General features: G+C 61.2%; 59 protein-coding genes and 1 pseudogene (2 of these 60 cut by a window edge). 29 read left to right on the plus strand and 31 right to left on the minus strand.

Annotation, left to right across the window (positions count from 1 at the left end; all coding sequences use genetic code 11):
* From FHT70_RS04125 to ureG, 10 genes are all read left to right on the plus strand, one after another.
* Positions 1-21: the 3' portion of a DUF1272 domain-containing protein gene (locus tag FHT70_RS04125; protein WP_183699108.1), read on the plus strand. 231 nt of this gene lie to the left of the window's left edge; 21 of the gene's 252 nt are visible here — the last part of the coding sequence; the start codon falls outside the window, past its left edge; its stop codon occupies positions 19-21.
* A gap of 10 nt (positions 22-31) precedes the next feature.
* Positions 32-337, plus strand: coding sequence for an urease subunit beta (locus tag FHT70_RS04130; protein ID WP_183699110.1), 306 nt, complete (start codon positions 32-34; stop codon positions 335-337).
* Positions 338-354: 17 nt separating this feature from the next.
* Positions 355-762: a lysozyme inhibitor LprI family protein gene (locus FHT70_RS04135; RefSeq protein WP_183699112.1), complete on the plus strand. Its 408-nt coding sequence runs from the start codon at positions 355-357 to the stop codon at positions 760-762.
* Between the two features lies 1 nt (position 763).
* Positions 764-1,402 (plus strand): Urease operon accessory protein, encoded by a 639-nt coding sequence (locus FHT70_RS04140; RefSeq protein ID WP_183699114.1) that lies wholly within the window; start codon positions 764-766, stop codon positions 1,400-1,402.
* 3 nt (positions 1,403-1,405) lie between these two features.
* Complete coding sequence (gene ureC / locus FHT70_RS04145) at positions 1,406-3,118, plus strand: urease subunit alpha (protein WP_183699116.1); 1,713 nt, start codon at positions 1,406-1,408, stop codon at positions 3,116-3,118.
* 12 nt (positions 3,119-3,130) lie between these two features.
* Entirely contained in the window at positions 3,131-3,802 is a 672-nt protein-coding gene (locus FHT70_RS04150; RefSeq protein WP_183699118.1) for a TIGR02117 family protein, read from the plus strand.
* Between the two features lie 319 nt (positions 3,803-4,121).
* Entirely contained in the window at positions 4,122-4,985 is an 864-nt protein-coding gene (locus FHT70_RS04155; protein WP_183699120.1) for a GGDEF domain-containing protein, read from the plus strand.
* A gap of 76 nt (positions 4,986-5,061) precedes the next feature.
* Entirely contained in the window at positions 5,062-5,664 is a 603-nt protein-coding gene (gene ureE / locus FHT70_RS04160) for an urease accessory protein UreE (RefSeq protein WP_097600660.1), read from the plus strand.
* 6 nt (positions 5,665-5,670) lie between these two features.
* The gene (locus FHT70_RS04165; protein ID WP_183699122.1) at positions 5,671-6,342 is read left to right on the plus strand and encodes an urease accessory protein UreF; all 672 of its coding nucleotides are present in this window, start codon (positions 5,671-5,673) and stop codon (positions 6,340-6,342) included.
* Between the two features lie 87 nt (positions 6,343-6,429).
* On the plus strand, positions 6,430-7,041 hold the full coding sequence (gene ureG / locus FHT70_RS04170; protein WP_097600658.1) for an urease accessory protein UreG: 612 nt from the start codon (positions 6,430-6,432) through the stop codon (positions 7,039-7,041).
* 299 nt (positions 7,042-7,340) lie between these two features.
* On the opposite strand, the gene FHT70_RS04175 is transcribed toward ureG, so the two are convergent.
* From FHT70_RS04175 to FHT70_RS04200, 6 genes are all read right to left on the minus strand, one after another.
* A complete protein-coding gene (locus tag FHT70_RS04175; protein ID WP_085779172.1) occupies positions 7,341-10,661 on the minus strand; it encodes an efflux RND transporter permease subunit in 3,321 nt (1,106 codons plus the stop codon).
* A 12-nt stretch (positions 10,662-10,673) separates the two neighbouring features.
* Positions 10,674-11,864, minus strand: a complete 1,191-nt coding sequence (locus FHT70_RS04180; protein WP_183699124.1) for an efflux RND transporter periplasmic adaptor subunit — start codon at positions 11,862-11,864, stop codon at positions 10,674-10,676.
* A 397-nt stretch (positions 11,865-12,261) separates the two neighbouring features.
* Positions 12,262-13,233 (minus strand): ABC transporter substrate-binding protein, encoded by a 972-nt coding sequence (locus FHT70_RS04185; RefSeq protein WP_085779170.1) that lies wholly within the window; start codon positions 13,231-13,233, stop codon positions 12,262-12,264.
* Positions 13,234-13,292: 59 nt separating this feature from the next.
* Positions 13,293-14,420, minus strand: a complete 1,128-nt coding sequence (locus FHT70_RS04190) for an ABC transporter permease (protein ID WP_183699126.1) — start codon at positions 14,418-14,420, stop codon at positions 13,293-13,295.
* Positions 14,417-15,346, minus strand: a complete 930-nt coding sequence (locus FHT70_RS04195; RefSeq protein ID WP_097600742.1) for an ABC transporter permease — start codon at positions 15,344-15,346, stop codon at positions 14,417-14,419. Before FHT70_RS04195 ends, FHT70_RS04190 begins: the two co-directional genes overlap by 4 nt.
* Positions 15,347-15,580: 234 nt before the next feature.
* The gene (locus FHT70_RS04200; protein ID WP_085779168.1) at positions 15,581-16,366 is read right to left on the minus strand and encodes an ABC transporter ATP-binding protein; all 786 of its coding nucleotides are present in this window, start codon (positions 16,364-16,366) and stop codon (positions 15,581-15,583) included.
* Between the two features lie 94 nt (positions 16,367-16,460).
* Here FHT70_RS04200 and FHT70_RS04205 point away from each other — a divergent pair, with 94 nt between their 5' ends.
* On the plus strand, positions 16,461-16,874 hold the full coding sequence (locus FHT70_RS04205; protein WP_011426527.1) for a cupin domain-containing protein: 414 nt from the start codon (positions 16,461-16,463) through the stop codon (positions 16,872-16,874).
* A 58-nt stretch (positions 16,875-16,932) separates the two neighbouring features.
* Here the strand turns inward: FHT70_RS04205 and hydA are convergent, their stop codons facing one another.
* Genes hydA through FHT70_RS04220 form a run of 3 tightly spaced genes read right to left on the minus strand, consistent with a single transcriptional unit; the run spans position 16,933 to position 20,271 of the window.
* Positions 16,933-18,387 (minus strand): dihydropyrimidinase, encoded by a 1,455-nt coding sequence (hydA, locus tag FHT70_RS04210; RefSeq protein ID WP_183699128.1) that lies wholly within the window; start codon positions 18,385-18,387, stop codon positions 16,933-16,935.
* Positions 18,388-18,412: 25 nt separating this feature from the next.
* The gene (locus tag FHT70_RS04215) at positions 18,413-19,018 is read right to left on the minus strand and encodes a hypothetical protein (protein ID WP_183699130.1); all 606 of its coding nucleotides are present in this window, start codon (positions 19,016-19,018) and stop codon (positions 18,413-18,415) included.
* Positions 19,018-20,271, minus strand: coding sequence for a Zn-dependent hydrolase (locus tag FHT70_RS04220; RefSeq protein WP_183699132.1), 1,254 nt, complete (start codon positions 20,269-20,271; stop codon positions 19,018-19,020). The genes FHT70_RS04215 and FHT70_RS04220 overlap by 1 nt, the downstream gene beginning before the upstream one ends.
* A 299-nt stretch (positions 20,272-20,570) precedes the next feature.
* Here FHT70_RS04220 and FHT70_RS04225 point away from each other — a divergent pair, with 299 nt between their 5' ends.
* Entirely contained in the window at positions 20,571-21,215 is a 645-nt protein-coding gene (locus FHT70_RS04225) for a TetR family transcriptional regulator C-terminal domain-containing protein (protein WP_085779165.1), read from the plus strand.
* Between the two features lie 28 nt (positions 21,216-21,243).
* Here the strand turns inward: FHT70_RS04225 and FHT70_RS04230 are convergent, their stop codons facing one another.
* Complete coding sequence (locus FHT70_RS04230; protein WP_183699134.1) at positions 21,244-22,143, minus strand: LysR family transcriptional regulator; 900 nt, start codon at positions 22,141-22,143, stop codon at positions 21,244-21,246.
* Positions 22,144-22,245: 102 nt separating this feature from the next.
* Between FHT70_RS04230 and FHT70_RS04235 the strand changes: the two genes are divergently transcribed.
* A complete protein-coding gene (locus FHT70_RS04235; RefSeq protein WP_183699136.1) occupies positions 22,246-23,268 on the plus strand; it encodes an NAD(P)-dependent alcohol dehydrogenase in 1,023 nt (340 codons plus the stop codon).
* 40 nt (positions 23,269-23,308) lie between these two features.
* On the opposite strand, the gene FHT70_RS04240 is transcribed toward FHT70_RS04235, so the two are convergent.
* Entirely contained in the window at positions 23,309-23,719 is a 411-nt protein-coding gene (locus tag FHT70_RS04240; protein WP_183699138.1) for a rhodanese-like domain-containing protein, read from the minus strand.
* Positions 23,720-23,788: 69 nt separating this feature from the next.
* On the opposite strand from FHT70_RS04240, the gene ftrA reads away from it, so the two are divergent.
* A complete protein-coding gene (gene ftrA, locus FHT70_RS04245; RefSeq protein WP_183699140.1) occupies positions 23,789-24,787 on the plus strand; it encodes a transcriptional regulator FtrA in 999 nt (332 codons plus the stop codon).
* Here ftrA and FHT70_RS04250 read toward each other — a convergent pair.
* On the minus strand, positions 24,773-26,488 hold the full coding sequence (locus FHT70_RS04250) for an alpha-glucosidase (RefSeq protein ID WP_183699142.1): 1,716 nt from the start codon (positions 26,486-26,488) through the stop codon (positions 24,773-24,775). The genes ftrA and FHT70_RS04250 overlap by 15 nt on opposite strands.
* 263 nt (positions 26,489-26,751) lie before the next feature.
* On the opposite strand from FHT70_RS04250, the pseudogene FHT70_RS30670 reads away from it, so the two are divergent.
* The 4 genes and pseudogenes from FHT70_RS30670 to FHT70_RS04265 all read left to right on the plus strand — a co-directional run.
* Positions 26,752-27,003: pseudogene (locus tag FHT70_RS30670) on the plus strand (maltose alpha-D-glucosyltransferase); the annotation flags it as partial.
* On the plus strand, positions 27,000-28,037 hold the full coding sequence (locus FHT70_RS04255) for a TIGR03885 family FMN-dependent LLM class oxidoreductase (protein WP_246721735.1): 1,038 nt from the start codon (positions 27,000-27,002) through the stop codon (positions 28,035-28,037). The pseudogene FHT70_RS30670 and the gene FHT70_RS04255, both read left to right, overlap by 4 nt.
* A 69-nt stretch (positions 28,038-28,106) precedes the next feature.
* Positions 28,107-28,541 carry a DUF6766 family protein gene (locus tag FHT70_RS04260; RefSeq protein WP_097600646.1) on the plus strand — a complete coding sequence of 145 codons (435 nt, stop codon included), beginning with the start codon at positions 28,107-28,109 and terminating at the stop codon, positions 28,539-28,541.
* A 140-nt stretch (positions 28,542-28,681) separates the two neighbouring features.
* A complete protein-coding gene (locus FHT70_RS04265; RefSeq protein ID WP_348649513.1) occupies positions 28,682-29,518 on the plus strand; it encodes an SIR2 family protein in 837 nt (278 codons plus the stop codon).
* On the opposite strand, the gene treZ is transcribed toward FHT70_RS04265, so the two are convergent.
* The 5 genes from treZ to FHT70_RS04290 all read right to left on the minus strand — a co-directional run bounded on the left by treZ (position 29,519) and on the right by FHT70_RS04290 (position 36,729).
* Entirely contained in the window at positions 29,519-31,513 is a 1,995-nt protein-coding gene (gene treZ / locus FHT70_RS04270) for a malto-oligosyltrehalose trehalohydrolase (RefSeq protein ID WP_183699144.1), read from the minus strand.
* Between the two features lie 141 nt (positions 31,514-31,654).
* On the minus strand, positions 31,655-32,968 hold the full coding sequence (gene preA / locus FHT70_RS04275) for an NAD-dependent dihydropyrimidine dehydrogenase subunit PreA (RefSeq protein WP_097600644.1): 1,314 nt from the start codon (positions 32,966-32,968) through the stop codon (positions 31,655-31,657).
* Positions 32,969-32,983: 15 nt separating this feature from the next.
* Positions 32,984-34,345 carry an NAD(P)-dependent oxidoreductase gene (locus tag FHT70_RS04280; protein ID WP_183699146.1) on the minus strand — a complete coding sequence of 454 codons (1,362 nt, stop codon included), beginning with the start codon at positions 34,343-34,345 and terminating at the stop codon, positions 32,984-32,986.
* A gap of 400 nt (positions 34,346-34,745) precedes the next feature.
* On the minus strand, positions 34,746-35,741 hold the full coding sequence (locus FHT70_RS04285; protein ID WP_176536356.1) for a sensor histidine kinase: 996 nt from the start codon (positions 35,739-35,741) through the stop codon (positions 34,746-34,748).
* Between the two features lie 193 nt (positions 35,742-35,934).
* On the minus strand, positions 35,935-36,729 hold the full coding sequence (locus tag FHT70_RS04290) for a response regulator (protein ID WP_020922074.1): 795 nt from the start codon (positions 36,727-36,729) through the stop codon (positions 35,935-35,937).
* 250 nt (positions 36,730-36,979) lie between these two features.
* Here FHT70_RS04290 and FHT70_RS04295 point away from each other — a divergent pair, with 250 nt between their 5' ends.
* Both FHT70_RS04295 and FHT70_RS04300 read left to right on the plus strand, forming a co-directional pair.
* On the plus strand, positions 36,980-37,186 hold the full coding sequence (locus FHT70_RS04295) for a NepR family anti-sigma factor (protein ID WP_011426508.1): 207 nt from the start codon (positions 36,980-36,982) through the stop codon (positions 37,184-37,186).
* 9 nt (positions 37,187-37,195) lie between these two features.
* A complete protein-coding gene (locus tag FHT70_RS04300) occupies positions 37,196-37,753 on the plus strand; it encodes an RNA polymerase sigma factor (protein ID WP_011426507.1) in 558 nt (185 codons plus the stop codon).
* 317 nt (positions 37,754-38,070) lie between these two features.
* Here FHT70_RS04300 and FHT70_RS04305 read toward each other — a convergent pair whose 3' ends face one another.
* From FHT70_RS04305 to FHT70_RS04335, 7 genes are all read right to left on the minus strand, one after another.
* Complete coding sequence (locus FHT70_RS04305; protein ID WP_183699148.1) at positions 38,071-38,469, minus strand: hypothetical protein; 399 nt, start codon at positions 38,467-38,469, stop codon at positions 38,071-38,073.
* Positions 38,470-38,478: 9 nt separating this feature from the next.
* Entirely contained in the window at positions 38,479-38,823 is a 345-nt protein-coding gene (locus FHT70_RS04310; RefSeq protein ID WP_085779156.1) for a DUF883 family protein, read from the minus strand.
* Between the two features lie 99 nt (positions 38,824-38,922).
* Positions 38,923-39,762 carry a heme ABC transporter ATP-binding protein gene (locus FHT70_RS04315; protein WP_183699150.1) on the minus strand — a complete coding sequence of 280 codons (840 nt, stop codon included), beginning with the start codon at positions 39,760-39,762 and terminating at the stop codon, positions 38,923-38,925.
* A 23-nt stretch (positions 39,763-39,785) separates the two neighbouring features.
* Entirely contained in the window at positions 39,786-40,898 is a 1,113-nt protein-coding gene (locus FHT70_RS04320; protein WP_183699152.1) for an iron ABC transporter permease, read from the minus strand.
* Between the two features lie 2 nt (positions 40,899-40,900).
* A complete protein-coding gene (locus tag FHT70_RS04325) occupies positions 40,901-41,830 on the minus strand; it encodes an ABC transporter substrate-binding protein (protein ID WP_183699154.1) in 930 nt (309 codons plus the stop codon).
* 11 nt (positions 41,831-41,841) lie between these two features.
* A complete protein-coding gene (locus tag FHT70_RS04330) occupies positions 41,842-42,891 on the minus strand; it encodes a ChuX/HutX family heme-like substrate-binding protein (protein WP_183699156.1) in 1,050 nt (349 codons plus the stop codon).
* A 20-nt stretch (positions 42,892-42,911) separates the two neighbouring features.
* On the minus strand, positions 42,912-43,085 hold the full coding sequence (locus FHT70_RS04335; RefSeq protein ID WP_183699158.1) for a hemin uptake protein HemP: 174 nt from the start codon (positions 43,083-43,085) through the stop codon (positions 42,912-42,914).
* Between the two features lie 178 nt (positions 43,086-43,263).
* Between FHT70_RS04335 and FHT70_RS04340 the strand changes: the two genes are divergently transcribed.
* The 5 genes from FHT70_RS04340 (at position 43,264) to FHT70_RS04360 (ending at position 46,244) form a co-directional block, all read left to right on the plus strand.
* Positions 43,264-43,689 carry a hypothetical protein gene (locus FHT70_RS04340; RefSeq protein ID WP_183699160.1) on the plus strand — a complete coding sequence of 142 codons (426 nt, stop codon included), beginning with the start codon at positions 43,264-43,266 and terminating at the stop codon, positions 43,687-43,689.
* A 121-nt stretch (positions 43,690-43,810) separates the two neighbouring features.
* On the plus strand, positions 43,811-45,136 hold the full coding sequence (locus FHT70_RS04345; protein WP_183699162.1) for a TonB family protein: 1,326 nt from the start codon (positions 43,811-43,813) through the stop codon (positions 45,134-45,136).
* A gap of 107 nt (positions 45,137-45,243) precedes the next feature.
* Positions 45,244-45,651 carry a DUF2325 domain-containing protein gene (locus FHT70_RS04350; protein ID WP_085779150.1) on the plus strand — a complete coding sequence of 136 codons (408 nt, stop codon included), beginning with the start codon at positions 45,244-45,246 and terminating at the stop codon, positions 45,649-45,651.
* A complete protein-coding gene (locus FHT70_RS04355; protein ID WP_183699164.1) occupies positions 45,648-45,920 on the plus strand; it encodes a hypothetical protein in 273 nt (90 codons plus the stop codon). Before FHT70_RS04350 ends, FHT70_RS04355 begins: the two co-directional genes overlap by 4 nt.
* Before the next feature lie 9 nt (positions 45,921-45,929).
* Entirely contained in the window at positions 45,930-46,244 is a 315-nt protein-coding gene (locus FHT70_RS04360) for an antibiotic biosynthesis monooxygenase (RefSeq protein WP_183699166.1), read from the plus strand.
* A 263-nt stretch (positions 46,245-46,507) separates the two neighbouring features.
* Here FHT70_RS04360 and FHT70_RS04365 read toward each other — a convergent pair whose 3' ends face one another.
* Positions 46,508-46,879, minus strand: a complete 372-nt coding sequence (locus tag FHT70_RS04365) for a DUF423 domain-containing protein (protein WP_085779147.1) — start codon at positions 46,877-46,879, stop codon at positions 46,508-46,510.
* 2 nt (positions 46,880-46,881) lie between these two features.
* On the minus strand, positions 46,882-47,271 hold the full coding sequence (locus tag FHT70_RS04370) for a group II truncated hemoglobin (protein ID WP_183699168.1): 390 nt from the start codon (positions 47,269-47,271) through the stop codon (positions 46,882-46,884).
* A 164-nt stretch (positions 47,272-47,435) separates the two neighbouring features.
* On the opposite strand from FHT70_RS04370, the gene FHT70_RS04375 reads away from it, so the two are divergent.
* The 4 genes from FHT70_RS04375 to FHT70_RS04390 all read left to right on the plus strand — a co-directional run bounded on the left by FHT70_RS04375 (position 47,436) and on the right by FHT70_RS04390 (position 50,393).
* Positions 47,436-47,999, plus strand: a complete 564-nt coding sequence (locus FHT70_RS04375) for a TetR/AcrR family transcriptional regulator (protein WP_183699170.1) — start codon at positions 47,436-47,438, stop codon at positions 47,997-47,999.
* 19 nt (positions 48,000-48,018) lie between these two features.
* Complete coding sequence (locus FHT70_RS04380; RefSeq protein WP_064804454.1) at positions 48,019-48,360, plus strand: SMR family transporter; 342 nt, start codon at positions 48,019-48,021, stop codon at positions 48,358-48,360.
* 194 nt (positions 48,361-48,554) lie between these two features.
* Positions 48,555-49,340: a ThuA domain-containing protein gene (locus tag FHT70_RS04385; RefSeq protein ID WP_183699172.1), complete on the plus strand. Its 786-nt coding sequence runs from the start codon at positions 48,555-48,557 to the stop codon at positions 49,338-49,340.
* A 9-nt stretch (positions 49,341-49,349) separates the two neighbouring features.
* Positions 49,350-50,393: a Gfo/Idh/MocA family oxidoreductase gene (locus FHT70_RS04390; RefSeq protein ID WP_183699174.1), complete on the plus strand. Its 1,044-nt coding sequence runs from the start codon at positions 49,350-49,352 to the stop codon at positions 50,391-50,393.
* 147 nt (positions 50,394-50,540) lie between these two features.
* On the opposite strand, the gene FHT70_RS04395 is transcribed toward FHT70_RS04390, so the two are convergent.
* From FHT70_RS04395 to hlyD, 5 genes are all read right to left on the minus strand, one after another.
* The gene (locus FHT70_RS04395) at positions 50,541-50,936 is read right to left on the minus strand and encodes a DUF1236 domain-containing protein (RefSeq protein ID WP_064705948.1); all 396 of its coding nucleotides are present in this window, start codon (positions 50,934-50,936) and stop codon (positions 50,541-50,543) included.
* A gap of 131 nt (positions 50,937-51,067) precedes the next feature.
* The gene (locus tag FHT70_RS04400) at positions 51,068-52,180 is read right to left on the minus strand and encodes an ABC transporter permease (protein ID WP_183699176.1); all 1,113 of its coding nucleotides are present in this window, start codon (positions 52,178-52,180) and stop codon (positions 51,068-51,070) included.
* A 1-nt stretch (position 52,181) separates the two neighbouring features.
* Positions 52,182-53,309: an ABC transporter permease gene (locus FHT70_RS04405; protein ID WP_183699178.1), complete on the minus strand. Its 1,128-nt coding sequence runs from the start codon at positions 53,307-53,309 to the stop codon at positions 52,182-52,184.
* Positions 53,306-55,051 (minus strand): ATP-binding cassette domain-containing protein, encoded by a 1,746-nt coding sequence (locus tag FHT70_RS04410; protein WP_183699180.1) that lies wholly within the window; start codon positions 55,049-55,051, stop codon positions 53,306-53,308. Before FHT70_RS04410 ends, FHT70_RS04405 begins: the two co-directional genes overlap by 4 nt.
* Positions 55,048-55,424, minus strand: partial view of a secretion protein HlyD gene (hlyD, locus tag FHT70_RS04415; protein WP_183699181.1) — the end only. The gene runs 637 nt beyond the window's last position; 377 of the gene's 1,014 nt are visible here — the last part of the coding sequence; its start codon lies off the right edge, out of view; its stop codon occupies positions 55,048-55,050. The genes FHT70_RS04410 and hlyD overlap by 4 nt, the downstream gene beginning before the upstream one ends.

Genomic DNA, 55,424 nt, shown 5'->3' on the forward strand with positions numbered 1-55,424 from the left:
TGTGCACCCAGAGCGGCTTAAGGAGAATGAGATGATTCCGGGCGAGATCATTGCCGCAAGCGGCGACATCGAACTCAATGCCGGCGCGCCCACGGTGACGCTGGAAGTTTCCAATACAGGCGACCGGCCGGTGCAGGTCGGCAGCCACTATCATTTTGCCGAGACCAATGCCGGGCTTTCCTTCGACCGCGCGGCGGCGCACGGGAAACGTCTTGATATTCCGGCCGGGACGGCCGTGCGCTTCGAGCCGGGGCAGACGCGTTCGGTGACGCTGATCCCGCTTTCCGGCAAGCGCGAGGTTTACGGCTTCCGCCAGCTCGTGATGGGCAGGCTTTAGAAGAACGGGAGAGGTGATTGCGTCTGAATATCTGCCTCATCGGGGCGGCGATGCTGTTTGTGGCCGGCCGTGTGTCCGCGCAGGATGTCGATTGCAAGAGTCCGCAGACGCAATCGGACATGACCTCCTGCGAAGAGGCGCGCCATGAGGCTGCCGACAAGGCGCTGAACGAACAATATAAGAAGACACGCGCCGCCATGGCGGCGATCGACAAGGATCTCGACGCCGACATGAAGGGTGCCGAAAGGGCGCTGGTCAAGGCGCAGCGCGCCTGGATCGACTATCGCGACGCAGAATGCGATGCCTTCGGCTTTCAGGCCCGCGGCGGCACGATGGAGCCGATGCTGGTTGCCGGATGTCTGGCCGAAGAGACGGATAAACGCACGAAAGAGCTGAAACAGCTCGAAGACACGATGAGCAACTAGGGTGATCAAAAAGATCGTAATCGTCGGCAATGGCGAGATTGGGGAAGGACAGGCAGGCATCATCGATGCCGCCGATTTCGTCATCCGCTTCAACGATTGCCGTTCCTACGGCACTGGCGGCAGCCGCACGGATGCCGTCGCGGTCTGCAATACCGGCCGGCCGGCAAAGGCAATGCTCGGCTCACCCGAGTGGCGCGCTCATCCCGGTGTTGTTTCGGCGCGCGAAATCTGGAGCGTGCGCGACCCGGAAAAATTTGCCGCGATGCGGGCGCCGCTTGCCGTCTCGCATCCTGATCTCGATGATTTCTGCGACGACTATACGGATGCGTTCGCTGCCTTCTGCGCGGAAACCGGCAAGGCGCATATCGTCATCGGCAAGACGGTCCACGAGGCCGTCGACGCCTCGCTTTCGGCCTTTGAGCCGGCGCCCTATGTGGTGCCGAGCAGCGGCATGATCGTCACCGCCGAGGTGCTGGACAAATATGCCGAGGCCGAGGTGATGCTGGCTGGCTTCGGTCACGTCGGCTGGGAATGGCACCCGTTTGCGGCCGAACGGCAGCTTGTCGATACTTATGTAGCCGCTGGCCGCCTCACACGACTCGGCGAAAAAAAACTTGTCTCTTCCTTCCACGGAGCCTGATGAATGCCCTACAAGATCTCCCGCGCCGCCTATGCCGGCATGTTCGGACCGACCACCGGAGACAAGGTGCGCCTTGCCGATACGGAGCTCTTCATCGAGATCGAGAAGGATTTCACCACTTATGGCGAGGAGGTGAAGTTCGGCGGCGGCAAGGTGATCCGTGACGGCATGGGCCAGAGCCAGGTGACACGGGCGGACGGCGCGGTCGATACGGTCATCACCAATGCGGTGATCGTCGATCATTCCGGAATCTATAAAGCCGATATCGGGCTGAAGGGTGGGCGCATCGTTGCGATCGGCAAGGCCGGCAATCCCGATATGCAGCCGGGCGTCAACATTATCGTCGGCCCGGGCACGGAGGCTATTGCCGCCGAAGGCAAGATCGTCACCGCAGGCGGCATGGATAGCCATATCCATTTCATCGCGCCGCAGCAGATCGAGGAAGCGCTGATGTCTGGCTTGACCTGCATGCTCGGCGGCGGCACGGGACCGGCGCATGGTACGCTCGCCACCACCTGCACGCCGGGTCCCTGGCATCTGGCGCGTATGATCGAGGCGGCGGACGCCTTCCCGATGAACCTTGCCTTTGCCGGCAAGGGCAATGCCTCGCTGCCGGGAGCACTGACGGAAATGGTGCTGGCCGGCGCCACCTCGCTGAAATTGCATGAGGACTGGGGCACGACGCCTGGCGCCATCGATTGCTGCCTGTCGGTCGCCGACGAACATGACGTGCAGGTGATGATCCACACCGATACGCTGAACGAAAGCGGCTTCGTCGAGGATACGATCGGCGCCATCAAGGGCCGCACCATCCATGCGTTCCACACGGAAGGGGCGGGCGGCGGGCACGCGCCCGATATCATCAAGATCTGTGGGCAGCCGAACGTCATCCCGTCGTCCACCAATCCGACGCGGCCCTACACGGTCAACACTATCGCTGAGCATCTCGACATGCTGATGGTCTGCCATCACCTGTCGCCGTCGATTCCCGAGGATATCGCCTTTGCCGAAAGCCGCATCCGCAAGGAGACGATCGCGGCGGAAGACATTCTCCATGATATCGGCGCCTTCTCGATCATTTCATCCGACAGCCAGGCCATGGGCCGCGTCGGCGAAGTGGCGATCCGCACCTGGCAGACGGCCGATAAGATGAAGCGCCAGCGCGGCCGACTGAAGGAGGAAAAGGGCGACAACGACAATTTCCGCGTCCGCCGCTATATCGCCAAATATACGATCAACCCGGCGATCGCCCACGGTCTCAGCCATGAGATCGGCTCGGTCGAGATCGGTAAGCGCGCCGACCTCGTGCTCTGGAACCCAGCCTTCTTCGGCGTGAAGCCCGACATGGTGCTGCTCGGCGGCTCGATTGCCGCCGCCCCTATGGGCGATCCGAATGCCTCGATCCCGACGCCGCAGCCGGTGCACTATCGGCCGATGTTCGCCTCCTATGGCCGCAGCCTCACCAATTCCTCCGTCACCTTCGTCAGCCAGGCGTCGCTCGATGCCGGGCTGAAGGGCAGGCTCGGGGTCGCGAAGGAACTCGTGGCGGTGAAGAATACGCGCGGCGGCATCTCCAAGGCGTCGATGATCCACAATGACCTGACACCGGAGATCGAAGTCGATCCGGAGACCTATGAAGTCAGGGCGAACGGCGAACTGCTGACCTGCGAGCCCGCGACGGTGCTGCCGATGGCGCAGCGCTATTTCCTGTTCTAGGCCAGTCATTCCGTGCTGAGGGGGATGCGCTGGCTGTTGCGGATCGTGCTCCTGCTCGCAACTCTGGCAGCGGGCGGAACCTTCATTCCCCGGCCGCTGATTGCCCCGGTCAAGGCGTCGCCGGGGGAGGCAATCCACCGCATTCTCCTCCTATCGGGATCGATTCATACCGATATTGCCATTCCGCTCGATGAGGAGACGCGGGCGGCATTTTCCTTCCTCGACGAGCCGGATTTTCCGCTCGGTCATCCGAATGCGGAATGGCTCGTGATCGGCTGGGGCGGCCGCGCCTTCTATCTCGAAACACCGACCTGGGCTGAGCTGAAGCCGCTGCCGGTGCTACGGGCGCTGACGATAGATCGTTCGGTGCTGCATGTGGATCTCGCTGGCCATATTGCCGAGCCGCAGTCTGATGTTACGGCCTTCGATATTGGTGATGATGGATTGGCGCGGCTGCGCGAATTCATCGCGGACAGCTTCGTCCGCAACGCGGGCGCGATCGCGCCGATTCCGGATGCGGGTTACGGGGAGATCGATCGGTTTTTCGAAGCCAAGGGATACTTCAATGCCCTCTTCGGCTGCAACACCTGGACTGCCGCTGCACTCCGCTCGGCAGGGCTTCGGACTGGCTTATGGAACCCTCTTCCACAATCATTGCGATTGTCTGTTGATGTCTACAATTGACGCACTCGCTGGCCCGTCCGCTCTTAAACGAAATTGTGAATGGATTTCTCCGTCCGGTTGTAAAAATCGCAGTTTTTCTTGAGCTAGACCATTCTGAAACAGCTCGCCGCAAGATCGTGGCAAAGCTATTATATATCAACACATTAGCTGCTTGTGTACGTTGTTCGATTCAGGGATTGAAGACTTGCAGCCCCTGCTAGAAAAAATCTCACCACCGAATCGTCTGAAATCGTTCGAATTTTAGCGAATTGATTAAGACACCCGCAGCAATTGGGCTCTTATCAATGCCTTGAAACGCCGGGCAGGAAGGTCGATTCTCATGAGAAACTGGATGTCGCTGCAGGCCGATTTTGGCCATTTTCTATATCGCAGGCAGGTCTATGTCTTTGCGTTGAAGATGAGCTTTCTTGCCGTCATTTTCTCCGGCGTTATCATTGCGCTGACGATACCGCCACTCGGTTTTCTCGGGCTGTTGCCGGTGACCCTTTCGCACGCGATCGGCTTCGGCGCCATTTTTTCCTGGCTTGTCGGCGGCACGGTTTCCGGCATGATGTCGCTGGCGGCGGGTTTTGCAATGCATGAACTGACGCTGTCGCGGGCGGAGTTCGAAAAGCTCAGCCGCACGGATACCCTCTCCGGCCTGTTGAACCGGCGCGCCTTCACCGAGTCGCTGGATCGGATCGAAGGCGACGCCTCGCTCGTCATTTTCGACGTCGACCGTTTCAAGGCGATCAACGACCGTTTCGGCCATGCCTGCGGCGATGCGGTTATCACGGCGGTCTCGGCGGTGCTGCTTTCCGCCTTCGACGAATCGTCCGTCGTTGCGCGCCTCGGTGGCGAGGAATTCGGCGTCATCGTCTCCGGCGAACCGCTGGAGAAACGGTTGGAGCGGATCCAGGCCGTGCAGTCCGATATCGCCAACAGACCGCTCGTGGCAGATGGGAATCATATTGCCATCACCATTTCCGGCGGCGTGGCCGATCTCATTCCTGGGCGCAGCAAGCAGCAGGTCTATGCCTCGGCCGATCGGGCGCTTTATCTCGCCAAGGCGCTCGGACGCAATCGCGTCGTGCACGAGCGGGAGGGACTGCATCATGCCTGGCACGGGCTCGCCGAAACCAGCGCCAATACCGAGGGCAGGGGGCTGGGGAGCGACAACGTGATGCAGGCCTACGGAATATAAAAGCCGGCCTCCCATTGGTGCTTGCATCGGGAAGGGCTATTTTGCATGGTCGTGGTCTCATCAAAACGGACATATCATGCAGCGCGTCACCTCCTATCTTCCCGCCGGAACCCCTTCCTCCCATCCGACCGCCCAGGTCAAGCTGCCGCATGATCTGCGGCATTTGCGCCGCAAGCTCCTGCATCTGGAGAATGGCGAGATGGTCATGCTCGACCTCAAGGATCCGGTGCTCTTCGCCAATGGCGACCTGCTTGTGCGCGAAGACGGCGAACTGATCGAGATCCTTGCCGCCGACGAGAAGCTCTTCGAGATTCGCGGACGCGACCGCACGCATCTGGTCGAGCTTGCCTGGCATCTCGGCAACCGTCATCTCGCCGCCCAGATCGAGGAAGACCGCATCGTCATCCTGCGCGATCATGTCATCCGAACCATGCTGCAGGGGCTCGGCGCCACCGTGCTCGATATCGAAGAGCCCTTCCAGCCTGCGCGCGGGGCCTATCATTCACATGGCGGACATTCGCATGACCAGGCGCATGCGCATCATGACCACGGGCACAATCACAACGCTGGTCATGACCATGATCACGCGCATGGCCATGACCACAAACATGATCACACCTGCGACCATGATCACCACCATGGTCATGGGCACGGGCATCACGGCCACAAACACGATTGAGGCTCGATGAGCGAAGATCGTGAATTGCAGGCATTGTTGCGCCTGATGGCATGGCTTTCACCGGCCTTTCCGATCGGCAGTTTCGCCTATTCAGGCGGGTTGGAGCGGGCGGTAGCCGATGGGCTCGTGACCGACGCGGCCTCGCTTGCGGACTGGATCGGCACGCTGATCGGCCATGGTTCGGCCTGGAACGATGCAGTGCTTCTGGCGGAGAGCCACAGGCGCCAGGCCGAGGCTACGGGCCTTGCCGAAATCGCTGCGCTTGCCGAAGCGCTTGCCGGATCGCGTGAGCGCCATAAGGAAACGATGCTGCTCGGCGAGGCGTTCCTCTTGGCGGCGCGAGCCTGGCCGGACGAGGTCTTCGAAAGACTGCCTGGCAAGACCGCCTATCCCATTGCGGTCGGAGCGGTTGCGGGCGCCCATGCTATAAGGCCTGAGAAGGTGCTCGCGGTGTTCCTGCATGCCTATGCCTCACAGACGGTTTCAGCAGGTATCCGTCTCGGCGTCGCCGGGCAAAAGGATGGCGTTGCCATACTTGCCGGGCTTGAAGAGCAGATTGCGGGGATCGCGCGGCGGGCGGCAGTCTCAACCCTCGACGATCTCGGTTCGGCGACGGTGCAGGCCGATATCGCCAGCCTGCGCCACGAAACCCAGACGATCAGGCTTTTCCGCTCGTAACTACCAAATTATCCCGCAACTGCGTCATTTGACGGTGGCGCATGCCGGCGGCGTCGCTATCATCGGAATCCTATTGGAGTACGCCATATGAAATCAAGAAACGGACCTCTGCGCGTCGGCATCGGCGGGCCGGTCGGGTCGGGCAAGACGGCGCTGACGGAAAAGCTCTGCAAGGCGATGCGGGACGACTATTCCGTCGCCGTCGTCACCAACGACATCTATACGACCGAGGATGCCGAGGCGCTGGTGCGCATGCAGGCATTGCCTTCCGATCGCATCGTCGGCGTCGAGACGGGCGGCTGCCCGCATACCGCCATCCGCGAGGATGCGACGATCAATCTTCAGGCGATCGCGAGCCTTAACGAGCGGATCCCCAATCTCGATGTCGTCTTCATCGAGTCAGGCGGCGACAATCTGGCGGCGACCTTTTCGCCGGACCTCGCCGATATCACCATCTATGTCATCTCGGTCTGCCAAGGGGAGGAAATCCCGCGCAAGGGCGGGCCCGGTATCACCCGCTCCGACCTGCTCGTCATCAACAAGAAGGATCTGGCACCCCATGTCGGCGCCGATCTTGAGGTGATGGAGCGGGATGCGACGCGCATGCGCGCCTCACGCCCCTTCGTCTTCTCCGATATGAAGCGTGGCGATGGCGTCAGCTCGATCGTTAGTTTCTTGAGAGAGCAGGGCGGGCTCTGAGGGACAAGCCCGCCGCATCTGGCGGATGGCGGCGAGGGTGGCGAAACAAAAACGGGCCGGGAGATCGCTCCGGTCCGTAGTTTGTTGACAACGTCTCTTCCGCCATGCTCGGGCTCGTGCCGAGCATCTAACCACCGCGATTATTTGATGGGTAAACCTTTATTTCCAGGTATTTAATTGGGCCGGCATAGATCCTCGGCAGAAGGCCGAGGATGACGTCGGGGGTTTTGCATGCGGTTTGTCAGCAGCCCGACGAGCGGGAGGTCGCTCCCGGCCCGTCTCGTTTCCTGAGGCTTTGCTCACTCCGCCGCAAACGGCGGCAGGCGGAGCACATTGGTGTCGTTGGCGCCCTTGCGCTTGCTTTCCGGCTTTTCGATCGCGGTCAGGCGCTCGTCCAGCGCATCGATATCGCTGCGGTTCTCGCGGGTCACGCGGGTAAGATCCTCGCGCGAGAGCGGCAGGTCTTCCTCATCCTTCCTGCCGACCAGGCGTCCAAATATCCAGCCGAGCAGGCGGGACAGATCGTCCATGATGAGGAAGAAGGAGGGAACGACGACGAGCGACAGCACCGTCGAGACGATGATGCCGCCGATCACGGCGATTGCCATCGGCGCGCGGAACGAGCCGCCTTCGCCGACGCCGAGCGCCGACGGCAGCATGCCTGCCGACATGGCAATCGAAGTCATGATGATCGGCCGGGCGCGTTTGCGGCCGGCCTCGACCATGGCTTCAACACGGGACATGCCCTGATGGCGCATCTCGATTGCAAAATCGACGAGCAGGATGGCATTCTTGGTGACGATGCCCATCAGCATCAGAATGCCGATCATGACAGGCATGGACAGCGGATTGTTGGTGATGATCAGGCCCGCCGCGACGCCGCCGATCGCGAGCGGCAGCGAGAACAGGATGGTGAAGGGCTGGATCACATCCTTGAAGAGCAGGATCAGCACGGTCAGTACCAACATGAGGCCCATCAACATGGCGTTGACGAAGCTCTGCTGCATCTCGGTCTGCACCTTGGTGTCGCCGCTTTCCGCGAGGTGTACCGTGGCCGGAATGTTGGCCGCCTTGACGATCTCGCGGAAACGGGCCGAGGCGGTGTCGAGCGCTACACCCTGCGGCAGGTCGGAACCGATAGAGACGACCCGGTTACGGTTGTTGCGCTTGATCGAGCTTACGCCTTCCGAATAGTCGATATTCGCGACGCTCGAGAGCGGAACGGTGCCGCCGCTGGCGGTCTGGATCTTCAGCGCCCGGATGGCGGCAAGGTCGCGGCGCATGTCAAGGGCCGCCTGGACGCGGATCGGGATCTGGCGATCGTCGAGCGAGATCTTGGCGAGGGCCGCATCGACATCGCCGATGGTGGCGACGCGGATCGTCTCGGAGATCTGCTGCGGCGTGATGCCGAGACGCGCCGCCTCGTCCTTGCGGGGATAGACCTGCAGTTCCGGACGCGGCAGGGCGCCGTCGGCGCTGACATTGGCGAGCAGCGGGTCGGCACGCAACTTGGATTCCAGAATGCCGACGGCTTCGTTCAGGTCCTTCTCGTTTTTGGAGAGGAAGTTGAAGGAGAGGTCGCGTTCGCCGCGGTCGTTAAGCTTCAGGATATGGACATCGGGAATATCGCGCAGCTTGGCGAAGACTTCCTTTTCAATATCCCATTGCGGGCGCTCGCGGCCGTGGACTTCCACCTTCGGCAGCATCGGGCCGATGACCGGGATATGGCCGAGCACGTCGTTGACCACCTTCTTGACCAGCGACTGGTCGAGCTTGTGGAGCGCCAGCGTAATGGTCGCACGGCGCAGTTCGAGATCGCCCTTTGGCGATGCCCCGCCGAGGACGAAGACGCTTTCGACGCCGTTGAGGTCCTTGACCCTGTCATAGATCGCCTTCGTCGTCTTCTCGGTGTCGTCGAGCCGCGCATTGGGCGGCAGTTCAACAGAGAGAACGATGCGCGAGGCATCTTCGGGCGGCAGGAAACTGCCTGGAACCTTCATCAGCAGCATAACCGAGCCGACGAGGAAACCGATCGCCGCAAGCAGCGTCAGATATCGCGAATATTTGTGCCCGGTCGTGGCGCGGATCAGGCGCGTATAACCCTTCATCAGCAGACCGTCATTGTCGTGATGGTCGTCGACACCGTCTTCGGCGCGCATCAGATAGGCGGCCATCATCGGGGTGATGAGGCGTGCCACCAGCAGCGAGAAAAAGACGGAGAATGCGACGGTCAGGCCGAACTGGATGAAGTACTGGCCCGGAATGCCCGGCATGAAGGAAACTGGCACGAAGACCGCGATGATGGTGAAGGTGGTGGCGATGACGGCGAGACCGATTTCATCCGCCGCCTCGATCGCCGCCCGATAGGGCGTCTTGCCCATCTTGATATGGCGGGCAATGTTCTCGATTTCCACGATCGCGTCGTCGACCAGGATACCTGTCGCGAGCGTCAGCGCCAGGAAGCTGACGAGGTTCAGCGAGAAGCCCATCATGTCCATGACCCAGAAGGTCGGGATCGCAGAGAGCGGGAGCGCGATGGCCGAGATCAGCGTCGCGCGCCAGTTCCTGAGGAACAGCAGCACGACAATGACGGCGAGCAGGGCGCCTTCGAGCAGCGTGTGGATGGCGGCTTCATAGTTGCCGTAGGTGAAATAGACCGAATCGTCGATCATCTCGATCTTCACGTTCGGATTTTCGCTTCGCACCTTGTCGAGGCTCTGCGCGACCGTCTCGGCGACGCTGACCTCACTGGCGCCCTTCGAGCGGAAGACGCCGAAGGTAACGACGGGCGTATCGTTGAAGCGCGAAAAGGATTTTGGCTCCTCATAGGTGTCCTTGATGACGCCGAGATCGGACAGCTTGACGAAACGGCCGCTCGGCAGCGCAATCGTCGTGTCTGCAAGTTCGGCGACATTGCGGGCGTCGCCAAGAACGCGGATTGCCTGTTCGCTGCCCGCCACCTGGCCGCGACCGGAGCCGAGATCGACATTGGTGCCGCGCAGCTGATCGTTCACGCTTGCAGCTGTGATGCCGTAAGCATCGAGCTTGCCGGGCGCGAGTTCTATGCGCACTTCGCGTTCCGCGCCGCCATAACGGTCGACGCGGCCGATGCCGGCCTGGCCCTGCAGCGCTCGCTTGATCGTATCGTCGACGAACCAGGACAGTTCTTCCAGCGACAGGTCGGGTGATGACACGGCGAAGGTCTGGATCGCCTGGCCCTCGACGTCAACCTTTGTAACGATCGGTGCCTCGGCCGTCGCCGGAAGATCGCTGCGGATGCGGTCGATCGCGTCCTTGACGTCCTGCACGGCCTGTTCGGTCGGCACTTCCATCCGGAACATGACGTTGGTCTGCGAGCTGCCGTCGGTCACCGTCGACTGGATTTCGTCGATGCCGGTGATGGAGGCGATCGCGTCTTCGATCTCCTTCGTCACCTGCATTTCGAGCTCGGCCGGCGACGCGCCGCTTTGCGTAACGCTGATCGAGACCAGCGGTACGTCGATATTCGGGAAACGCGTGATCGGCAGCGTGTTGAAAGACTGAATGCCGATGAGGATCAGCAGGCAGAAGGCCAGCAGCGGTGCGATGGGATTTCGAATGGACCAGGCTGAAAAATTCATCGGATGGTCTCTTTAGTTGGAAGCCGAGGGCTGTTCACGCACCGGCGTGATGTGGTCGCCGTCGCGAACATAGGCGCCCGCCTTGGCGACGACCTCGTCGCCGCTCTTCAATCCATTGACGATCTCGACATAGGCGCCGTCCTGGATGCCGGTCTCGATCTTAGCGAATTTCACCACGCCGTCCTCGACCTTGCGGGCGGAGGAGCCGTCGTTGCCGGTGAGCACCGCAGTCAAGGGAAGCGATACACCCTCGGTTTCACGGACGATGATCTCGGCGCTGCCATACATGCCGGAACGCGCCTTGCTGTCATCGTCGATGGAGATATGGACGAGGCCGAGGCGGGTCACGGAATCGACGGTGGGTGAAACCAGGCGCACGGCACCGGAAAGCTTTTCGCGGCTGCCGGAAAGGGAAATGGTTGTCTTCTGGCCGGCCACAATCCTGACAATATCGCTTTCGGCGACTTCGGCGACGAGCTCGATATCGCCGTTGCGGATGATGGTGAATAGCGGATCGCCGTTGCCGGCGGCGATCGCGCCAACCTTGGCGTTCTTAGCCGAAACCACACCGGCAACCGGCGTCTTCACATCGGTGCGGGCGAGCTTCAGATCGGCGTCTGCGATCTGGCTGTCGAAGACCTTCAGATCGGCTTCGGCGACCTCGATCGCCTGCTCGGCGGAGACGACTCGGGCGTTGGCGGCAGCGGCGGTCGCATCGGCCTGCTCGACCTGGGCTGTAGAAACCGTGCCTTTCTTGCCCATTTCCTGGGCGCGGGCCTGCTGCTGCCTTGCCTGTTCGGCATTGGCCTGCGCTTCGATGAGCTGGGCGCGCAGTTGGGCAAGGCTTGCCTCGCCTTTGGCCTTCGTCGCCATCATCTGGCTTTTCTCCAGGACCAGGGCGTCGTCATTGAGCGTTGCCAGCGTGCTTTCAGCCTGGACCTTGTCGCCGACATCGGCTTTCAGCGTGCGGATCGAAAGGCCTTCGACCTGCGGCTGGATATAGACTTCCTCGACCGGCTTGACCGTTCCGGTGCCGATGACACGGTCTACAAGAGTGCGATTGACGGCGGTGGTGACGACGATCGCCGGCAGGTTCTGCTGCGGCTTTGCGACCGGCGCTTCCTGCGAAAAGGCTGCGGATGCAGCCAGCGCCGCTGCAAAAAGGGTGGATGCGCCTAAAATTCCAGTCGGCTTGCGTGCCATGCGTTTTCGTCCAATCTCGTCATAAGGTTAGCCGAATTCGCGCGTCTGCCATTGAGCTCGCGACCAGGCCACTGCCTTTCCTGCATTCTCAGGGGTATCCACACGTCAGTTGCCGTCTTCATCCCTCGCCGGCAAATCGGCTTCTAGTTGGTATCGATTTGCTCGATATGCAAGCCCGGCAGAAAACAATTCCCCATGAGCCGATAATAATTACCATCATAACCTGAATCAATCATCGCAGAGTTATGCGAACATGACGATCATTGATCCCGCTTCTCCCCTAATGACGTTTGACGCCGGAAAAATGCGACATCAGCGACGCTTTTTTTCGTGTCATCCCAAAAATGAGAAACGCGCGGAAATTTTCTCCGCGCGTTCGCTTTACTTCCTGCCGTATTTACTTGGATGCGGCGTCTGTGATCTCGTGTGTCCAGGCCCCCGAGGGCTCCTTGTTGATGATCTTCTGGTCGAGCAGAGCCTTCGCCGTGCGGGCATAGAGCGCTTCGTCCAGCTTGCCGGAGCCGTCGCCGACCAGCTTGGCAACTTCGCCCATCATACGCTTCTGGTGGTTCTCGTCCTGGCCGCCGTTGTCCACGACGATCTCGGCGGCTTCATCGGGGTTCTCGGTCGCATATTTCCAGCCCTTCATCGAGGCGCGGACGAACTTGACCATCTTCTCCTTGAACGCCGGGTCCTTCAGCTTGTCTTCCATGGCGTAGAGGCCGTCCTCGAGAAGGTCATTGCCCATTTGCGTATAGTTGAAGACCGTCAGTTCCTCCGGCTTGAAGCCGGCATCGATCGCCTGCCAGTATTCGTTGTAGGTCATGACGGAGATGCAATCGGCCTGCTTCTGGACGAGCGGCTGTACGTCGAAGCTCTGCTTCAGCACGGTGACGCCGTTCGGGCCGCCTTCGGTGGAAAGACCCAGCTTGTTCATCCAAGCGAAGAAGGGGTATTCGTTGCCGAAGAACCAGACGCCGAGCGTATGGCCCTTGAAGTCGGCCTCGGTCTTGACCGGGCCGTCCTTACGGCAGATCATTTCCAGGCCGGACTTCTGATATGGCTGGGCGATGTTGACCAGCGGAACGCCCTTTTCGCGGGCAACCAACGCGCCGCCCATCCAGTCGACGATGACATCGGCGCCGCCACCGGCGATCACCTGCTCAGGCGCGATATCGGGACCACCCGGCTTGATGTCGACGTCGAGGCCCTCTTCCTTGTAGAAACCCTTCTCCTGGGCGACGTAATAACCGGCGAACTGGCTTTGTGTGACCCATTTCAGCTGCAGAACCACCTTGTCGGCGGCCATTGCATGGGCCGCTGCAAGCGACATGGCGCTCGCCATCATTGCAACCATCAATTTTTTCATTTTCTTGTCCTTACCCTCTGAAGTTATGCCCGGACCCAATTTGCGAGGCCCGCGCGCGCCTAGCCACCACGGATAGACGGATGCCAGAACGTCACCGCCCGTTCGGTCAGGGCGATGATGCCATAGAAGATCGAGCCGGCCAGCGCCGCGACGGCGATTTCCGCCCAGACCATGTCGACATTCATGCGGCCGATCTCGGTCGAGATGCGGAAGCCCATGCCGACGATCGGCGTCCCGAAGAATTCCGCAACGATGGCACCAATCAGAGCCAGCGTCGAGTTGATCTTCAGTGCGTTGAAAATGAAGGGCATCGCCGCCGGAAGCTTGAGCTTGAGCAACGTCTGCCAGTCGCTCGATGCGTAGGTGCGCATCAGGTCGCGCTCCATGCTGCCGGAGGCGGAAAGGCCTGCCACGGTGTTCACCAGCATTGGGAAGAAGGTCATGATGATGACGACGGCGGCTTTCGACGGCCAGTCGAAGCCGAACCACATGACCATGACCGGAGCGATGCCGATGATCGGCAGAGCCGACACCATGTTGCCGATCGGCAGCAGGCCGCGGCGCAGGAAGGCGATGCGGTCGGCCAGCACCGCGACGACGAAGCCGCTGAGGCAGCCGACGATATAACCGATCAGCACCGCCTTGAAGATCGTCTGCCTGACGTCGTCGCCGAGGATGGGCAGAGAGGCCATGATGCGGGCGCCGATGGCGCTAGGCGGCGGCAACAGGATGAAGGGGACGCCGGCACCGCGCGTGATCGCCTCCCAGAGGATGAGAATCCAGGCGCCGAAAATCGCCGGAATCAGCAGTTCGAGCACCGATGCACCGAAGGCGGCGGCAGGCGGCACTTTCGAAAGCTCCGTGACGCATCGCCAGGCGAGCAGCCACGCGGCGAAGAGCAGCAGGAAGTAAGCCCGCGTTGCCGTGCCCTCGTTGTCGGAAACCGCTGCAATCAGCAGCCAGGCGGCGCCATGGGCGCCGATGAACAGCACGGTGGCGCGATAGGCCGGCGGTTGCGGTGCAAAGGACAGGAGAGCGGCCGCGGCGATGACGATGAAGATCAGGCTTGCGGTGCCATCGGTTAAAGGACGGGCCGCGCCCTCGGCCAGAAGCGGTAAGGCAGCCAGCGCCGCGATGCAGAAAAGAAGAGCGGCCGCGCCTTGCCAGGAGAAGCTCAGACGTCTCATGCCGGCCTCCCGCCCATGGCGCGGTCGACGATCTTCGCCGCAAGGCCGACAATCGCTACCAGAACGCCTGCAAGCAGCGAGCCGGCGACCAGCGCTGCCCAGATATCGATCGTCTGGCTGTAATAGGAGCCGGCGAGCAGCTTCGAACCAATGCCGGCAACGGCGCCCGTCGGCAATTCGCCGACGATGGCGCCGACGAGGCTTGCGGCGATCGCGACCTTCATAGAAGTGAAGAGAAAGGGGATCGAGGCAGGGACGCGCAGTTTCCAAAAGGTCTGCATCGGACTGGCGTTATAGGTGCGCATGAGGTCGAGATAGAGGAGTTCGGGTGACCGCAGCCCCTTCACCATGCCGACGGCGACCGGAAAGAAGGAGAGGTAGGTGGAGATCAGCGCCTTGGAGACGAGGCGGGAGGCGTCGGAATCGAGATTCAGCAGATGCGCCAGCGCATTGTCGCCGGTCAGCACGTTGTAGGAGATGATGACGATCATCGGCGCGATAGCGAGGATCGGGATTGTTTGGCTGGCTACGAGCCAAGGCATCAGCGAGCGGTCCATGGCGCGGTTATGCACGATCAGCACGGCGAGAAGAATGCCGAGCAGCATGCCGAAACCGAAGCCGAGCAGGGTGGAGGAGAGCGTTACCCAGCTGTGATAGACGAGGCTGCGGCTGCTCGAAAGGCTGCGCAGGAAAGTGTTCTCATAGACATTCTCAGCCACCTGATGCGGTGCCGGCAGGATCGGCTTCGGCTGCGCCAGCGTCTTGCCGATGAATTCCATCGTGGTCGGCGTGACGCCGGCGCGGCTATCCATGTCACGCTGGAACGGCGCATTCATGAGAATGGCGGCGACATACCAGATGGCGACGAGGGCGAGCAGGATGGTGGTGACGGGGACGATCTTGTCCTTGAATGTGTCGGATTTCACAGGGATAGCCCCCATATATCGGCACCGCGTGGGCTGTTACCCCCCTCTGCCCTGCCGGGCATCTCCCCCACAAGGGAGGAGATCGGCAAGGAGATGGCGGGTCGTTCCCCAATGCTGCCATGCTGGGCTAGGGGGCCTTCGTTGTTTGGGGAGGCCGGCTCGGCATATCGATGTCCCCCTTTGTGGGGGAGATGCCCGGCAGGGCAGAGGGGGGTGGCCCAAGAATGCAACGGCCTAAACCTCATGGCTATGCCCCGTCCTCAGCCCCTCGCGGACGCGGTGGGCGATTTCCAGGAACTCCGGCGTGTCGCGGATGTCGAGCGGGCGTTCGGCCGGAAGCGTGGAGTCGATCACGTCGGTGACGCGGCCGGGGCGCGGCGACATCACCACGATCTTGGTCGAGAGGTAGACCGCCTCGGGGATGGAGTGGGTGACGAAGCAGATCGTCTTGTTGGTGCGGGCCCAGAGTTTCAGCAGCTCTTCGTTCAGATGGTCGCGGACGATCTCGTCAAGCGCGCCGAAGGGCTCGTCCATCAATAGCAGGTCGGCGTCGAAGGCGAGCGCGCGGGCGATTGAGGCGCGTTGCTGCATGCCGCCGGAAAGCTGCCAGGGGAATTTCTTCTCGAAGCCGGAAAGACCGACGAGGTCGAGCGCCTCGGCGATGCGCCTCGTCCGATCGGCGCCGCGGTAGCCCATGATCTCCAAGGGCAAGGCAATGTTGTTCTCGATGGTGCGCCAGGGATAGAGCGCCGGCGCCTGAAAGACGTAGCCGTAGGCGCGGGCTTTGCGCGCCTCCGCCGGCGTCATGCCGTTGATCGAGATTTCGCCCGAGGTGCTCCTTTCGAGATCGGCGATGACGCGGAGGAAAGTCGTCTTGCCGCAGCCGGACGGGCCGATGAAAGAGACGAAATCGCCCTTGCGGACATCGAGATTGACATCGCTCAGCGCCCGCACCGGGCCGTCATTCGCCTGGTAGGTGAGACAGAGGTCCTTGGCGGATACGACGGAGGGTGCTTGCATCAATGCGACCGATCTTGTTTTCCCCGCTTGACGGCGGTTTGCATGTTACCATCGCTGCCGGCTTTGCCGGCGGCGCAATTCTTGGAGGAAGAAAATGGACGCGACATCAAAACCCACCTGCCACATCGTTCGTCCCAAGCACGCCTATGACGGCAAGCAGGGGCTCAGCTATTTCGAAGGGATAGCGGCCGAGACTGTCGGCGCCACGGGCATCTGCATGCACCTCCTGACGATCCCGCCCGGCGTGCGTGCCAAGGCGCACCTGCACGAGGCGCATGAGACGGCGATCTACGTGCTCTCCGGCGAGGCTCATACCTGGTACGGCGACCGGCTGGAGCATCACGTCATCACCCATGCCGGCGAACTGTTCTACATCCCGGCCGGCGTGCCGCATATGCCTGCGAACCTCAGCAGCACGCCCTGCACGGCGGTCATTGCGCGCACCGATCCCCACGAGCAGGAAAGCGTCGTGCTTTTGCCGGAACTGGACGCGCTGGTGCCGGCGTGAAGTCATCCGCATGAAGGCGTCGTTCCCCGGTTGATGGCCGTATCGCTATGCTCCATCGTCATACGCCGGTCGCCGGGATGCCACCGCGTTCCACTTTGCGCGGAGAGGTGATCTCCTTCCAGGTGGACAGCGCCTTGCTGACGGCTGTCACCGGTTCGCGCCTGACGAACTCGCCGTGGCCCTCGCGGGTCTTGATCGTACTTTCCTCGATTGCGACGACCCCGCGCGTCAGCGTGTAGCGCGGCAGGCCAGTCACTTCCTTGCCCTCGAAGACGTTGTAGTCGATCGCCGACTGCTGGGTCTTGGACGAGATGACCTTCGAACGGTTCGGGTCCCAGACGACGATATCGGCATCGGCGCCGACGAGGATCGCGCCCTTCTTCGGATAGATGTTGAGAATCTTGGCGATGTTGGTCGAGGTGACGGCGACGAACTCGTTCATCGTCAGCCGGCCGGTGTTGACACCATGCGTCCAGAGCATCGGCAGGCGGTCTTCGAGGCCGCCTGTGCCATTCGGGATCTTGGTGAAGTCGCCGACGCCGAAACGTTTCTGCGCCGTGGTGAAAGCGCAGTGGTCGGTCGCGACCACCTGCAGCGAACCGGAGGCGAGCCCCGCCCAGAGGCTATCCTGATGCTGCTTGCTGCGGAAAGGCGGCGACATGACGCGGCGGGCGGCATGATCCCAGTCCGGATTGGAATATTCGCTCTCGTCGAGCGTCAGGTGCTGGATCAGCGGTTCGCCGTAGACGCGCATGCCCTTGGAGCGGGCCCGGCGGATCGCCTCGTGCGCCTGTTCGCAGGAGGTGTGGACGATGTAAACAGGGCAGCCGGCCATGTCGGCGATCATGATGGCGCGATTGGTGGCCTCACCCTCGACTTCAGCCGGCCGGGAATAGGCATGCGCCTCGGGGCCGTTATTGCCCTCGGCGAGCAGCTTTGCCGACATCGAGGCGACGACATCGCCGTTTTCGGCATGCACCAGCGGCAGCGCGCCGAGCTCGGCGCAGCGCTGGAACGAGGCGAACATCTCGTCGTCATCGACCATCAGCGCGCCCTTATAGGCCATGAAGTGCTTGAAGGTGTTGATGCCCTTGTCGCGGACGATGGTCTCCATCTCCTTGAAGACCTGCTCGCTCCACCAGGTGACCGCCATGTGGAAGGAATAGTCGCAATTGGCGCGGGTGGATTTGTTGTCCCACATGGTCAGCGCTTCGAGCAGCGACTGGCCAGGGGCGGGAAGGGCGAAATCGACGACCATGGTCGTGCCGCCGGAAAGCGCCGCGCGCGTGCCGCTCTCGAAATCATCGGAGGAATAGGTGCCCATGAAGGGCATTTCGAGATGAGTGTGCGGGTCGATGCCGCCCGGCATGACAAAACAGCCGGAGGCGTCGAGCGTTTCGTCGCCCGAGAGGTTCGGGCCAATCTCGACGATCCTGCCGCCATCGATCTTGACGTCAGCCTTGTAGGTGAGGTCGGCCGTGACGATGGTGCCGTTCTTGATGACTGTGGTCATGGCTGCTGTTCCTTTTTCCTAGCTGTTACTGCTCAACTGCCATCGTGGGCGTACCACTTCGCAGGAGCGCTGCACCCTTGGCGATTAGGCTGTAGATGGCTTCCTCACTCAGCTCAGCTGGCGTGTCATGTTCTTCCCCGTAATACCAGTCGGGCTGGTCAACGACGTCAGTACCGCCGACGGACAATGACCAAAAACCATCGCTTTCGCGAAAGTAGAAATCCTTGCCATCGATCAGCCCAGTTGACTGTACGGGATGGCTGCCGTTGAGACGTTCGATCAAAATGCCGGGCATGGAAGGGCCGAGTTCGATTCGAACGACACCAGGCCCATGTCCATAGATATAATGGGTTCGATGGGCCCCATTTGTGTCGGGGTCATCCGAATTGGCCAGTTGGACCCCGGAAGGTTTATACCGCCAAAAGCTGGATATTTGCGGAAGCCTAATCCGCTCGCCTGCAGCGTTGACGCCAACGTAATAGATCTGCGCGCTAGGGACGTCGCCCCACGGTCCTTCAGTCATTGGCGCCACATTGGAGGTGGCCCATGCGAGGTCGTCGGCAGTTCGCTGAATTCCGAACTTGAAGGCATCGGCATAGTCGAGATACGTCGTTGGCAAGTCGGATGCCATCACACCACGATCTCCGCCGTCTCGACCACCGCATGGAACAGCACATCGGCTCCGGCCGTCGCCCATTCCTTGGAGATTTCTTCCGCCTCGTTGTGGCTGAGCCCGCCGACGCAGGGGCACATGACCATGGTGGCAGGCGCGACCTTGGCGGCCCAGCAAGCGTCGTGGCCGGCGCCGGAGATAATGTTCATGTGGCTGTAACCGAGCCGTTCGGCGGCGGAGCGAACCGAGGTGACGAGCTTTTCGTCGAAGGTGACCGGTGCGAAATGGCCGATCGCCTCGATGGAACAGCCGACGCCCAGCGCGTTACAGATGCCAGGCGCCTCAGCCTCGATCTTTGCCCGCATGCGATCGAGCTTGGCCTTGTCGGGCGAGCGGATGTCGACAGTGAAGACCACTTTGCCCGGCAGCACGTTGCGGGAATTCGGCGAGAAGAAGACTTGGCCGACGCCGCCGACGGCGCCCGGCTGCTCGCTCATCGCGACAGCCTGGACCATTTCCAGGATGCGCGACATGGCAAGACCGGCATTGACGCGCATGTTCATCGGCGTCGAGCCGGTATGGGCCTCCTTGCCGGTCAGCGTAAATTCCAGCCACCACAGGCCCTGACAGTGGGTGACGACGCCGATCTGCTTTTCCTCGGCTTCGAGGATCGGACCCTGCTCGATATGATATTCGAAATAGGCGTGCATCTTGCGGGCGCCGACCTCTTCGTCGCCGACCCAGCCGATGCGCTTCAACTCGTCGCCAAACAGATTGCCCTCTGGATCCCTGCGGTTATATGCGAAGTCCAGGCTGTGCACGCCGGCGAAGACGCCCGACGCCAGCATGGCAGGGGCGAAGCGTGCGCCTTCCTCGTTCGTCCAGTTGGTGACGACGATGGGGTGCTTCGTCATGATGCCGAGGTCGTTCATCGTGCGCACGATTTCGAGGGCCGAGAGCACGCCAAGCACGCCATCATATTTGCCGCCGGTTGGTTGGGTGTCGAGATGCGAGCCGACATAGACCGGCAGGGCGTCGGGATCAGTGCCGGGGCGGGTGGCGAACATCGTGCCCATGCGGTCGACACCCATGGTCAGGCCCGCCTCGTCGCACCATGTCTTGAAAAGGCTGCGGCCCTCGGCATCCGAATCCGTCAGCGTCTGGCGGTTGTTGCCGCCGGCGATTCCTGGGCCGATCTTCGCCATGTCCATGAGACTGTCCCAGAGACGGTCGCCATTGATGCGCATGTTCTCGCCTGGTGCTGCCACCATTCTTCAAGCCCTCACCTGTTTGCGGCAGTCATGCAAGGGGCATGCCCGCCTGTTCCCGTGGTCCTTTCCCGCGCCTGTTGTTGGTTTTGTCGAGCGCCGGAAAATCGCCAGTTGCCTTTGTTTTTCATCTGGCGGATATTTGACCGATTGGTAAACATTACAACTTCCACCGCGGGGCTCAAGACGAAAATCACGAAATTTGCCGATAAAAATGCGGGCAGTTGCTCAAGAAAGCGCCAGGGGTCGCCTCTGCCGAAACTTGAGGGAAGAAGTTGAATATCAAGGGGAAACAATAGCCGATGGCTATTCCGAGAGCAGCGAAGACCCAGAGGCGAACGCGAATCCAGGAGGAGAAGGAAGAGCAGATTCTGGAGGCGGCGCTCGACGTGTTTTCGGCACGCGGCTTTCGCGGTTCGACGATCGACCAGATCGCCGAAGTCGCGGGCATGTCGAAACCCAATCTTCTCTATTATTTCCGCACCAAGGAAGCGATGCACCGGGCTCTGATCGACCGGGTCCTCTATACCTGGCTGGAGCCGCTGCGGGCCTTCGACGCCGAGGGCAATCCGGAAGAAGAAATCCGCAGCTACATCAGGCGCAAGCTGGAGATGGCGCGCGATTTTCCGCGCGAGAGCCGGCTGTTCGCCAATGAGGTGCTGCAGGGCGCACCGCATATCGAGGACGAATTGAAGGGGCCGCTGAAGCAACTGGTAGACGAGAAGGCGGAGGTCATCCGCGCCTGGACGAAATCTGGCAAGATCGTTGAATGCGATCCCTACCACCTGATCTTCTCGATCTGGTCGACGACCCAGCACTATGCGGATTTCGACGTCCAGGTGCGCGCGGTGCTGGGGCAGGAACATTCCGGCGAAGGGCGCTTCGAGGATGCCGCGCGGTTTCTGGAGCAACTCTTTATTGGCGGGCTGCGGCCGGAGGGTGGCTAACAGCTCGATCTCCTGAGAAGATGCTTTTTCAGCTCATGACCGCCGGCAGTTCCGCGGCCAGCCTATCGATGGCAAGACGCACTTTCGGCAGCATCACCGGCGATCGCGGCCAGACGGCATAGGCTTCAAATATGGTGGATGGCGTATCAGTCAGAACCCGCACGAGTTCACCTGAGAGGACCTTGTCCCGCACCAGCCAGCAGGTCAGCCAGGCAAGCCCGCGGCCTTCAACCGCGGCGTCTGCGATCGAGGCGAGATCATCGATCCGCAACCGAGATTTCGGCAGAACTTCGCGTGGGGGGCCGGACGGAGCCGGGAAGGTCCAGGCCTTGTCATTATCACCCCTGCGATAGACGATACCATGATGGCGGGCGAGATCGTCGAGCGTTTGCGGGACGCCATAGTTTTCGAGATAAGCGGGCGAGGCGCAGACCGTCATGGACTGCCGGGCGATCGTTCGCGCCATCAGGTCGGGATTGTCCTTCAGCGGACCGTTGCGGACGGCAAGGTCGAAGCCGTCCTCTAGGAGATCGACGACCCGATCGCTGAAGGATAAGTCCAATTCGAGATCGGGGTGGTCGTCGAGCAGGCGGGTCAGGATCGGAGCGGCGCAATGACGTCCAAACAGCGCCGGCATCGATACCCTCAGCCTGCCGCGGACCTCGCGCCTGCCCGATTCAAGTTGGGCCTCGCCGATCCGGATTTCCTCGATGGCTTTCAGGCAGCGCTCATAGAAGAACCGGCCCTCGTCGGTCAGGCTCTGGGTCCGGGTCGTGCGGTTGAAGAGCCGGACGTCGAGTCGCTGTTCGAGCCTTGCGATCGTCTTGCTGACTGCCGAGCGGGTGAGGTGAAGCCGTTCGGCGGCGGCGGAGAAACCGCCGGCTTCGACCGTCTGGACGAAGATCGAAATCCCCTTCAATTGCTCCATCTTTGTTTCCTTTATGGCACCAGTTCGACGACATAATATCGCAACAGGCGATGAATATTCAACGATATACCTGCTGCTCCTCCAATCGAGAAGGAGCAGGAGATGCAGACGACAAAGCAGTGGCAAACCGATGCCGTTGGGCCGGAGGCCAATCTGAAGATCGGTGAAGCGAGAATTCCCGACGTGTCTGGCAGGACGATCCGGGTGCGGACGCAGGCGGTCTCCCTCAATTTCCGCGATAGGCTTGTGCTCGAAAGCGGCATGGGACTGCCGCTGCAGTTTCCCTTTGTCCCGGCTTCGGACATGGCAGGCGTGGTTGAGGCCGTCGGGCCGGATGTCACACGCTTCAAACCCGGAGATCGAGTTATCTCCACCTTTTCCCCGGATTGGATCGATGGACGCGGCCCGGGCAACGCGCGTAATCTACCCTACCAGACGCGCGGCGGCTTCCATCCGGGCGTGCTGACCGAACACACCGTGTTTTCCGAGGAGTGGTTCACGCATGCGCCGAAAACGCTCGATGCCGCTGAAGCGAGCACGCTGCCCTGCGCCGGACTGACGGCATGGTTCGCGCTGATCGAATGCGGCAAGCTCAAGGCTGGCGACAAGGTGCTGGTGCAGGGAACCGGCGGCGTCGCGCTCTTCGGCCTGCAGATCGCCAAGGCGCATGGCGCCGAGGTCTTCATCACGTCAGGCAGTAGCGAAAAGCTCGACCGGGCGCTGGCGCTCGGCGCCGATCATCTGATCAACCGGCACGAGGGCGACTGGGTGGCGCAGTTCCATCAACTGACCGGCGATTACGGCGCCGACCACGTGCTCGAAATCGTCGGCGGACCACATCTCGGCCAAGCGCTGAAGGCTGTGGCGATTAACGGCCGCATTTCGGTGATCGGCGTCCTCGAGGGTTTTGAGATCTCGGCGCCGGTGGCGCCACTGCTTCTCAAGGCGCCCGTCCTGCAGGGAATTACGGTCGGTCACCGCAGGGCACTGGAGGATCTGGTGCGCGCCGTCGACCAGACCGGGCTGAAGCCTGCTATCGACAGGCGTTATGGCTTCGAAGAGCTGCCGCAGGCCCTCGATCATCTCTATCGAGGCCCCTTTGGCAAGATCGTCATTGAGTTTTGAGACATGAGGCTCCCTGCGCATCGTGGAGGGGAGCCTTCTGTTATTCGGCAGCGATGGTTTCGGTTTCGAAGGCAAAACCCTCATCGGCCCAACCGGTCATGCCGCCGATCATCAGCTTGGCTCTGAGGCCGAGCTTGGCAAGGCGAAAGGCCGCCTTGTCGGCGCCGTTGCAATGCGGACCAGCGCAATAGACGACGAAGAGCGTGTTTCTTGCCCATTCCGACATGCGATGTGCGGTCATCTTGCCGTGCGGCAGGTTAATCGCGCCCGGCACATGGGACTGCGCAAACAGTGCCGGCGAGCGCACATCGAGAAGAACGAAATCGACCTTTCCAGCTGCGAAAGCGGCGCGGACATCCGAACAATCGGTCTCGAAGGCGAGCTTAGCGGCATAATGGGCGGCGGCGAGGTCAGGCTCGGCGGCGGGGATTTCGAAGACGGCGCTTGGCATCGGTCTTTCCTTTCGTGCTGGATTGCCCCCTGATATCGCCGATGTTAAAGCTTGGCGAAATTGGCCATCATGACTGACAGCGTAAAGATCATGCCAAAAATATCTCCGAAGACGAACGGACCGCTGGTCGCGGTGCTTGCCTATGACGGGCTCTGCACCTTCGAATTCGGGATAGCTTATGAGGTATTCGGCCTGCCGCGTCCCGAGATGGGCGAGGGGTGGTATCACTTCTCCGTCTGCGGCATCGAGCTGGGGCCGCTTCGCGCCGCCGGCGGATTGACGGTCGCGGTCGACAGGGGGCTGGAAGTGCTCGACGCGGCGGACCTGATCGTCGTGCCCGGCTGGCGGTCGATCGATGCGCCGGTGCCGGAACCGCTTGCCGCCGCTCTCAAGGCAGCGCATCAGCGCGGCGCGCGCATCATGTCGCTCTGTTCCGGCGTTGCAGTCCTTGCCGGCGCCGGACTGCTTGCCAACCGCAGGGCGACAACACATTGGCGCTATGTCAACTCGATCGCGGCGCTTTATCCCGACATCACGCTCGACGCGGATGTACTCTACATAGATGAGGGCAGCCTGCTGACAGCGGCCGGCAGCGCCGCAGGCATCGATCTCTGCCTGCATGTGGTGCGCGGCGATTTCGGCTCGGAGGCGGCAAACAGCGTCGCCCGCCGCCTCGTCGTGCCGCCGCACCGCGAAGGCGGGCAGGCGCAGTTCATCGGCGCGCCGGTTCCGGAGGAACGTGAGGGCATACGCCTCAGCCCGCTGATCGACTGGATGCGCGCAAGCCTTGCCGAGGAGCAGCCGATCAGCCTGCTCGCCAAAAGGGCCGGCATGAGCATACGCACTTTCCAGCGCCGCTTCGAAGCGACGACGGGTCTCAGCGTCGGCGAATGGCTGCTGAAGGAGCGGCTGCGCCATGCGCGCGACCTTCTCGAAAGAGAACTTGCCGTATCGCTCGACGATATCGCGATATCAAGCGGCTTCGGCACGCTGGCGACGATGCGGCACCACTTCCGCAAGCGGCTGGGCACGAGCCCGCATGCCTATCGGAAGTCATTCGGCGGTTAGCGCCTGACGGTGCCACTTGCTTCCCTTACACTCTATGGCAAAGGTCTCGTACGGCTTGAGCTCAACCGTTTCCCCGATCATGTGCACCGGTTCATAATTGCAGATCAGGCATTCTCCCTTGATGGCGAGCTCCGTCGGTAAACTCAGCGCAATAGTCCTAGCGGTGAAGTTGGCAACCACTATGAACCAGCTCCTGTCGAGCGCGCGGGTATAAACGAAGACATCCGGGTGCTGGTCGAGCCAGGACCGGTACTCCCCATAGACGATGACAGGGTGGGTTTTCCGGAGAGCGATCAGCTTGCGATAATGGTTCCAGATCGACTTCTCGTCCTTGATGGCCGCTTCGGCGTTGACCTTCGGGTAATTGGGATTGACCTCGATCCAGGGCACGCCGGTGGAGAAACCGCCGTAGGGGGCAGCACTCCATTGCATCGGTGTGCGGGCGTTATCGCGGTCGTTCTCGTTTGCGCCGCGGATGAATTCCTCCGGTGAAAGGCCGGCCTCCACGTGCAGCCTATGCATGTTGATGGTTTCGATATCGCGATACTGTGAAATCGAGGTGAAGGGGACGTTAGTCATGCCGATCTCCTCGCCCTGATAGATGAAAGGCGTGCCCTTCAGCAGATGTAGAACGGTCGCCAGCATCTTTGCCGACTCGACGTGATAGCCGCTGACATTGCCGTAGCGCGATACGGCGCGCGGCAAATCGTGATTGCCCCAGAAAAGAGAATTCCACCCATCTTCGGATAGAGCCAGCTGCCACTTGCTGAGGACGGTCTTGAGGTTCACGAGGTCGAACGGTTTCGGGCGCCATTTCCCGTAAACCGCGTCCCATTGCTGGGTGACGTGCTCGAACTGGAAGATCATCGACAGTTCCCGGCGTTCACGCCCGGAATAGAGGAGCGCCGCGCCCGGCGTGGCGCTCCAGGCTTCGCCGACCGTCAGGATGTCGCGGCTGCCGAAGGTTTTGGCATTCATCTCCTGCAGATAGTCGTGCAGGTGCGGCCCGTCCTTGACGATCTCCCGGTCCACCTGCTTGCCGATGTAGTCGATGACATCCATCCGAAAGCCTGCGATGCCGCGTTCGAGCCACCAGTTCATCATGTCATAGATTTCCGCCCGCACCCTTTCGTTCTCCCAACTGAGGTCCGGCTGGCGGCGGGAAAACATGTGCAGGTAATATTCCCCGGTGCCGGGATCGAGCGTCCATGCCGGCCCGCCGAAGGAGGATTTCAGGCCGTTGGGCGCCCCTCCGTCCGGCGCTGGCTTGCGCCAGATGTAGAAGTCGCGGAACGGGTTATTCGGCCCCTGACGGGATTGAACAAACCATGGATGCTCGTCCGATGTGAGGTTGACGACGAGATCGAGCATGATGCCGATTCCACGTTCTCTAGCTTTTGCCACCAACTGGTCGAAATCGGCGAGCGTGCCGAACTCGGGCGCGATGTCCCTATAGTCGGATATGTCATAACCGTTGTCGTCCATCGGCGACCTGTAGATCGGCGATAGCCAGATGATGTCGATCCCGAGTTTCTTCAGATAATCGAGCTTGGAGGTAATGCCCGGAATATCGCCGATGCCATCTCCGTTACAATCGCAGAAGCTGCGCGGATAGACCTGATAGACAGTTGCCGTATGCCACCATTTCGGTTGGAGAGGTGATCGCGTGGGACCTCCCAGCGGTGTCGTGGACTGATCCATCGGAAGCTTTCCTACTTGTTTGGGATCTTGGGAGAACACCGGTGGTGCGCGTGGGTTCCATCAGGCCGGACTTCATCCCAACTTCCCGTTCGTAGCCGTGGCGCGGCTCAAGGAACCCCCTCCCTCCGGAACCGTTAGAAGGTGTGGCAACAGAGATTATCGGGAGACCGTCGCGGTGCCGAACCGAAGCAGCAGCTGGTATGCATAGGCTATTCCATATTCGAAGGTACAGAACCCGTCCTAGGCAAGCACCGCGACCAGCAGTGCGGGTGCCAATGCAATGGTGGTCGGAGAGGAAGGCGGGATTCTCCAGTGCGAATGTCGGAAAACTGTGTCAGCCGATCGTCGCCGACGGACCGTTTTCCTACAAGACGGAAATCGATTTTAGCGGCATGCAGCCCAGGAAGTTCAGAGATCTCATCGGCGATGTGGAGTTCGAAGGTATCCTCCAACCACGCCCGGAGCTCGAGTCCTATGTCAACCATTGGTTTGTTTCGGAAGGAAACGGATCATGACGCTCATCGGTTATCACGCATCCCATGAACAATTTTCGCCAAGTGAGCTCCTTGGATATGTGCAGGCGGCGGAAGCTGCAGGTTTCGGCGCCGTGATGTCGTCCGATCATCTGACGCCATGGAGCGAGAGGCAGGGTCAGTCAGGCTTTGCTTGGGCTTGGTTAGGGGCGGCCCTCCAGGCGACGCGGTCTATTCCCTTCGGTATCATAACCGTCCCTATGGGCTGGCGTTATCATCCGGCGATTACTGCACAGGCCGGCGCGACGATCGCAGAGATGTTTTCCGGACGGTTGCCGTGGATCGCGGTCGGCAGCGGGCAAGCCATGAATGAACACGTCATGGGTGAACGCTGGCCTTCCAAGGCAGAAAGAAATGAACGACTGCGAGCGGCGGTCGAGATCATACGGGACTTATGGTCGGGGAAGCTTGTCAGTCGGTCAGCGCCGATCAAAGTCGATCAGGCGCGGGTCCATACCCTGTCGAACAGGCTTCCCCGCATTGTCGCCGGTGCTCTTTCGCCCGAAACGGCCGAGTGGGCGGGAGAATGGGCGGATGCGCTTATCACCATCAACCAGCCGCCCGACAAGCTCGGCGAAGTCGTCGAAGCCTTCCGCCGTGGCGGCGGGAAGGACAAGCCGCTCTATTTACAGGCGCATGTGTCCTATGCCGACTCCGAAGGCGAAGCCAGGGCAAACGCTTTCGACCAATGGCGGAGCAACGCGATTTCGGCCGCGATCTCGGAAACGCTTCGTTTGCCGGAGGAGTTCGACGAGGCGTGCCTGAAGGTGCGGCCCGAAGACATGGATGAGCATGTGCGCATCTCGGCCGATCCGCAACAGCACGTCGAGTGGCTGAAGGCCGATATCGCGATGGGATTTGAAGAGATTTATATCCACAATGTCGGGCGCAACCAGCGCGAGTTCATCAAAACCTTTGGACACGAGGTCGTGCCCGCTTTCAGCATCGGCGCGCCGATTGCTGCAGGCGATCTCTCGATCCGAGCGGACTTGGAGGGCAGGCCAGGTATCAGCTGATGAGGACTTCAAAAAGTGCGGCTGGTCGTGCACGCGCCGCCCACCGGTCGCCTGTCCAAAGGAGGTATCATGTTCAAGAAATACGCCTACGCCTGGATCACGGTCGGCTTCTTTCTATTTTCGCTCGCCGGCCATTGGTTATTTGGCTGGTTCGCCTTTGTCGGCGAGCAACAGAGCCACGGTCAAGCCCCTGATATCAATGCCTACCTGATGGAGATGAGCCGAGACACCTTTGAAAACTGGCAGTCCGAATTCTTGCAGTTGCTCTGGCAGGTCGTCGGTCTTGCCTACTTTCTCTATATCGGCTCTCCGTCTTCGAAGGAAAACGATGATCGCACCGAAGCGAAACTGGACGCTCTGATCAGATTAAATGCCGGAGAAAAAGCTGAAGCGATTATCGCCGAGATCGATAAGCACTTCATGAGAACCGGTGGACATGCGGGACCCTATGCCCACGAGCTGGAGACGCGCAGGGGCCCCCAGAGGACCGGCGACGCCACTTAGGCAGGCTCAGCTGGGCCACGGAGCTGCCGGTTCGGTTGCATCCTTGCAGCCGGCCGCTTGGGCACCTCACGGAGGTACGCTAGCGAACGGAAACAAGTCCCTCCAGACGACGTTCGATCTATGGCAGTCAGGAGGGATTCGTGCCACACGATGAACAGATAATGGCGATCGCCGGCGCGCTTGAACGCCGGCAGGCCATCTTGTTCGTTGGGGCAGGCATATCGATGAATGTCGGCTTGCCGTCGTGGACCTGCCTCATCGACCACATGTTGGTGGATCTCGGCCTGCCGTCGTCGTTCGCCGCCGAGCACGGCACCACCTATCAGGAAATCGCCGAATATTACCGGCTGAAGCACGGGTCATTGTCTCAGTTGGTCGCATGGATGAAGCGCGAGTGGCAGATTTCGCCGGAGCAACTGAGGAGTTCGGAGTTGCATCGGCTCATCGTGGAACTGGACTTTCCTCTCGTTTACACCACAAATTATGATGCAAATCTGGAAATGTCCTATGAGACATTCGAGCGGCCGTTCACCCGGATCACAAGTGCGAAAGACATGGCGGCCGCGCCAGCCGGCAAAACGCAGATCGTCAAGTACCACGGTGATTTCTCCGATCCCGACACGCTGGTGCTGACCGAGTCGGATTATTTCGATCGCCTCTCATTCGACGCTCCCTTGGATATTAAATTCAGGAGCGATGCCTTCGCCTCGACGTTGCTGTTCATCGGCTACAGCATGTCCGATCTGAATATTCGCTTTTTGCTGCATCACTTGTGGTCAACATGGCGGCGGACAGGACTGGACCGACACCGACCACCGCTTTTTCTCTTCATGCACGAGCCAACCGAAGTCCAGGTGCATGTTCTAAAGAGGTGGGGTGTTACCGTCCTCAGTGGCGAGGGCGAGAATTCAGGCCACTCCCTCGCTCAGTTCCTCGAACGTCTGCTTGAACGCCGAAGCCCGGGTGCCTGCCGTTAGCTACCGGGAGTCTCCGGCTCGCAAAATGCCGGCCTGCCATTCCTCCATTGGCACTGCCGAGGCGTTTTGCCGGTTGTCGACTTTGACGGGGGCGAGAACCAGGGCGATATCCCCGTTCAATACCCAACGCTTCTGAAAGTGATAGGGGCGGCGTCCGCTGCCACCGTAGGCGGCATCTTCACTCGACCACCAGAGATGCCATTGGTGACCTCTTGGTGAAGCAAAAAGCGGGTCCGGCAGACTGTCGATCACGAGATCATTGCCGAAGTTGATCAGCAATAGTCTCTCCTCAGACGGTTTTTCCGCGAAGAATCTGAGGAGGAAGGCGGTGCTGGAGGCGCTGGACAAGATACTGCCGTCCAATTGCCCGTCACGGGCGCAGGCTTGGCGGGAAAATGCCTTTTCCGTCTGACGCAGATTCAGCAGGTCGCGATGAAGCTGAACGACTGCCGCGTTCCTCTCCCATTCGGCCCAATCAAGCTTCACCTTGTCGAACGTCTCGCGAGCACATGGATCCGCCATGTGTCTGATGAGTTCTTCATCCCGCAGGTTCGGGAATTGACTGATAAAATCGCGCCGTCCCTGCCGTACGATGTCGGCGATTTCTCCTGTGTGATCAGCGAAATAATAGAACGGGGAAGAGGAACCAAACTCCTGCCCCTGAAAGAGCATGGGCGTCTGCGGCCCCAGCAGCTGGAGCGCCGTCAGGGCTCGAAGGCGAGCCGGCGATGTTATGTGGCCGATCCTCGCTCCTGTGCCGGAGTTAGCGACTTGATCGTGGTTTTGGAGAAAGTGTACGAAATTCCACGGCTTGAGGTCGAGCCCCGCAGTGCCCCGTGGTTTGTCCTGCCAATCATATCTTTGTCCCTGAAACAGGCAGCCATATTTGGCGGCGGAAACGAGCTCCTGAGCGGTACCACAATAATCATGAAAATAGGCTTCGTTGCGGCCCGTCAGCGCCACTGTCGCGGAGCGGTGGAAATCCTCATTCCACAAGGCGTCCAGCCCATGCCCTCCCACCTCAGCCGGCCGCACCATACTGGTTTGTTGCGGCTCATTTTCGCTGACGAGATAGATTTGACGCTGTGTCGCTGCTGCGCGAGCTTCCCTGGCGATAACCGTGACGATGTGTTCGCGGCTTGAGTCGAATAAGGCCTGCGTTGCATCGATGCGCAGTCCATCAAAATGAAATTCGTCGATCCAATAAGCCGCGTTCTTTGCGACATACTCGCGAACGCCACGGCTGTTCGGTCCATCGAAGTTGATCGACTTGCCCCACTCGTTCGAATACCGCTCGGTGAAATAGTCTGGTGTGAATTCGCAAAAACGCTCACCTTTACCGAAGTGATTGTAGACGACGTCGAGGATCACCCCAATGCCGATCCGGTGGGCTTCGTCGACAAAGGCGCGCACATCATCCGGTGGTCCATAGAGTCGGGTCGGAGCATAGAGCAACGTGCCGTCGTAACCCCAGCCGAACTCGCCTTCAAATTCGTTGATCGGCATGACTTCCAGGCAGTTGATGCCAATCGACCGGAGTCTTGCCAGCTTTTCCCTGGCCGCCGCAAAGGTCCCCTCCCTTGTGAAGGTGCCGACGTGCATCTCATAGAGAGCGGCTCCGAAGGGGGACATTCCTTGCCAATGGTGATCGCGCCACTGATACCGCGTCGGATCCACGACGACTGATGGCCCCGATGGACCCTCCGGCTGAAAACGCGAGGCAGGATCGGCAAGAAGATCAGCTGCGTCCTCAAAGTGAAACCGGTATCGCGTCCCTGCAGCCAGACCGGGCAGATAGAGGCAGAAGTAGCCGCCTTCCTCCGCCGTCATCTCGTATCCGGAACTTTCCTCGATGACGAGGAAACAGCGTTCCCTGGCAGGGGCCCATAGCCGGAACGAAACGCCGCCGGCATCAACCTCCGCTCCGATGGGGAGGCGTCGGCTCCAACGGGGGGGTGCCGGTCTCGATTTTTCGCTGCTTGAGTGGTCGTGCATGGCTCTCTCGCGGAGATCGCCTGCGCTAACTTCGGCAGCCTCATGATGTTCCCGCTTCAGGGTCGTCCATCAAGCCGGAAATCCGGATTTGCAATCTGGCGCTACGCCGCGGACGCGCTGGTCCGCGGCGTTGCGAAGCCGTCACTCCGCCGCCTGGCGGGCCATCGGATTATTCGGGTGGGTCGTCCAGTTGGCATAGTTCGGATCGACGACGCGGCCGGTGCGTTTGTCGATGGTGCCGGCGGCAAGCGGTTCCATGGTGATGCAGTTCTCGACCGGGCAGACGTTGACGCAGAGATTGCAGCCGACGCATTCCTCTTCGATCACCTCGAAATGGCGTAGCCCGTTGACGACGTTGGTGATTGCCTGGTGCGAGGTGTCTTCGCAGGCGATGTGGCAGCGGCCGCATTTGATGCAGGCATCCTGGTCGATCTTCGCCTTGGCGACGTAGTTGAGGTTCAGATACTGCCAGTCGGTAACGTTGGGCACTGCGCGGCCGGTGATGTCGTCGAGATTGCGATGGCCCTTTTCGTCCATCCAGTCGGAGAGACCCGTTATCATCTCCTGCACGATCTTGAAGCCATAGGTCATTGCCGCCGTGCAGACCTGAACGTTGCCGGCGCCGAGAACCAGGAATTCGGCCGCGTCCCGCCAGGTGGTGATGCCCCCGATGCCGGAGATGGGCATGCCATAGGTTTCGGGATCGCGTGCGATCTCGGCGACCATGTTGAGAGCGATCGGCTTGACCGCCGGGCCGCAATAGCCGCCATGGCTGCCCTTGCCGCCGACCGTCGGGTTGGGAGCGAAGTTGTCGAGATCGACCGACACGATCGAATTGATCGTATTGATCAGCGAGACGGCATCGGTGCCGCCGGCTTTGGCGGCGCGGGCGGGGCGGCGGATGTCAGTGATGTTGGGCGTCAGCTTTGTGATGACGGGCATGCGGGTGTACTGCTTGCACCAGCGCACGACCATTTCGATATATTCCGGGACCTGGCCGACGGCGGAGCCCATGCCGCGCTCCGACATGCCGTGCGGACAGCCGAAATTGAGTTCGATGCCGTCGGCGCCGGTCTCCTCGACCAGAGGCAGGATCGACTTCCAGGCCTGTTCCTCGCAGGGCACCATGATCGAGGCGATCAGCGCCCGATCCGGCCAGTTCATCTTCACCTGCTTCATTTCACGCAGGTTTGTATAGAGGTCGCGATCGGTGATGAGCTCGATATTGTTGAGGCCTAGCAGGCGGCGGTCCGCGCCGAAAATCGCGCCGTAGCGCGGGCCGTTGACGTTGACGACGGGCGGGCCTTCCTCGCCGAGCGTCTTCCAGACCACGCCGCCCCAGCCGGCCTTGAAGGCGCGCTCGACGTTATAGGCTTTGTCGGTCGGCGGCGCGGATGCCAGCCAGAACGGGTTCGGGGATTTGATGCCGACAAAATTGTTGCGGAGATCAGCCATTGTTCATTCTCCCCTTCAAGCAACCGCGACAGCCGGAGCGGCTGTTGCGGAGAGGGCGCGATGGATGGATTCAGCCGCGTCGCGGCCGTGGGCGACGGCGGAAACCGTGAGGTCCTCGCCGCCGAAGACGCAGTCGCCGCCGGCCCAGACGCCGTCGAGCGAGGTGCGGCCTTCGACGTCGACCGCGATGCGGCCGGACTCCATGCGCAGCGAACCAAGGCCCCCGGCATCAAAGGTCTGGCCGATCGCTTTGAAGATCTGGTCGGCGGCAATCACGCCGGTCTCGCCAGTGCCGACGAGACGGCCTTCGACGATCTTGGTGTATTCCACTTCGATCGCGGCAACTTTGCCGTCCTGCGACAGGATCGATTTCGGCGCCAGCCAGTGGCGGATGATGACGCCCTTCGAGCTGGCCAGATCCTGCTCGTATTCGGAGGCGTTCATGTGCTCCTTGCCGCGGCGGTAACAGATGGTCACCTCTTCGGCGCCAAGCAGCTTTGCCTGCACGGCAGCGTCGATCGCCGTCATACCGCCGCCGAGCACGACGACCCGGCGGCCGATCGCGATTTCGCTTTTGTCTTCAGCTTGGCGGAGCGCTGCGATGAAATCTACGGCGTCCTCGACGCCGGCTAGGTTTTCGCCTTCGATACGCAGCGCATTGACGCCGGCAAGACCTATGCCCAGAAAGACGGCGTCATATTGCGACTGCAGATCGGAGAGCGAAAAATCGCGGCCAAGGAGAGCGCCGTGGCGGACGTCGATGCCGCCGACCGAGATGATGTAATCAACTTCCTGCTGGGCGAAATCGTCGACCGTCTTATAGGTGGCGATTCCGTATTCATTGAGGCCGCCGGATTTTTCCCTGCCGTCGTAAATCGTGACGGAATGACCCTTCACGGCGAGACGATGGGCGGCGGCAAGACCTGCCGGGCCGGCGCCGACGACGGCGATCTTCTTTCCTGTCGCTTCGGCCCTGACATAGAACTGTTTGCCGACCTGCATGGCGGCATCGGTCGCATAACGCTGCAGGCGGCCGATCTCGACGGGCCGTTCCTCGGCCGTGTTACGCACGCAGACCTGTTCGCAGAGCTCTTCGGTGGGACAGACGCGGGCGCACATGCCGCCGAGGATGTTCTGGTCGAAGATCGTCTTGGCCGAACCCAGCGGATTGCCGGTCGAAATCTGGCGGATGAAAAGCGGAATGTCGATCGAGGTGGGACAGGCCGTCATGCACGGCGCGTCATAACAGAAATAACAGCGGTCGGCGGCGACCAGCGCCTCGTGATTGTCAAGGCGCGGATGCAGGTCGGAAAAATTAGCCTCATACTCGGCGGGCGAAAGCCGGCCAGCATGAATCCCAGTTTCCAGTCGTTCCATTGAAGTTCCCTCATTATTGGTAAACGGCCTGTGAGGGAAAGCGTAACTCAGGTTTAAAAATTTATCAAACGGTAAAATTTTGACGGATCCTCCTGGAAAGAGGTGCCGGTAAATAACTGTTTTTTAAAGATTAATTTCTTCAATTTTGACCGATGATTTATCTGAGCGTGCGGCGAGGAAAGAGCATCAGAAAAAAGATTAAAAAAAGACAATTTTTTTCGAATGGCAGGGAACCAAACTTAAGCTTCGCCGTTATTGCGGTATCCGGATGGTGATCGCATCGACCCAACATGCGCGCCCCCAACCCACTATCCGGACGTACTCACGGTCCCCTCCCGGTGAGTGAAGACAGCCGGTGCGCCGCCCTCGCACCGGCTGTTTTTCGTTGTGATGTCGCTCTTCACACTCGCTTGAAGATCTCGAATTCGGTTTCCGGAATAGTCAGCCGATATTCGATACGGCCGGGCACGAGGTTCAATTCCGCCTTGCCGTTGACCGACGAGGGTACGACACGCTCCAGCACGGTGCGGCCGAAGCTGTTATCGCTGAATTCGTGGACTTCAGACTGATCCTGCAGCACTTCGGCCCAGGCGATCTCGATCGCCTTCCTGTCGTTGATCATCGCTTCGCGGCAGTTCAACGTGATTGAGGCGGCGCCGCCTGATATTGCCCCGTAGGAAGCGGAGTTGACAATGAGCTCGTGGAGGGCGAGGCCGAGATGCACGGCGGCATTCGGCGTCAGATGGGCATTGATGCCGTAGATCGGCATGGAGCCCGATGTCTCCGGCCAGTAGGGAGCGAACTGCTTTTCAGCGAGTTCGAAGAGATAGGCGCCCCGCCAGCTCGAATCCGTGACGAGGTCCTGGGAATTCGAAAGCGATTGCAGCCTGCCGCGGAACTTGAGGAGGAAGCTGTCGAGCGAGAGCGTGTTGCGCGCTGTTTGAGTCGCAATGCCCTGAATGATAGCGAGAAGGTTCTTCGAGCGGTGCGAGAGCTCACGCAGCAGCGATTTCAGCACTTTTTCGCGATGCCGGCTTTCAGTGACCTCCGTCATCACGGACAGAAGTCCAAGCGTGCCGCGGTCGCCAGTGCGTTGGATCTTCAATTCGTAGGTACGCAGTTCGCCGTCGACATCGATTTCGACCTCGGCATTGTTGGGAATGCCAGTCTCCAGCACCTTGCGCTTCAGCGCCGTCAGATATTGTCCATGGACATCACCGAAAAGGGCGGAATCACTGCCGCCGGGCATAAAAAGCGCTGCGAAATGCGGCGGCAGATTTTCGGCGTAGAAGATTGAAAGCCGCGCGTCCTGACAGAGGATCGAAATCCCGGCGCTGCCGAGCGCCCGCTCCATCATTGCGGCTTTGCCTTCGAATGTGAAAGGCGTGCCCGACAATGGTTCAGTCGTATTCACTCGGCCGCCTTTCCCTGTGACATCTCGGAGCATCGCTGAACGGAACGCCCCGCCAGAAACCGCCTGCCAACTCTAGAATAAAGCGCTGCAAAAACCGTTAAAGCCATCGGGGCGCCCCGGTAGCACCGGAACGCCTGTCTCGGCGGTTTGGTTCCGAGAACCGGAAAATTGCGTCTCAGGCGGCTACCTTGGTCGATTCATTGAAGAAAAGCGCTTGACTGATCAGGGCTTTGACCATGTCGGGATTGAACGGTTTGGTGACGAGGAAAGTGGGTTCGGGGCGTTCGCCCGTCAAAAGCCGTTCCGGGAATGCGGTGATGAAGATCACCGGCACGCTCGACGTCTTGAGGATGTCGTTGACCGCGTCTATGCCGGAACTGCCGTCGGCAAGCTGGATGTCGGCGAGCACCATGCTCGGCTTCGTCTTGTTGTAGAGCGCGACGGCTTCGGCGTGCGTGCGGGCAATGCCGGTGACGCGATGGCCGAGGCTTTCGACCATCTGCTCTATATCCATGGCGATCAGTGGTTCATCCTCGATAATCATGATGTCGGTTGCGACCTGACGGGAGATTTCCTGCGAGGCCTTGTCGAGCAACTGCATGACATCCTGTTCATCGAGTTCGAGAATTTCCGCGATTTCTGCAACGCGGAAATTCTCCACCGACGCGAGCAGGAAAGCCTGGCGGGCGCCGGGGGAAACCTTGGACAGATTGAGTGTGGCGCGCTGTTCCCATGCATAAGGGGAAGTCGGCTCCGGAATCTGCACCGCAGTGGAACCAAACAGTTGCGTGAACAGTTTGTAAAGCGCGACCCGGTCATTGGCCGTATCCGGGAAAATCGATAAATCGGCTATAATGGCTTCAAGAACGGCAGCGACGTAAGCGTCGCCTGAAGTCTGGGTGCCGGTAAGGGCGCGGGAATAGCGACGCAGATAAGGAAGGTGCGGCGCAATTCGAGTAGAAAGTGTCATTAAAGGCTCCCGTATGCAGGCCGGTCGTAGGTTCAATGGCCAGTTAACGCTGCCTTGGTAAAAAAGTTCCGGAACGGTAGGAACTTTTTTTGTCGCGCCGCATTATTCCACCCGACAAGAAAGGGCGCGCGTAGCATTTTGATCCATGCCGCGGCAAATATCAGCGATATCGATAGTGGAACGGTCGGTGTCGGTGGTTGATCTCTTGATTGCACGCCTTTGCAACAGATAACGGTGAGAAGACGAGTTGATGACTACACGCAATAAAGAGGCGGCGGATCAGCGGAAGCTGGAGCTGCGGGCAAGCGATATTCTGGACCCGAACAACCAGATCGGCGTCAAGCTGCGGTCGCTCTATGCCGCGGCACAAGAAGAGGCGATCCCCGATCGTTTTCTCGATCTTCTCGAAAAGCTCGACCATGCTGAAATGATGGCTTCTGCCAAGATGGCCGAATAGGATCGTCGCATGGAAGAGAAACTGCAACCCAGCTTCAAGCGGGAATTGCTGGCGGCCCTCCCTAGCCTTCGCGCTTTTGCCATTTCGCTGATCGGACGGCACGATCGCGCCGACGATCTCGTCCAGGATACCATCATGAAGGCCTGGGCCAAGCAGGACCATTTCGAGATGGGCACCAATATGAAGGCCTGGCTCTTCACGATCCTGCGTAACGAACTCTACAGCCAGATGCGCAAGAGCGGTCGCGAGGTGCAGGACAGCGACGGGCTGTTCACGGAATCGATGGCCATGCATCCCTCGCAGTATGGCGCACTCGATCTGCAGGATTTCAAGAAGGCGCTCGATCAGCTGCCGCCGGACCAGCGCGAGGCGATCATCCTCGTCGGTGCTTCGGGATTTTCCTACGAGGAGGCGGCGGAAATCTGCGGCTGCGCCGTCGGCACTATCAAGAGCCGCGTCAACCGCGCGCGGCAGCGCCTGCAGGAACTGCTGCAGATTTCAGGCGAGGCCGATTTCGGCCCGGATGCGACCTCGGCGCCGCTGACATCGAAGGCTTTTGCGTTCTGAGAACAGTCATGTTCAGAGGAAGCTGGCGGCTGTTTTGGAGCGCCGGCTTCTTCGTTGTGCCCGTCCCTAAATTGCCTCAACGGGGCGACGGCAACGTGGGAGCAGCAAATGACCTGCGACGGCGGAGCAGGGCGTTGCCGCATCCCCCTTCTCCGCGGCGGGGAGAAGATGCCGGCAGGCAGATGAGGGGTGAGCGGCAAAGCCGCGAATCCGGAGCGTAAGCGAAGGGCAACAATGATGCCGTGTGGGCCCTCATCCGAACCTTCGGGCCACCTTCTCCCCGCCGGGGAGAAGGGCAGCAATCGCCATCCTCCAGCTCAATCCTCCCGCTTCGAGCCGATCAGATTGGCCGCGACGATGGCGGCCAGGACGCCGGCAGTGAGCAGCGGCTGGGCGCGGACGAGGCCGATGCCTACTGTCGCCAGAGATTCCAACGCCGCTCGGCGATCGCGGGCTCGACGTGCCTCGCGGGCGTTGATGATCGACATCACAACCAGCATGATGATTGCGATCAGCAGCGCGCCGAAGGCCAGGAAGAGGACGGCGGCGAGCGGACCGTAGATGCCGGCGAGCCAAATGGCGCCGGCGGCCACCGCCAGCGCATAGGCTGTAAGGAGGAACAGCGCGGCAAGCGCGACGAAGATGCTGTTGCGTTTGACGCGCGCAACGGTCCGATGCACGCTTGCGCCCGTGAGCAGACTGAGGATCGAGAGCATCGAGCTTCCTCAGCGACGGGCGAGGAAGGCGATGGCCAAGCCCAAAGCGGCAGCGGCGCCGATGGTTGCCAGCGGATGATTGCGCACCGTCTCGCGCATTTCGGTCGCGCCGCGCTCATAACCGTGCTGCAGCTCGCGCAGCAGTTCCTCGCTGCGGCCGAGCAGTTCCTCAAAGCCGGCGCTAGCCTGGCTGCGAATCTTCTCGCTCTGGTGGCGCGAGTTCTTGCCGACGAGGCGCGTCAGTTCGGCGAGCTCGTCGCGCAATGCCTCGATCTGTTCTTCGATGCCGGATTCAAGATGGTGGAAGGTGCCGTTGCGGCGGCTGCGGCCGGACTGGAAGATAGAATAGCTCATGGCTGTCTCCATTGGCTGGGGCGCGCGCGAGCCCGCCTGTTTCGCACGAGGGTCACCACCGTCCGTTGCATGAATGATGTCGCCCGGCATTGACCCAGATCATTGCCGACAACGTGTTGAAGGGGCAAAAGTTCCGCCCGCGCAGGCTCGGGCATGGGAGAGGGCGCTGTGGGCGAGCACGAAAGGCGTGCCATCAGCCGGGACCCGATTGATCCGCAGCGCGCAGCCAAATACCGAAAGCATCGTCTCGTCGGTCAGCACCTCTTTAACTCTACCGGCGGCGGCGAGCCGGCCGGATTTCATCAGCACGATGCGATCGGCAAAAAGTGCTGTCAGGTTGAGGTCGTGCATGACGGCAATGACGCCGCCGCCGCGCTCGCAGAACGTGCGGGCGAGGGACATGATGGTCAGCTGATGGCTGATGTCGAGGCTTGAGACCGGCTCGTCAAGCAGCAGCCAACAGGGCTTGCCATCAATGATGGGTTCCGAGATCTGGCAGAGCACGCGGGCAAGCTGCACGCGCTGCTGCTCGCCGCCGGAGAGTTCCTGGTAGAAGCGGCCTTCGAAACCGGTCAGATCGACCGAGGCGAGGGCGGCCGCCGCCGTCTGATCTTTGTCGGGGTGCGGGTTCAGGCCCGCGGTCAGGCCCATGCGGACGATCTCGCGCACAGTGAAGGGAAAGGAGATGGCGCTTGCCTGCGGCAGCACGCCGCGAATGGCGGCAAGCTGCCAGGGCTTCAGCCCCTTCACCTCATCGCCGCCGATGCGCACGGAGCCGTCATAGGCAAGCTCGCCGGAGATTGCTTTCATCGTTGTCGTCTTGCCGGAGCCGTTCGGTCCGGCGATCGCCGTCAGTTCACCGGCCTTTGCGCTGAAAGCGACGTCGCTGACGATTGATTTGCCGGAAAGGCGCACGGAGAGGCCGGACACTTCGATCATCTGCACGTCACTCGCAAGGTTGATCAGAGGGCAAGGCGCGAACGCTGCTTCAGCAGGATCCACAGGAAGAACGGGCCGCCGACCGCTGCGGTGATGATGCCGATCGGCAGCTCGGCAGGATCGACCAGGGTGCGGGCGAGCACGTCGGCGAAGATCAGCAGCGAGCCGCCGAGAAGGGCTGCGGCGGGCAGCAAGAAACGATGATCCGGCCCAATCGCCATGCGCAGGACATGCGGCACGACGATGCCGACGAAGCCGATTCCGCCGCTGACGGCGACGGCAGCGCCGGTCGCGGCCGCGACGCCGACGATCGCGACATTCTTCAGCCGCTGCACCGGCACGCCCATATGAAAGGCGGCTGCCTCGCCGAGCGTGATGGCATTGAGGCCGCGCGCCAGGAAGGGCAGGACGGTGAAGGACAGGAGAATGATCGGGCCGGCGGTGGCGATCTTCGTCCAGGTGGCGCCGGCAAGCGAGCCCATGCTCCAGAAGGTCAGGTCGCGCAGCTGCTGGTCGTTCGCCAAGTAGATCAAGAGGCCGGTGAGCGCCAGCGCAAGCGCGCCGAGCGCGATGCCGGCGAGCAGCATCGTCGCCACCGAGGTCTGGCCATGCCGTGTCGCAATCCCGTATAGCAGCAGCGTCGTCGCGAGGCCGCCGCCGAAGGCGGCCGCGGGCAGCGCATAGATGCCGAAAAACGCCTGGAGCGGGGCAGCGAGGCCGCCGCCGAGCACGATCATGGCGACCGCGCCGAAGCTTGCGCCGGAGGAGACGCCGACGAGGCCGGGATCGGCCAACGGATTGCGGAACAGGCCCTGCATCACCGTGCCGGAAACGGCAAGCGAGGCGCCGATCAGGAAGCCGAGGATCGCCCGGGGCAGGCGGATATCGAAGATGATGATGCGGTCACGGGCGCTGAGCGCCGTCTCCGTGCCCGTCATGTTGCGGATCACGTCGAGGATCGATGCATCCGAAGCGCCCGTCGTCACCGAAAACAGCATCGAGAAGACCGAGCCGGCGGCGAGCACGGCGATCGCCAGCAGGGCGAGCCGCGTCCGGTCGCCTGCCTGGCTGATATCACGCATCTCTTCCATCTGGAATGGTCGCCTTCGCTCCGTCATGGCTTGAGGCAGGGCCATGATCAGCCCCCGTAGATCGCCGCATTGAGGTCACGCACCGCGCTCGCCGTACGCGGGCCGAAGCCGAGCAGGTAGACGCCGTCCATCCGGATGATCGCCTTCTTCTCTCCGGCCGGCGTCAACGCGATTGCCGGCTGGGCCCGCAGGTCTTCGTTCTTAGTGCCGGCGCCGTCGCCGCGGTTCATCATCAGGATGATGTCGGGCTTGGCTTCAATGATCGCCTCGTCGGTCAGCGGCTTGTAGCCCGGAAATACGCCGACGGCATTGACGGCGCCGGCAAGCTTGATCATGCCGTCGGCCGCCGTGCCGGTGCCCGAGGCCATGATCCGGCCGTTCTGGGCGCTGAGGATGAAGAGAACGCGCTTGCGCTCGGCCTCCGGGCGCTTTTCGGCATCGGCGATCGCCGTGTCGAGATCGGCAGCGACCTTTTCTTCGAGCGTCTTTGCCTTGTCAGGCACGCCGAGCAGCGTGCCGACGCGGTCGATCTTGGCGATGATGCCGTCGCGGGTAAAGGCGTTCGGCACGGTCTCGAAGGGAACGCTGGCATTCTTCAGCACAACAAGCGCCTCCGGCGGACCGGAGCCTTCGACGGCGATGATCGCCGTCGGGTTCATCGCAAGGATGCCTTCCGGCGAGAGCGCCCGCATGTAACCGACATTCGGGAGCTTCAGCGCCGCCTCCGGATAGAGGCTCGTCGTGTCGCGGGCGATCAGCCGGCTTTCCTCGCCGAGGGCGTAGACGATCTCGGTGACGTCGCCGCCGACCGAAACGAGGCGCGACGTATCTAGCTTCTTTTCCTCGGCGTGAGCGGTGCGGATGAAAGTGAAGTGCTTGCCGGCCGGCGCCGTCGGGATCAGCGGCAGCGCCATGACAACAGCCGTCAAGGTTAGTTCCCATAGACGAATCCGGCGCAGATTGTTACGCATCGTCATCGCTGTAATCCTTATGCGGCTACGCTGGCTGCCCGCGGCAGGTTTTCCATGATCTCGCGCCATTCGGCGCGTTCATCGGTACCTTCCTTCCGCTTGCCGAAGAACTGGATGATCATCTCGCCCTCGGCATTGTAGGCTTCCAGCGAGGTGACGTGGCCGTCCTTCGTCGGCTTGCGCACGGCCCAGGTCTCGGCGATGTGATCCTGGCGCAGATGCAGGTGGAAGGTCGGGTCCATGATGTTGATCCAGGGACCCATCGTCTGCACGTTGAAGATCGGGCCGGAATGGATCTGGACGATCCCGCTATTGGCGACGAAGCACATGATCGGCAGGCCCGATTTTACCGAAACATGCATCATTTCCGCCGTCGCTGTGTTGTCGAGCTTCCAGGCATAGTCGTCGCCGACGGTGCGCACAGCCGCCTGGCGGCCGATCTTCAGGCGCTTCAGCATGCCGAAGAATTCGTGGGTATCGGTGAGCTTGCTCCAGTTGTCGCGCAGCTCGTCGCGGCTGACGTCGGCGGTCTCGTCGGCTGCATTCGAGCTCTCGGCCTCGACGAATTCCTGCGACTGTTCTTCGAGCTTCAGCTCAGCGACGATCGCGTGATAGGCCTCGATATTCGAATTCGGACGCAGATGCACCTTGTGCACGGCGTTGCCCGCCTTGTCGAAATATTGCAGGCTGAGACGCTCCTGTTCGCCATCCTTCTTGGAGACGGCAAAGCCACGCCCCCAGCGGTTGGGGAAGATGCGCAGGTCGATGTTCTCGCCGAGGACGATCGCGGCCTGGGCGCCGCTCTTGATGTTTTCGAAGACGCCGATCTTTTCGTGCACGGCGCTTTCGTTGCGCGACAGCGCCATCACTTCGCCGAGACGTTCCACGCGTTCGAGAAGCTTCGCCGCGCTGCCATCGATGCGGGTCACGCTGATGCCGGTTTCGGCGGCGACGAGGGCTGCCTCGGAAATCTTCAGCTGGGCGGCGATATCGCGCTCGCGCATTTTTGGGTTTTCGGCGCGAAATGCACGGATTTCGGCTGGCGCCGGTCTTTTCTGCTCAGTCATGTCTTACCTGTTTATTGGCCCTATTTATTGAGAATGAGCTTGCCCTGGCGGGTAATCTTCAGGCGGTAAACCAGCCCGTCGTGTCTGATCATGATCTCGTTCGTGCCGCGGAAAAGATCCGCGCTTTCGATGATCCGGTGCTGCGCCGCAGGCTCGCTCTGCAGCGCCATGTCCTTAAAGTTATCAACCATCATTTCGGTTTGGCATTTCCGTGAGGCCGGGGATCTGAAGGTCTCCGGTCGTGTCTAATATTAACTTGACTTTCTTACTCATAGTTTTTTAAAGACGCAATAGGAGACTAACGTAGTCAAGTTTTTGAGATTGCTGATGCGAAGCCGTCCGCCGACGGCTCGCGACAATGCGGAGACGATTATGACTGGTAGGTTTGCGGCCGTTGCGGCCGGCTTGGTGATGATGGTTGCAATCGCAGCCCACGCGCAGGAGGCGGCGCCCGCAGCCTCCCTCGATGTCGAACTCAATGCGCTGGCGCCCTCGCAGAAGGGCTGCATGATGACCTTCGTGGCGCTCAACAAGCTACCCGCCGCCATCGACAAGGTTTCCTTCGAGCTTGCCTTCTTCAACGACAAGAATGCCGTCGACCGGATCACCGTTCTCGACTTCCGCGATCTGCCGCAAGGCAAGAAGCGCGTGCGCCAGTTCGACATGCCGAATGTCAAATGCGAGAGCGTGACCCGCATCCTGATCAACGACACACCGGTCTGCGACGGGCCGGTCGCCGGTGGATGCATGAAGGGTCTCGTCACTCGCTCGCAGATCTCCGTTCCCTTCGAAGGTTAGAGCATTTCCGTGCGCGGAAATGCTGACGCAAAACCGCTGCGCACTTTTGCTGGAATTGCTCAAGAATACGCCGGGGGATGAACCCCGGCGGACATGTTCCAGGCTGTCCGAGGCGTAAACAATGGCGATTTCAGCGAAGTCCAGATCGAGACACGTGCTCATCGGAGAGGCGGACGCCGGCGACAGCCTGAACGACAATACGCCTGGCGTGCATCCCGGCCACGAGCTTCCGGAACTGCGCAACGCGCAGCGCCAGCCGGCCGGCGAAACGGTGATCCACTACACGCGTTTCGCGCAGATCTCCTCCTTTCCCGACCATCCGGAAACCGCGCCGGCAGCTCCGACTCCCGCGCCTCCGATGGATGCGGCGGTGGAGAAGCAGGAAGACGAGAAGACGCCGGTGCGGCGGCGGGTGGCGGTGAGTTGTGCTGGCTCATTCTTTTTCCATGCTGCGTTGGCAGCCACGCTGCTTATTGTGGTGCCTGCGCCCTCGGATGAGACGCTGATGGAGGCGGGCGAGGCGATCAGCGTGGTCATGCTCGGCAGTTCCGACGCCGATCAGAGCGCAGCCGGCGACACCGAGGTGACCATACAGGAAGAAGTGGTCCCAGAGGCCGTTGAACCCGAGACGGTTAAGCCAGTCGAAACGGCGGAAGTACAGCCGGAGGTCGTTCAACCGGAAACCGTTGAGCCGGTTGACGCAGAGCCGGTCGAGGTCGTCCAGCCTCTACAGGACGTTACGCGTCAGTCAGCAGAGGCGGTTGCGACTGCAGAACCGGAGGTTCTCGTTTCGGAAACGCCTGCCGAGACGTCCGTCGCGCAGCCGATGTCGACGGTGGTGCCGGAGCAGCCGGTGATTTCTAGCGAACCGCCAATGGCAGCCGCAATGCAATCCCAACCTGAAGAGATCAAGCCTGTGGAGGTGGCTCCTGTTTCTCCCGAACCGGAGCCGCCGACAGAAGTGGTTGCTCCGCAGCCGAAGCCGAAGCTGGAGAAGCCTGTAGAAAAGAAGGTGGTGGAAAGAAAACAGCCGCCGAAGAAAGCACAGGGTTCGGAGGGCGATGCCAAGCAGGAGGCGCGCAGGGGCGCTGCAGATGGACAGGCAGACGCCAATTCCACTGATAGTTCGCGCACATCCGGTGGCAGGAACGGGGCGGGAGGTGCGTCGGAAGCCAACTATAAAGGCAAACTTGTTGCGCGGTTGTTCCGTTGCGTCGACCGGATGGAGTCTCGCTATCGCACGGCTCCCGCCACCTTAACCGTTCGCATTACCGTCAATCGCAGCGGCGACATCACAGCATCGAGTGTTATGCGTGGCTCGAGGCTCCCTGAGGTTGATAGCGCCGCTCTTGCCAGGGTGGCCTCCTGCAACCTGCCGGCCATGCCCGATTCGATCGCCGCATCCTCGCGAACCTACACGTTCCCCGTCCAGGTCAATCCGCGATAATATGACTAGAATCATCAACTTTATACTTTACTGCAAAAATCAAGTTTAATAAGGTCCGTTCGCACACGCAGGAATCGTGTGACGATCAACGAGCGAACGGGTGGCATATGGCTCGCAAGGGCAAGAAGGGATCGAACCGGGAGGTCCGCGACAGTGCGGGCGAGGAGGCCGGCCAGGCATCCAACGGACGAACCAAACTGGATGGCCGCAGTTTCCTTTATGTCGGCGGGCGCGACTGCCAAGTGGCGCATCTGCGCCAGATCGCCAGCAATTTCGGCGCCGAACTCATTCATCACGATGGCGGCCTGCGCGAGGCGGTTTCGCGCATCGACACCTTGCTTCCCTCTGTTGATTGCGTGTTCTGCCCCATCGACTGTATCAGCCATGATGCCTGCCTGCGCGTGAAGACCGGCTGCAAGAAGTTCAGCAAGGCCTTCATCCCGCTTCGAAACGGCAGCAAGTCCAGCCTGGAACGTGCGCTGCAGACGATGAACGAACGAGACAATTCCCGATGAACGACAAGCGCCCCGACGGCTTCACCATGATCGGCCTGCACAAGCTCGCCGCGCAGAGCGGTGGCGGCCTCGTGCCCGAGCTTTACGAGCTTTTTCAGCAGTATGCCGAACGCCGGCAGATCTACCAGAATGTGACGCTGTTCCCGACCTGGGAGGCGCGAATGCCTGGGGAAGCGGCGACAAGACCGCTTGGCGCGGCGGCGTCAAACGGCAATAATATTCTCGCCTTTCCCTCACCTGCTGTAAGGGCCGCCAGGAGGAAGGCGTAAGGAGATTTCATGTATATCGCAATGAATCGCTTCAAGGTGGTAACCGGAACCGAGGGCGATTTCGAGACGGTCTGGCGCAATCGCGATTCCAGCCTGGCTGAGGTGCCCGGTTTCGTCGAATTCCGCCTGCTGCGAGGCAAGGTCAATGAAGAAGAGGGGTATACGCTCTATTCCTCGCACACGGTCTGGAAGAGCGAAGAGGATTTTCAGAACTGGACGAAGTCCGAGAATTTTCGCGCGGCGCACCGCAATGCCGGAGACCGCAGGGCGATGTATAAGGGTCCGCCGGTTTTTGAGGGTTTTAATGTGGTCGACGGGATTTGATGGCAGTTTTTGCGGGTGGAAGGCGAGGCGTTCCCCACGCTCATTCCTGTGCACGTCACAGGAATCCAGCCACGGCGCGTCTGGTCCCGTGAATGACCCCTAGGGCCTGAAGAGAGTCTCCCGCGCCCAAGGACTTGGGCGCGCTGGATCCCTGTGACGAGCACAGGGAAGAGAGGGCAGCGGACTCCCATCAGCCGCTCAATTTGCGGATGGATACTCTGATGCAACGTACCCTCTAGACAAGCGGCCGAGTTTTCCAAGCCCTAAAATCGCACGCGAAAGACAGCACCTGCCGCCACAGCCAGCCAGCCGAGCATCATCGCCCAGCCGCCGGTCGGCGCGGCGTAGGGGAAGAGGCCGGAGCCGGAGAAGCGGAGCGTAACAAGATCGCCGGCAAAGAGCAGGGTTCCCACGATCATCAGAAAACCGGCCAGCCAGGCGGTTTTGAGCTTGGCGGTGCCGAGGGCTAAGGCGAGCAGGGCAGGGGCGTGTGCAAGGCACATGGCGGAGGCGGATGCCGCAAGATTGGCCTCACCGCCGCCATGGGCGGCAAGCGCGGCGAGCGCCACGCCGGCCACGCCGAACAAACCGGCGAAGAGATAGAGCACCGGCTCGATGCGCGCGTTGAGGCTCATGACTATTCCTTGTTCTGCATATGATGGGCAAGGCGCTCGACCGGCGCCCAGATGACATCGCGCAGCGCCTGACTTGCGATCGTCTCGTCGAGCGCGCGGCGGAAGCAGAGCAGCCATTCGTCCCGTTCGATAGGCCCGATTTCGGCAACGAAATGGCGGCTGCGCAGGCGCGGATGGCCGCGCTTGTCTGTATAGAGCGGCGGGCCGCCGAGATAGCCCGTCATATATTCGTAGAATTTCTCTTCGCTGCCTTCGAGACTCGGCGGGTGTAAGGCACGCACGTTTTTTGCCTCCGGCAGCGTATCCATCAGCGCATAGAAGCGGTGCGTCAGCGCCCGTACGGCGGCATTGCCGCCGATCGCTTCGTATAGAGTGGTGACCTTCTCCGCCACGAAACCATCCCCGATATCATTCCATTCCCCGATCCTTCATGCACCTGATGGAAAACGACCGCAACTGTCATCAAGGTGCCGCGGCATTTCGCGCATAATGCCTGGGGCAGGGGTTTGCAGCGATTATCCTTGACAAAACCGTCTGGACGGTATCTTTCTCACTTATGTCAAACGCTCATCATCGCAAGAAACAGCCGGCTCTCGTGCGCCAGGAATTGCTGGAGGTCGCAGCGCGCCTTACCGCAAGCGAAGGCATGGCGGCCGTGACACTCGATGCGGTCTCCGCCGCCTCCAGCGTCAGCAAGGGCGGATTGCTGCATCACTTCCCGACGAAGAATGCGCTGCTCGACGCGCTGTTCGAGAGCCTGCTCGAAAGGTTCGATGCGGATATCGAGGAACTGATGCGTGGCGATCCCGTGCCGCAGGGACGCTTCACCCGGGCCTATCTCAGGGCGGTGTCCGGTCTCAAGGATCGTCCCGACGATTCCAGGAGCTGGACGCAGGTGACGATCGCGCTTCTCGCCGAACCCAGGCTGCGCCTTCGCTGGCGCCAATGGGTGCAGGCGCGGGCTGAGGAATATGTCGGCACCGACTCCTCGCTCGATACTCAGATCGTGCGGTTCGCCGCCGATGGGCTGTGGTTTGCCGACACGTTGGAGAGTCATGACATCAGCAGTGCCCTGAGGCGGAATCTCATCAGCCGTCTTGTCGAGCTCACGGGAAAGTAATCCGAAAAAGGAATTCGTCATGAGCCAGGCCGCCATCTACGGGCTGCTCTTTGCAGCCATTGTGCTCGAAGTCATCGGCACTACGGCGCTGCAATTGTCGCAGCAGTTTACCCGCATCGGGCCGACGGCGCTTGTCGTCGCCTGTTATGCGGCGGCCTTCTATTGCCTGTCCTTGACGCTGAAGAGCATTCCCGTCGGCATCGCCTATGCGATTTGGAGCGCTTTGGGAATCGTGCTGATTTCGTCGGTCGGTCTGATATTCTTCAAGCAGCGCCTCGACCTGCCGGCCATTGTCGGCCTCGGGCTGATCATATCGGGCGTCATCGTCGTCAATCTGTTCTCGAAATCCGTTTCTCATTGATTTCATTGCTACATATCAGAAGGTCCTCCGCAGTCTCAGGAGAGAAATTTTCCCCTTTGTCAAACTTCTGACAAAGCGCTATGTGTTGCTCGGACGTTATGGAGATCGAGGCGCACCCAGCGCCTTTTTCCAAAGCGCTTTGAATTCTGCCTTTCCCGCCTAAACGATCCTTCCAGCTTCCAGAGGAGCACAGCATGGCCATACGCACCGTCGTCTGGGGTGAAAACATTCACGAGAATACCAATGCGATCGTCCGGGGCATCTATCCGGAAGGCATGCATACGACCATCGCCAATGCGCTGAATACCGACCCCGGCATCTCGGCGACGACGGCGACGCTGCAGGAGCCGGAGCACGGCTTAAGCGAAGCCCGGCTTGCCGGAACCGATGTCTTGACCTGGTGGGGCCACAAGGATCACGGCGCGGTGTCAGACGTCGTCGTCGAGCGCGTCGCCAAACGCGTCTGGGAAGGCATGGGCCTTCTCGTGCTGCATTCCGGCCATTTCTCGAAGATCTTCAAGCGGCTGATGGGAACACCCTGCGCGCTGAAATGGCGCGAGGCGGGTGAGCGCGAGCGGTTGTGGACGATCAACCCGCGCCATCCGATCGCCGCCGGCATCGGCGAGCATTTCGAGCTTGAGAACGAGGAAATGTATGGCGAGCAGTTCTCGGTGCCGGAGCCGCTCGAAACCGTGTTCATCTCCTGGTTCCAGGGCGGGGAAGTGTTCCGCTCGGGCCTGACCTGGCGCCGCGGCGCCGGCAACATCTTCTATTTCCGCCCCGGCCATGAGACCTATCCGACCTATCACGACGCCACCGTCCAGAAGGTGCTGATCAACGGCGTCAAGTGGGCCTACAACCCCGAAGGCGCGTTGACTGGCATTGCCGACGCTCCAAATGTGCCGGTGGAAAAGGCATTGGAGCCGATCGTCGAACGCGGCCCGAAACTGCACCAGGCCGGCGAAGCCGGTTACCGCTGAGGAGCATCCATGCGACTACTCGTTCTTGGCACGGGCGTAATGGCGAAAAGCCAGCTCACCCACTTCAGCAAAATCGACGGGGTGACGGTGGTTGGCGCCGTCGACACCGATCCCGACCGGCTTTCCGCCTTTGCCGACAAGTTCAATATCGAAAAGCGGTTTCATTCGTTGGATGAGGCGATCGCCTGGGGCGAGTTCGATGCGGCGACGAACATCACGCCCGATCGCATCCATCACCCGACCACCATGGCGCTGATTGGGGCCGGCAAACATGTGCTCTGCGAGAAGCCGCTGGCGGAAAACTATCCTAAGGCGCTGGAGATGACGGAAGCGGCCGAAAAGGCCGGTGTCATCAACATGGTGAACCTCACCTATCGCAACGTTGCGCCGCTGCAGCGTGCCCGCGAGATGGTGCTATCAGGCGAACTCGGCACGATCAAGCATGTGGAGGCCTCCTATCTCCAGAGCTGGCTCGTCTCGCGCGCCTGGGGCGACTGGCGCACCGAATCGACCTGGCTGTGGCGGCTTTCCACCGGCCACGGCTCGAACGGGGTGCTCGGCGACGTCGGCATCCACATCCTCGATTTCGCTGCTTACGGCGCTGCGACCGACATCGACCACGTCTTTGCCCGGCTGAAAACCTTCAACAAGGCGCCGGGCGGCCAGATCGGCGAGTATATGCTCGACGCGAATGACAGCTTTACCATGGCCGTCGATTTCGCCAACGGCGCGCTCGGCGTCATCCATGCCAGCCGCTGGGCGACGGGCCATCTGAATGAGCTTAAGCTGCGCATCTATGGCGAAAAAGGCAGCCTTGAAGTCATCAATCGCCCGGCTGGGTCCGAGTTGCGCGGCTGCCTCGGAGAGGATGCCGAGACCGCCAGCTGGAAGGAGATCGAAGCGCCGCCGGTGCCAACCAACTACCAGCGCTTCGCCGAGGCGGTGGCAAGCGGCATCCAGCCCGACCCGAACTTCCGCCACGCCGCCAACCTGCAGAAGGTTCTCGATCTCGCCATGGTGACGGAGCGCGAGCGGCGCGAGCTGAAAGTCTGATCTCCGCTTGGGATATGGAAGCGCCGTTCAGACGGCGGTTTGCCGTGCTATCGCGCCGATTGATTGTTGGTGCAAACGTAGAAAAAAGACCCCGCCGAAGCGGGGCCGGAGGTAGTCGAGCCGCAGCAGGCGGTCTCGATCGCTTGATTATTCGATGACCTGCACGACTCTATGGGTGCGGGGTTCAACGATCACACGACGATCGTTGACGACCGTATAGGCGTATTTAGGGTTGTCGGGCACCGGAGTGACGACGACATCCGCCGGAAGCGGCTTGCCGACGACGATCGGCTGTTCAACGACCACGCGGGAGGTCGGGGCCGGCTGCTGCTCGACATAGGTGACGACCTCGCGCGGCGGCGGGTCAATAGCGGCACCGGCGACACCGCCGGCGATGCCGCCTACGGCGGCACCCACAGGACCACCGACGATCGCGCCGGTGATGGCGCCACCAGCTGCACCGGTGACTGCTCCGTCAGCCAGAGCATTGGTGGCAAGCGACGACAGCGCAAGGGCGCCGGAGACAAGTATGATCTTGTACATTTTGCTTCTCCTTTGCTGGGGTTGCACTCGACTAACGACGTCGCCAAATCGAGGTTCCCCCAGCAAAGAGTCACGCTTTGGAAGGCCGGTTTACATTCTGTGAGGCGGCCGCTGCATGTGTGGGACTGGGATTATTCCAGGCGCCGGCGGAAGAGCCAGGCAGCGGCGCTGAGCGTCACTGTAGCGATCAGCGCCAGTGGGAGGGTCTGGTTCACCACCTCGCTCAAAGGGATATCCTTGAGGAAAACGCCTTTGACGATCACCAGGAAATAGCGCAGCGGATTGACGTAGGTTATCGGCTGCAGCCAGCCCGGCATGTTTTCGATCGGGGTCGCGAAGCCCGAGAGCAGCATGGCCGGGACCATGAACAGAAAGGCGCCGAGGATCGCCTGCTGCTGCGTCATCGACAGCGCCGAGATGAAAAGACCGAGGCCGGCGACAGAACCGAGATAGAAGATCGCGCTGCCGTAAAGCAGGAAGAGCGAGCCGCGCAGCGGCACCTCGAAGAGGAAGACGGCGGCGAGGATATAGACGGTGATGTGGAAGAGGCCGATCATCATCGGCGGGATCAGCTTGCCGATCAGGATCTCGTGCAGGCGCAACGGCGAGACCATCAGCTGATCGAAGGTGCCGAGCTCGCGCTCGCGGGCGATCGACAGTGCCGTGACGATCAGACCGATCAGGAGCGCGATGCTGGCGATCAGGTTCGGCACCATGAACCATTGATAGGTGAGGTTCGGGTTAAACCAGTTGCGCGGCACGGATGAGACGATGCTGGCCCCGGCGCGTTTGCCGGCCGGCGTCTCGGCAGCAAGCGCCGCACCGATCTGCGAGAGGTAGCCCGCGACGATCTGCGAGGCGTTGGAGCGGCGGCCGTCGAGCACCACCTGCAGGTCGGTCGGCGTTCCTGCTTCGATATTGCGGGAGAAATCCGGACCGATTTCGATCGCGGCGATGACCGTCTGATTGTCTATCGCCACCTGGACCTCAGCCTGTTCGGCGGCAATCGCGATATTGCGGAAGGTCGGCGAGCCATCGATACGCTCGATCAGCTCCTGGCCCCAATGGCCGCTGTCGCGGTTGAGGATCATGACGTCGACGTTGCGCACTTCGAGCGTCGCCGCATAGGAGAAGACGAGGAGCTGGACGACCGGCGGGCCGATCAGGATGGCGCGTCCCTTGGGGTCGCGCAGCACGGCGAGCAATTCCTTGACGATGAGGGCGTAGAGCCTTGTCCATCCCATCTCAGCCGATCCTCTTTCTGGTGCTGCGTGCGGCCAGGACGAACATGATGCCGCCGATCAGCAGCATGACCGAGATTGCCTGTCCGAACATCGGCCAGATGTCGCCAGCGAGAAACACCGTCTGCAGGCTGGGGATCAGGTAGCGGGCCGGCACGATGAAGGTGATCCACTGGATGATCCTCGGCATAGAATTGATCTCGAACAGGAAGCCCGAGAGCAGGAAGGCCGGCAGGAAGGCGGAGATCAGCGCCAGCTGCGAGGCAAGAAACTGGTTCTTGGTTGCCGTCGAGATCAACAGGCCTTGCCCCAGCGCCGGGATCAGGAAGGCGGCCGACAGGGCATAAAGGCCAGCGACCGAGCCGCGGAACGGCACGCCGAAGAGAAAGACCGCAAGCAGAACGCAGAGCGTCATCGACGTCAAGCCGAGCAGAAAATAAGGCAGGATCTTGCCGGCAAGCAGCTCGACGGCCGTCACCGGGGTCGCCATCATTGCTTCCATCGTCCCGCGCTCCCATTCGCGGGCGACGACGAGTGAGGTCAGGAGCGTGCCGACCAGCGTCATGACGATGGCGATCGAGCCCGGCACGAGGAAATTGCGGCTGGTCAGCTCCGGATTGAACCAGAAGCGCTGCTCGACTGTGATGGCGGGACTGTGGGAGGCGACGTCCGCCTGCCTCTGCTGTTCCCAGTTGGCAACGGCGCCCTGCGCATAGTTCTGGACGAAGTTCGCCGTGTTCGGATCGGAGCCGTCGACAATCACTTGGACCTGCGGGCGGTTGCCGGCGGTATAACGGGTGGTGAAATCGGCCGGGATGACGACGATGCCGCGCACCTTTCCGATCACGAGATCTTCTTCGAACAGGCGGCGGTCACGGCCGATCGCCACGTCGAAATAGCGCGAGGCCCGGAAGCTGGCCGCGAGGTCCTGCGTCAGCGGCGTCATCTCCTCGGTCACGAGGGCTATGCGGGTACGCGTTGTATCGAGCGAGACGCCGTAGCCGAAGAGGAAGAGCAGGATCAGCGGCAGTACGAAGGCGATGAGGATGCTGCTCGGGTCGCGGATCGCCTGGAAGCTTTCCTTGCGCACCAGAGCTGCAAGACGCCGGAGCCGGCCGGAGGAAATGCTCATGCTGCATCCTCCGCTTCCGATTGCTGCACCAGCGCGATGAAGGCGTCCTCCATCGTCGGGTCCGGCGCATCCTTTGTCGCGACACGTGCCTTCAGCTCATCGGGAGAACCGAGTGCGATCGAACGGCCGCGGTAGATCAGCGAAATGCGGTCGCAATATTCCGCCTCGTCCATGAAATGGGTGGTGACGAGCACGGTGACCCCCTTTTCGACCAGGCCATTGATATGCGTCCAAAACTCGCGGCGAGTGATCGGATCGACGCCGGAGGTCGGTTCATCGAGGAAGAGGGCGCGCGGTTCGTGCATGACGGCGCAGGCAAGTGCCAGGCGCTGCTTGAGCCCGAGCGGCAGATCCTTGGCGGCTTCGCGGGCATGGCGGCCGAAATCGAAAATGTCGGCCATCAGCTCTATGCGCTCGCGCCTGCGCTGGCCGCGAAGGCCATAGACGCCTGCGAAGAATTCCAGGTTCTGCATGACTGTAAGATCGCCGTAGAGAGAGAATTTCTGCGCCATATAGCCGAGCTGGTTGCGAGCTTCGGCGGCATCGCGACGGAGATCGAAACCGGCGACGCGGCCTTCGCCGCCGGTCGGCTTCAACAGGCCGCAGAGCATCTTGAAGGTGGTGGACTTGCCGGCGCCGTTCGGACCGAGCAGGCCGAAGATCTCGCCGCGGCGGATATCGAAGCTGATGTCGTCGGCGGCGGTGAAATCGCCGAAGCGCTTGGTCAGGCCCCTGGCCTCGATCACCGGCCGGTCACCCTCGGCTGTCAGCGGCTCTTGCGCTTCGGCAAGCCGGGAGCGGCCGCCGGGGCCGCCGCCGAGCATATCGACGAAGGCGTCCTCGAAACTCGGTTGGGCGGGGGAAAGCGATGCGCCGTCGCCGGCCTTGCCGATATCGGGGGTCTTGCCGCTGGCCGCGACGAGGCGGATCGCCTCGCCCTGAATCACCCCGTCGATGACGCCATCGGCCTCCAGGAGTTCGGCGAGAACCTGCCGACGGCGGCCGGTGACATCGGAGACCCGGAAGACGCGGTCGCTGACGCGCTCGGTCATTTCATCCGGTTTTCCCGAGAAGAGCAGTTTTCCCTGGTTCAAGAGCAGCACGTGGTCGCAGGCTTCGGCCTCGTCGAGATAGGCGGTCGACCAGACCACACCTATGCCTTCCCTAGTCAGGTTCTCGACCATCTTCCAGAGGTCGCGGCGCGAGATCGGGTCGACGCCGACGCCCGGTTCGTCGAGCAGCAGCAGGCGCGGCTTTTTCAGAAGCGCGCAGGCAAGGCCGAGCTTCTGTTTCATGCCGCCGGAGAGCTTTCCGGCGAGCCTGCCGGTGAAGCGTTTAAGGTCGGTGAAGGTCAGCAGCTCGTCGAAGGCGCCGGTGCGTTCGCTTTTCGGCAGGCCGCGCAAATCGGCATAGAGGTCGAGGTTTTCCTGCACCGAGAGATCCTCATAAAGACCGAAGCGCTGCGGCATGTAGCCGATCGCCGTCTGAATGCCGGCGGCGTCCTTTCTGGTGTCGAAGCCCAGCACTTCCATCGTTCCGGTGTCGGGCAGCATCAGGCCGGTCATCAGCCGGATCAGCGTCGTCTTGCCGGCGCCGTCGGGACCAACGAGGCCGGTGATCGCGCCGCCGCCGATGACGCCGGAGACGGCGTTAAGGGCTGCAGGTGCATCGCCGAAGCGTTTGGTGACGCCGTCGATCCGAACGAGCGGCCTGGCGTCCCGACCGGGTTCTGGGGCAGTCATTGTCCGCCTGTCGGCGGCGCGGACAGCCGCACGGTGACCGGCATGCCCTGCCGCAGGTCGGGGCCGGGCCTGTCGATGACGATCCTCAGGCGATAGACGAGATCGCTCCTCAGTTCAGGCGTCTCCACCGACTTCGGCGTGAATTCGGCGACCGGCGAGATGAAGCCGATGGTGCCCTCATAGGGTCTATCCGGCTGGGTATCGGAGGTGACGGATACTTTCATGCCGGGGTGGACGCGGCCGAGATCGGGTTCGGCGACATAGCTGCGCACCCAGACCGGCTCAGTCAGGGAGAGCACGAAGACGGTATCGGCCGGCGATACGATCGCGCCGTTCTCCCGCACCCGCGAGAGGATGACGCCGTCGTTCGGAG

This window comes from Rhizobium sp. BK049 (genome assembly GCF_014193135.1).
In the GTDB taxonomy this organism is placed as follows: domain Bacteria; phylum Pseudomonadota; class Alphaproteobacteria; order Rhizobiales; family Rhizobiaceae; genus Rhizobium.

Bases quoted from the DNA above. Each gene is read 5' to 3' on its own strand.
- FHT70_RS04405 (WP_183699178.1), bottom strand. From the start codon at position 53,309: ATGAGCATTTCCTCCGGCCGGCTCCGGCGTCTTGCAGCTCTGGTGCGC.
- FHT70_RS04260 (WP_097600646.1), top strand. From the start codon at position 28,107: ATGTTCAAGAAATACGCCTACGCCTGGATCACGGTCGGCTTCTTTCTA.
- FHT70_RS04280 (WP_183699146.1), bottom strand. From the start codon at position 34,345: ATGGAACGACTGGAAACTGGGATTCATGCTGGCCGGCTTTCGCCCGCC.
- FHT70_RS04185 (WP_085779170.1), bottom strand. From the start codon at position 13,233: ATGAAAAAATTGATGGTTGCAATGATGGCGAGCGCCATGTCGCTTGCA.
- FHT70_RS04155 (WP_183699120.1), top strand. From the start codon at position 4,122: ATGAGAAACTGGATGTCGCTGCAGGCCGATTTTGGCCATTTTCTATAT.
- ureE (WP_097600660.1), top strand. From the start codon at position 5,062: ATGCAGCGCGTCACCTCCTATCTTCCCGCCGGAACCCCTTCCTCCCAT.
- FHT70_RS04335 (WP_183699158.1), bottom strand. From the start codon at position 43,085: ATGATGGTTGATAACTTTAAGGACATGGCGCTGCAGAGCGAGCCTGCG.
- preA (WP_097600644.1), bottom strand. From the start codon at position 32,968: ATGGCTGATCTCCGCAACAATTTTGTCGGCATCAAATCCCCGAACCCG.
- FHT70_RS04225 (WP_085779165.1), top strand. From the start codon at position 20,571: ATGGCTATTCCGAGAGCAGCGAAGACCCAGAGGCGAACGCGAATCCAG.
- FHT70_RS04190 (WP_183699126.1), bottom strand. From the start codon at position 14,420: ATGAGACGTCTGAGCTTCTCCTGGCAAGGCGCGGCCGCTCTTCTTTTC.
- FHT70_RS04205 (WP_011426527.1), top strand. From the start codon at position 16,461: ATGGACGCGACATCAAAACCCACCTGCCACATCGTTCGTCCCAAGCAC.
- FHT70_RS04395 (WP_064705948.1), bottom strand. From the start codon at position 50,936: ATGTACAAGATCATACTTGTCTCCGGCGCCCTTGCGCTGTCGTCGCTT.
- FHT70_RS04240 (WP_183699138.1), bottom strand. From the start codon at position 23,719: ATGCCAAGCGCCGTCTTCGAAATCCCCGCCGCCGAGCCTGACCTCGCC.
- FHT70_RS04380 (WP_064804454.1), top strand. From the start codon at position 48,019: ATGAGCCAGGCCGCCATCTACGGGCTGCTCTTTGCAGCCATTGTGCTC.
- hydA (WP_183699128.1), bottom strand. From the start codon at position 18,387: ATGACCACAGTCATCAAGAACGGCACCATCGTCACGGCCGACCTCACC.
- FHT70_RS04235 (WP_183699136.1), top strand. From the start codon at position 22,246: ATGCAGACGACAAAGCAGTGGCAAACCGATGCCGTTGGGCCGGAGGCC.
- FHT70_RS04250 (WP_183699142.1), bottom strand. From the start codon at position 26,488: ATGGATCAGTCCACGACACCGCTGGGAGGTCCCACGCGATCACCTCTC.
- FHT70_RS04320 (WP_183699152.1), bottom strand. From the start codon at position 40,898: ATGGCCCTGCCTCAAGCCATGACGGAGCGAAGGCGACCATTCCAGATG.
- FHT70_RS04345 (WP_183699162.1), top strand. From the start codon at position 43,811: ATGGCGATTTCAGCGAAGTCCAGATCGAGACACGTGCTCATCGGAGAG.
- FHT70_RS04230 (WP_183699134.1), bottom strand. From the start codon at position 22,143: ATGGAGCAATTGAAGGGGATTTCGATCTTCGTCCAGACGGTCGAAGCC.
- ftrA (WP_183699140.1), top strand. From the start codon at position 23,789: ATGACTGACAGCGTAAAGATCATGCCAAAAATATCTCCGAAGACGAAC.
- FHT70_RS04305 (WP_183699148.1), bottom strand. From the start codon at position 38,469: ATGCTCTCGATCCTCAGTCTGCTCACGGGCGCAAGCGTGCATCGGACC.
- FHT70_RS04130 (WP_183699110.1), top strand. From the start codon at position 32: ATGATTCCGGGCGAGATCATTGCCGCAAGCGGCGACATCGAACTCAAT.
- FHT70_RS04400 (WP_183699176.1), bottom strand. From the start codon at position 52,180: ATGGGATGGACAAGGCTCTACGCCCTCATCGTCAAGGAATTGCTCGCC.
- FHT70_RS04295 (WP_011426508.1), top strand. From the start codon at position 36,980: ATGACTACACGCAATAAAGAGGCGGCGGATCAGCGGAAGCTGGAGCTG.
- FHT70_RS04315 (WP_183699150.1), bottom strand. From the start codon at position 39,762: ATGATCGAAGTGTCCGGCCTCTCCGTGCGCCTTTCCGGCAAATCAATC.
- FHT70_RS04300 (WP_011426507.1), top strand. From the start codon at position 37,196: ATGGAAGAGAAACTGCAACCCAGCTTCAAGCGGGAATTGCTGGCGGCC.
- FHT70_RS04200 (WP_085779168.1), bottom strand. From the start codon at position 16,366: ATGCAAGCACCCTCCGTCGTATCCGCCAAGGACCTCTGTCTCACCTAC.
- treZ (WP_183699144.1), bottom strand. From the start codon at position 31,513: ATGCACGACCACTCAAGCAGCGAAAAATCGAGACCGGCACCCCCCCGT.
- FHT70_RS04390 (WP_183699174.1), top strand. From the start codon at position 49,350: ATGCGACTACTCGTTCTTGGCACGGGCGTAATGGCGAAAAGCCAGCTC.
- FHT70_RS04360 (WP_183699166.1), top strand. From the start codon at position 45,930: ATGTATATCGCAATGAATCGCTTCAAGGTGGTAACCGGAACCGAGGGC.
- FHT70_RS04310 (WP_085779156.1), bottom strand. From the start codon at position 38,823: ATGAGCTATTCTATCTTCCAGTCCGGCCGCAGCCGCCGCAACGGCACC.
- ureG (WP_097600658.1), top strand. From the start codon at position 6,430: ATGAAATCAAGAAACGGACCTCTGCGCGTCGGCATCGGCGGGCCGGTC.
- FHT70_RS04355 (WP_183699164.1), top strand. From the start codon at position 45,648: ATGAACGACAAGCGCCCCGACGGCTTCACCATGATCGGCCTGCACAAG.
- FHT70_RS04350 (WP_085779150.1), top strand. From the start codon at position 45,244: ATGGCTCGCAAGGGCAAGAAGGGATCGAACCGGGAGGTCCGCGACAGT.
- FHT70_RS04375 (WP_183699170.1), top strand. From the start codon at position 47,436: ATGTCAAACGCTCATCATCGCAAGAAACAGCCGGCTCTCGTGCGCCAG.
- ureC (WP_183699116.1), top strand. From the start codon at position 1,406: ATGCCCTACAAGATCTCCCGCGCCGCCTATGCCGGCATGTTCGGACCG.
- FHT70_RS04215 (WP_183699130.1), bottom strand. From the start codon at position 19,018: ATGGCATCCGACTTGCCAACGACGTATCTCGACTATGCCGATGCCTTC.
- FHT70_RS04385 (WP_183699172.1), top strand. From the start codon at position 48,555: ATGGCCATACGCACCGTCGTCTGGGGTGAAAACATTCACGAGAATACC.
- FHT70_RS04290 (WP_020922074.1), bottom strand. From the start codon at position 36,729: ATGACACTTTCTACTCGAATTGCGCCGCACCTTCCTTATCTGCGTCGC.
- FHT70_RS04175 (WP_085779172.1), bottom strand. From the start codon at position 10,661: ATGAATTTTTCAGCCTGGTCCATTCGAAATCCCATCGCACCGCTGCTG.
- FHT70_RS04165 (WP_183699122.1), top strand. From the start codon at position 5,671: ATGAGCGAAGATCGTGAATTGCAGGCATTGTTGCGCCTGATGGCATGG.
- FHT70_RS04340 (WP_183699160.1), top strand. From the start codon at position 43,264: ATGACTGGTAGGTTTGCGGCCGTTGCGGCCGGCTTGGTGATGATGGTT.
- FHT70_RS04330 (WP_183699156.1), bottom strand. From the start codon at position 42,891: ATGACTGAGCAGAAAAGACCGGCGCCAGCCGAAATCCGTGCATTTCGC.
- FHT70_RS04180 (WP_183699124.1), bottom strand. From the start codon at position 11,864: ATGGCACGCAAGCCGACTGGAATTTTAGGCGCATCCACCCTTTTTGCA.
- FHT70_RS04325 (WP_183699154.1), bottom strand. From the start codon at position 41,830: ATGACGATGCGTAACAATCTGCGCCGGATTCGTCTATGGGAACTAACC.
- FHT70_RS04410 (WP_183699180.1), bottom strand. From the start codon at position 55,051: ATGACTGCCCCAGAACCCGGTCGGGACGCCAGGCCGCTCGTTCGGATC.
- FHT70_RS04220 (WP_183699132.1), bottom strand. From the start codon at position 20,271: ATGGTGGCAGCACCAGGCGAGAACATGCGCATCAATGGCGACCGTCTC.
- FHT70_RS04255 (WP_246721735.1), top strand. From the start codon at position 27,000: ATGACGCTCATCGGTTATCACGCATCCCATGAACAATTTTCGCCAAGT.
- FHT70_RS04365 (WP_085779147.1), bottom strand. From the start codon at position 46,879: ATGAGCCTCAACGCGCGCATCGAGCCGGTGCTCTATCTCTTCGCCGGT.